General features: G+C 68.1%; 38 protein-coding genes. 18 read left to right on the top strand and 20 right to left on the bottom strand.

The features are described from left to right. On the top strand, positions 1-1,854 hold a 1,854-nt coding region (locus tag ABDW35_RS01655; RefSeq protein ID WP_343712100.1), incomplete at its 5' end, for a calcium-binding protein. Positions 1,855-1,963: 109 nt separating this feature from the next. Here the strand turns inward: ABDW35_RS01655 and ABDW35_RS01650 are convergent. The 16 genes from ABDW35_RS01650 to ABDW35_RS01575 all read right to left on the bottom strand — a co-directional run bounded on the left by ABDW35_RS01650 (position 1,964) and on the right by ABDW35_RS01575 (position 16,662). Continuing rightward, the gene (locus ABDW35_RS01650; RefSeq protein ID WP_343712099.1) at positions 1,964-2,158 is read right to left on the bottom strand and encodes an Lrp/AsnC ligand binding domain-containing protein; all 195 of its coding nucleotides are present in this window, start codon (positions 2,156-2,158) and stop codon (positions 1,964-1,966) included. A gap of 545 nt (positions 2,159-2,703) precedes the next feature. Beyond that, on the bottom strand, positions 2,704-4,119 hold the full coding sequence (locus ABDW35_RS01645) for an FAD-dependent oxidoreductase (protein ID WP_343712098.1): 1,416 nt from the start codon (positions 4,117-4,119) through the stop codon (positions 2,704-2,706). A gap of 2 nt (positions 4,120-4,121) precedes the next feature. Continuing rightward, positions 4,122-4,976, bottom strand: coding sequence for a PfkB family carbohydrate kinase (locus tag ABDW35_RS01640; RefSeq protein ID WP_343712097.1), 855 nt, complete (start codon positions 4,974-4,976; stop codon positions 4,122-4,124). A gap of 5 nt (positions 4,977-4,981) precedes the next feature. Continuing rightward, positions 4,982-5,836, bottom strand: a complete 855-nt coding sequence (locus tag ABDW35_RS01635; protein WP_343712096.1) for a sugar phosphate isomerase/epimerase family protein — start codon at positions 5,834-5,836, stop codon at positions 4,982-4,984. A 20-nt stretch (positions 5,837-5,856) separates the two neighbouring features. Beyond that, positions 5,857-6,711 carry a carbohydrate ABC transporter permease gene (locus ABDW35_RS01630; protein WP_343712095.1) on the bottom strand — a complete coding sequence of 285 codons (855 nt, stop codon included), beginning with the start codon at positions 6,709-6,711 and terminating at the stop codon, positions 5,857-5,859. Between the two features lie 2 nt (positions 6,712-6,713). Then, positions 6,714-7,682: a sugar ABC transporter permease gene (locus ABDW35_RS01625; protein ID WP_343712094.1), complete on the bottom strand. Its 969-nt coding sequence runs from the start codon at positions 7,680-7,682 to the stop codon at positions 6,714-6,716. Between the two features lie 5 nt (positions 7,683-7,687). Next, positions 7,688-9,010 carry an extracellular solute-binding protein gene (locus tag ABDW35_RS01620; RefSeq protein ID WP_343712093.1) on the bottom strand — a complete coding sequence of 441 codons (1,323 nt, stop codon included), beginning with the start codon at positions 9,008-9,010 and terminating at the stop codon, positions 7,688-7,690. 23 nt (positions 9,011-9,033) lie between these two features. Next, on the bottom strand, positions 9,034-10,047 hold the full coding sequence (locus ABDW35_RS01615) for an SIS domain-containing protein (protein WP_343712092.1): 1,014 nt from the start codon (positions 10,045-10,047) through the stop codon (positions 9,034-9,036). Positions 10,048-10,241: 194 nt separating this feature from the next. Next, positions 10,242-11,264: a LacI family DNA-binding transcriptional regulator gene (locus tag ABDW35_RS01610; RefSeq protein WP_343712091.1), complete on the bottom strand. Its 1,023-nt coding sequence runs from the start codon at positions 11,262-11,264 to the stop codon at positions 10,242-10,244. Positions 11,265-11,538: 274 nt separating this feature from the next. Further along, complete coding sequence (locus ABDW35_RS01605) at positions 11,539-12,351, bottom strand: transporter substrate-binding domain-containing protein (RefSeq protein WP_343712090.1); 813 nt, start codon at positions 12,349-12,351, stop codon at positions 11,539-11,541. 42 nt (positions 12,352-12,393) lie between these two features. Further along, the gene (locus ABDW35_RS01600) at positions 12,394-13,122 is read right to left on the bottom strand and encodes an amino acid ABC transporter ATP-binding protein (protein WP_343712089.1); all 729 of its coding nucleotides are present in this window, start codon (positions 13,120-13,122) and stop codon (positions 12,394-12,396) included. A 34-nt stretch (positions 13,123-13,156) separates the two neighbouring features. Next, on the bottom strand, positions 13,157-13,828 hold the full coding sequence (locus tag ABDW35_RS01595; RefSeq protein ID WP_343712088.1) for an amino acid ABC transporter permease: 672 nt from the start codon (positions 13,826-13,828) through the stop codon (positions 13,157-13,159). A 15-nt stretch (positions 13,829-13,843) separates the two neighbouring features. Beyond that, complete coding sequence (locus tag ABDW35_RS01590) at positions 13,844-14,527, bottom strand: amino acid ABC transporter permease (protein WP_343712087.1); 684 nt, start codon at positions 14,525-14,527, stop codon at positions 13,844-13,846. An 11-nt stretch (positions 14,528-14,538) separates the two neighbouring features. After that, positions 14,539-15,447, bottom strand: coding sequence for an NAD(P)-dependent oxidoreductase (locus ABDW35_RS01585; RefSeq protein WP_343712086.1), 909 nt, complete (start codon positions 15,445-15,447; stop codon positions 14,539-14,541). A gap of 3 nt (positions 15,448-15,450) precedes the next feature. After that, positions 15,451-15,888, bottom strand: coding sequence for a ribose 5-phosphate isomerase B (gene rpiB / locus ABDW35_RS01580; RefSeq protein ID WP_343712103.1), 438 nt, complete (start codon positions 15,886-15,888; stop codon positions 15,451-15,453). A gap of 36 nt (positions 15,889-15,924) precedes the next feature. Then, positions 15,925-16,662, bottom strand: a complete 738-nt coding sequence (locus ABDW35_RS01575) for a FadR/GntR family transcriptional regulator (RefSeq protein ID WP_343712085.1) — start codon at positions 16,660-16,662, stop codon at positions 15,925-15,927. Positions 16,663-17,527: 865 nt separating this feature from the next. On the opposite strand from ABDW35_RS01575, the gene ABDW35_RS01570 reads away from it, so the two are divergent. The 11 genes from ABDW35_RS01570 to ABDW35_RS01520 all read left to right on the top strand — a co-directional run bounded on the left by ABDW35_RS01570 (position 17,528) and on the right by ABDW35_RS01520 (position 31,221). Further along, positions 17,528-18,676, top strand: coding sequence for an efflux RND transporter periplasmic adaptor subunit (locus ABDW35_RS01570; protein WP_343712084.1), 1,149 nt, complete (start codon positions 17,528-17,530; stop codon positions 18,674-18,676). A 36-nt stretch (positions 18,677-18,712) separates the two neighbouring features. Next, positions 18,713-21,871 carry a multidrug efflux RND transporter permease subunit gene (locus ABDW35_RS01565; protein WP_343712083.1) on the top strand — a complete coding sequence of 1,053 codons (3,159 nt, stop codon included), beginning with the start codon at positions 18,713-18,715 and terminating at the stop codon, positions 21,869-21,871. A 55-nt stretch (positions 21,872-21,926) separates the two neighbouring features. After that, complete coding sequence (locus tag ABDW35_RS01560) at positions 21,927-22,616, top strand: DUF3313 domain-containing protein (protein ID WP_343712082.1); 690 nt, start codon at positions 21,927-21,929, stop codon at positions 22,614-22,616. Positions 22,617-22,768: 152 nt separating this feature from the next. After that, positions 22,769-24,058, top strand: coding sequence for a paraquat-inducible protein A (locus ABDW35_RS01555; RefSeq protein WP_343712081.1), 1,290 nt, complete (start codon positions 22,769-22,771; stop codon positions 24,056-24,058). After that, the gene (locus tag ABDW35_RS01550; RefSeq protein WP_343712080.1) at positions 24,051-25,748 is read left to right on the top strand and encodes an MlaD family protein; all 1,698 of its coding nucleotides are present in this window, start codon (positions 24,051-24,053) and stop codon (positions 25,746-25,748) included. The genes ABDW35_RS01555 and ABDW35_RS01550 overlap by 8 nt, the downstream gene beginning before the upstream one ends. Further along, entirely contained in the window at positions 25,748-26,326 is a 579-nt protein-coding gene (locus tag ABDW35_RS01545; protein ID WP_343712079.1) for a PqiC family protein, read from the top strand. Before ABDW35_RS01550 ends, ABDW35_RS01545 begins: the two co-directional genes overlap by 1 nt. 255 nt (positions 26,327-26,581) lie before the next feature. Then, positions 26,582-27,559, top strand: a complete 978-nt coding sequence (locus tag ABDW35_RS01540) for a BadF/BadG/BcrA/BcrD ATPase family protein (protein ID WP_343712078.1) — start codon at positions 26,582-26,584, stop codon at positions 27,557-27,559. Next, positions 27,556-28,452: an amino acid ABC transporter permease gene (locus ABDW35_RS01535; RefSeq protein ID WP_343712077.1), complete on the top strand. Its 897-nt coding sequence runs from the start codon at positions 27,556-27,558 to the stop codon at positions 28,450-28,452. Before ABDW35_RS01540 ends, ABDW35_RS01535 begins: the two co-directional genes overlap by 4 nt. Before the next feature lie 35 nt (positions 28,453-28,487). Then, on the top strand, positions 28,488-29,240 hold the full coding sequence (locus tag ABDW35_RS01530) for an amino acid ABC transporter ATP-binding protein (RefSeq protein ID WP_343712102.1): 753 nt from the start codon (positions 28,488-28,490) through the stop codon (positions 29,238-29,240). A 55-nt stretch (positions 29,241-29,295) separates the two neighbouring features. Then, the gene (locus ABDW35_RS01525; RefSeq protein WP_343712076.1) at positions 29,296-30,177 is read left to right on the top strand and encodes an ABC transporter substrate-binding protein; all 882 of its coding nucleotides are present in this window, start codon (positions 29,296-29,298) and stop codon (positions 30,175-30,177) included. Between the two features lie 33 nt (positions 30,178-30,210). Next, complete coding sequence (locus ABDW35_RS01520) at positions 30,211-31,221, top strand: hypothetical protein (protein WP_343712075.1); 1,011 nt, start codon at positions 30,211-30,213, stop codon at positions 31,219-31,221. Positions 31,222-31,225: 4 nt separating this feature from the next. On the opposite strand, the gene ABDW35_RS01515 is transcribed toward ABDW35_RS01520, so the two are convergent. From ABDW35_RS01515 to dgoD, 4 genes are all read right to left on the bottom strand, one after another. Continuing rightward, positions 31,226-32,305 carry an ROK family protein gene (locus tag ABDW35_RS01515; protein ID WP_343712074.1) on the bottom strand — a complete coding sequence of 360 codons (1,080 nt, stop codon included), beginning with the start codon at positions 32,303-32,305 and terminating at the stop codon, positions 31,226-31,228. Between the two features lie 379 nt (positions 32,306-32,684). Next, positions 32,685-33,419 (bottom strand): FadR/GntR family transcriptional regulator, encoded by a 735-nt coding sequence (locus ABDW35_RS01510; protein WP_343712073.1) that lies wholly within the window; start codon positions 33,417-33,419, stop codon positions 32,685-32,687. Next, a complete protein-coding gene (locus tag ABDW35_RS01505) occupies positions 33,412-34,188 on the bottom strand; it encodes an SDR family oxidoreductase (protein ID WP_343712072.1) in 777 nt (258 codons plus the stop codon). The genes ABDW35_RS01510 and ABDW35_RS01505 overlap by 8 nt, the downstream gene beginning before the upstream one ends. Before the next feature lies 1 nt (position 34,189). After that, positions 34,190-35,362, bottom strand: a complete 1,173-nt coding sequence (gene dgoD / locus ABDW35_RS01500) for a galactonate dehydratase (RefSeq protein WP_343712071.1) — start codon at positions 35,360-35,362, stop codon at positions 34,190-34,192. Positions 35,363-35,641: 279 nt separating this feature from the next. Here dgoD and ABDW35_RS01495 point away from each other — a divergent pair, with 279 nt between their 5' ends. The 6 genes from ABDW35_RS01495 to ABDW35_RS01470 form a co-directional block, all read left to right on the top strand. Then, complete coding sequence (locus ABDW35_RS01495; RefSeq protein ID WP_343712070.1) at positions 35,642-36,493, top strand: sugar ABC transporter permease; 852 nt, start codon at positions 35,642-35,644, stop codon at positions 36,491-36,493. Beyond that, entirely contained in the window at positions 36,493-37,338 is an 846-nt protein-coding gene (locus tag ABDW35_RS01490; RefSeq protein WP_343712069.1) for a carbohydrate ABC transporter permease, read from the top strand. The genes ABDW35_RS01495 and ABDW35_RS01490 overlap by 1 nt, the downstream gene beginning before the upstream one ends. A 22-nt stretch (positions 37,339-37,360) precedes the next feature. After that, positions 37,361-38,647: a sugar ABC transporter substrate-binding protein gene (locus ABDW35_RS01485; RefSeq protein ID WP_343712068.1), complete on the top strand. Its 1,287-nt coding sequence runs from the start codon at positions 37,361-37,363 to the stop codon at positions 38,645-38,647. Positions 38,648-38,871: 224 nt separating this feature from the next. Next, a complete protein-coding gene (locus tag ABDW35_RS01480; RefSeq protein WP_343712067.1) occupies positions 38,872-41,601 on the top strand; it encodes a sugar-binding domain-containing protein in 2,730 nt (909 codons plus the stop codon). A 694-nt stretch (positions 41,602-42,295) separates the two neighbouring features. Beyond that, complete coding sequence (locus ABDW35_RS01475) at positions 42,296-43,363, top strand: SEL1-like repeat protein (RefSeq protein ID WP_343712066.1); 1,068 nt, start codon at positions 42,296-42,298, stop codon at positions 43,361-43,363. A 233-nt stretch (positions 43,364-43,596) separates the two neighbouring features. After that, positions 43,597-44,908 (top strand): TolC family outer membrane protein (locus ABDW35_RS01470; RefSeq protein ID WP_343712101.1); only part of this gene is annotated, 1,312 nt, incomplete at its 3' end.

The following is a 44,908-nucleotide window of genomic DNA, read 5'->3' as shown; positions in this document are numbered from 1 at the left end:
GGCGACAACCTCTATGGCGGGGCGGGCGCCGACCAGCTCGACGGCGGCGCCGGCTTCGATCTCGCCCGCTACGACAACGCCGCCGCCGGCGTGATCGCCGACCTGCAGGCCGGGGGCAACAAGGGGGATGCCCAGGGCGATGCCTACACCAGCATCGAAGGCCTCGTCGGCACCGCCTTCGACGACATGCTGACTGGTGATGGCGGGGCGAACCTCCTGTCCGGCGGTGGCGGCGACAACCGACTCGATGGCGGCGCCGGCAACGACGTGCTCCTCGGCGGCGCCGGCACGGATACCATGACCGGCGGCGCCGGCGCCGATCATCTGGACGGGGGTGCCGGCCCCGTCGACAACGCCATCTACTCCTCCTCCCCGGCCGGGGTGACAGTCGACCTGTCGCTCGGCATCGGCCATGGCGGCGACGCAGAAGGCGACACGCTCTCCGGCATCGAAGTCGTGAACGGCTCGTTCTCCTTCGATGACACGCTGATCGGGGACGGCGCCGCGAACTGGCTCTTTGGTCTGGGCGGCAACGACAGGCTCGACGGCGGCGCCGGCGCCGACCTCCTCGTCGGTGACAGCACCCTTCCCGGCGATGCCGGCGTCGACACGGCGGGCTACTCGACCTCGACGGCCGGGGTCACGGTCGATCTCATTTCCGGCCTCGGCCATGGCGGCGATGCCGAGGGCGACCGGCTGAGCGGGATCGAGAACGTGATCGGGTCGGCGCTGGCCGACCGGCTGATCGCCGGGGCCGGGGCAAACGCCCTGACCGGAGGCGCCGGCGACGATGCCCTGCATGGCGGGGCTGGGGCCGACGTGCTGGATGGCGGCGACGGCGTCGACCAGGCGGATTACCGCGGCTCCGCCGCGGCCGTCACCGTCGACCTGCTGGCCCACACCGCCGCGAGCGGCGACGCCCAGGGCGATACCCTGACCGGCATCGAGAACCTGTTCGGGTCCAGCCTGGACGATCACCTGACCGGCGATGACGGCCGCACTATCCTCGGCGGCGGGAACGGCGCGGACACGCTCATCGGCAATGGCGGCGATGATTCCCTGGCCGGCGAGGCCGGCGACGACAGCCTCGACGGCGGCGACGGCAATGACCGCCTCATCGGCGGCGACGGGGTGGACACCATCCATGGCGGCATCGGCAACGACTCGGTGGATGCCGGCAGCGGGAACGACCAGGTCTTCGGCGAGGCCGGGAACGACACGCTTTCCGGCGGCGCCGGCGACGACCGGCTGGAGGGGGGCGCCGGCAATGACGTGCTCGATGGCGGCGCCGGCGCCGACACGCTGGCCGGCGGCGCCGGCATCGACACCATCCTCTACGCCGCCTCGGCCACCGGGGTGACGGTCAGCCTCGCCACCGGCACGGCCGAAGGCGACAGCTTCTCGGGCATCGAACAGGTGATGGGTTCGGCCTTCGCCGACACGCTGACCGGCGACGACAGAGCCAACACGCTGTGGGGGCTGGATGGCGACGATATCCTTACCGGCGGCGGCGGGGGAGACCTGCTCAAGGGCGGCGCCGGCAGTGACCGCTTCGTCTACACCGCACTATCCGACAGCGCGGCCTCGGGAGCCGGCAAGGACGGCATCGCGGATTTCTCGACCGGCGACAGGATCGACCTGTCGGCGATCGACGCCGACGGCAACGCGGCCAACGGCGACACCGCCTTCACCTTCGGCACCGGCGACTTCACCCGTCATGCCGGCGAGCTGCGGGTGGTGACGGTGGGCGCGGTCCAGGTGGTCTATGCCGACGCCAATGGCGACAAGGCGCCGGACTTCGCCATCAATGTCATCTCGGATCATCCGCTGACGGCGGCGGATTTCGTGCTGTGACGACGTGTTCAGACGCCCCTGACTAAACGAAAGAATTTTGTAAATACTGGAATGGGGCCAGAGATGATGCGCGGTCGAGCAGGCACCCTGGACAACTGCCGGCAGGACGTCACATCGCGTCGACCGGTATCACGCGACTGGCGAGGTGGTTCTTCAGCACCGGAGCGATGGTGATGGTGGCGACGCCGGGAATAGCTTTCATGCGCTCGCGCAGCGCGCTCAGCCCGGCAAGATCGCGCGCCCGCACGGTCAGGACCACATCCATCGGCCCGGAGACGTGATCGCAGCTTTCCACTTCCGGCATGCCCGCCAGTCTCAGGCGCCGCAGGACTTCGATGCCAACGAGTTCCGGCAGGCCGAGGTCGAGGATGACCAGCGCATATTCGTGCGACTGCAGGGCCGCATCGCCTCGTCACCGCGGTGAACACAGTCCACCTCATACTTGCTCTGGCGCAACAGGCGGCTCACCCACTCGGAGAGGTCACGACTATCTTCCGCCAATAGGATGCGTATCGGATTATCGTCTCGTATGTTCCACTATGTGCTCAAGCTCTCCGCGCTCGCCTCTGCCCTGCAAGCGGCCAGGGTGACAGTTGACACCCATTTGGTCCGCGCACCGAGCCACATCTTCCGTCGTCGGGATCGGCTTCGCGCCGTTCGCACCTTAGCGGTCGACACCCGCGAGGTGTGGAGCTGGCTCGCAATACTCGATCAGCAATTCGGTGAGGATCCGGATCTTCGATGGCCGCAATCCGCGCCCGCTAGCCCTGGCGGGCTGGACGCGGATCAAACCCCGCGCCGATAAGCGCAAGTTCCTGCGATTCCTCTGCCCGAGCCAGGGTCCCATCGCTAGTGACCGCTCCCCGGTTTCAGCTTCGCCACGAGACGACTGATCGAGCCCGGCATCCGGTTGCGGATCTCGGCGTCGTTCATGCGCCGGATCGCGCTGCGCACCAGGCGGGCACCGAGATAACGGAGCGGCTCCGGCGGCAGCCTGTGGCGCCGCGCGAGGCCGACCAGTCCGCTGTCGCTCCAGCGATCCCTGCGTTCGAGCACCAAACTGGCCAGGATGCGGCCGCCGATTGGCGTCTGGGCGATGCCGGTGCCGTTGAACCCCATCCCGAAGACGATGTTGGGGTGGCCGCGCAGATGGTCGAACACCGGCACATGCTCCGGCACGCAGTCGATCGGGCCGGCCCAGTCGTATTCGACGGGCACGCCGCGCAGCGCCGGATAGACCCGGTGCAGCTCCCGCAGATTGTCGCGCCCGTGCTGCGGGCTGCGGTTGAAGCCGACGCCGAAATCTCCCCGGAAGGCGACCTCGCCGCTGCCCCGGCCGAAGATCACCCGGCCTTTCGGGGTGCGCTGGTAGTAGAGGACATTCCGCTGCGAATCGCAGATTGACGCCCCGTCGCGCCAGCCGATGCGGTCCAGCAGCGCGGGTGTTTCGGCGGTGGCGATAACCTGGCTACCGACGACATACAGGTGGCGGCGCAGCTCGGGCAGCGCCGACAGCCAGGCATTCGCCGCCAGCACCACCTTCTCGGCCTGCACGGCGCCACGCGAGGTGCGCACCGTGCATGTCCTCCCCGGTGCGATGTCGATGACCGGGCTGCGCTCGTGGATGGTCACGCCGCGCGCGATCGCCAGGTCGCGCAGCCCGACCGCCAGTTTGGCCGGATGCACCGTCCCGGCATGGGGCTCGACCACGCCGGCATAGGAGGCCGACGACCCGGTGCGGCGCTCGATCTCCTCCGCCGTCAGTGGCCTGAACCGGTCGGCGCCGGCGGCGTCGGTCAGCGCCACCGCGCGTTCCCAGGCGCCTTCCTGCGCGATCGAGCTCGCGGTCCACAGCCAGCCGTCCAGCCGCAGATCCATGTCGATCGTGCCCTGGTGCTGCAGCCGCTCCAGCTCCGCGATCGCGTCGACCGTGTCGGCGCAAAGCTGCCGCGCCTCCTCGACGCCGACGACGGCGCTGATCTGGTCCAGCTCGGCGAACCAGGAATGGACCTGGCCGCCATTGCGGCCGGACGCGCCCGACCCGCACAGATCGGCTTCGAGGACGGTCACCCGCGTCTCGGGGGCGAGCTCGCGGATCCGTAGCGCCGTCCACAGGCCGGTATAGCCGCCGCCGACGATCACGACGTCGGCGTGTTCCATACCGTGCAGCGGCGCAGTGGCCGCGTCGGCATCGATATCCTGCAGCCAGAACGACCGGTCGGCTGGCGCGGCGACGGCCGGCTGCCGCAGGCGGATCGTCGCCATGGTCAGCGCCCCTCCGCCGGGGTGACGAACTCGGCATATTTGGCCGGCAGCCAGTCCGGGATCGGCCTCGGCTGCTGCGGGAACCCGCCGACATGCAGGCAAGTCTCTCCCGCCGCGGCCGCCGCTATCCGCAGCGCCTCGGCCGCATCGAGGCCGCCGAAGCGGAACGACGCCAGGAACGAGGCGATGAAGCTGTCCCCGGCGCCGCATGTGTCGACCACATCGACCGGTATCGCCGGGGCGTGTCGGATGGTGGCGCCGTCGTCGAAGAAGGCGCCGCGGCGGCCGCAGGTCAGCACCACCTGCCGCGCGCCAGCGGCACGGAGGGCGTTCGTCAGCGGCGCCACCGGCTCCTCGCCGTCAGGCCCCGACGCGAACAGCAGGGGGACTCCTTCGAGCGGAATGGCCAGGTGCTTCGTCGAGACGTCGACGCTGAACGGGACACGGCGCGCCACCAGGCGCCGGACCAGATCCGGATTGGCGTTGGTCCCGAGATGGACCCAGTCCGCGGCTGCGATGGCCCGGTAATGCTCGTCCGCCGGCATGTAGTTGTCGCCGACGCCGAGGGATTCGAGCAGGAACTGCCGGTCACCGGCCTCGTCCCGCAGCAGCGTCACGGCGGTGTCGCCGGGGCGGCGCTCGACATCGCCTCGCGACAGCCCGGCCGTCTCGATCTCCTCGAGGAGGATCTCGCCCTCGGCGTCGTTGCCGACAACGCCGAAATACCGGGCCGGCCAGCCGCCGCGCCGCCATTGCGCCGCGACGTTCAGCGCATTGCCGCCGGCGGTCACAACACCTCGCGTGAGATAGGCGTCGAGGCAGTTGTCGCCGACCGCGACCAGCTTTGGTGAAGACATTCCGGTCACGCTCTCGTCTCGCTGCGGCTCAGATAGGGCTCGATCGCGGCGAGGCAGCGCGACCAGGCCTGGATCGGGTCGAGGGCATAGGTCCCGGTGCCGAACGGCTCGAAGGTGAGCTTGCCGGCATATCCCGAAGCGGCGAGATCCTCGATATAGCGGCCGAGCGGCAGGGAGCCGTCGCCCCACACCAGATGCCCGCCCGGCGTGCCGTCGACCAGCTGAACATGGGCCAGCCGGGGGCCGAACAGGTCGACATAGCCGGCCACCGTGTCCCCGGCCGTCGCCATGGCGACGGTGTCCAGAACGACATCCATGGTGTCCGCGCCCAGCTCCTCCAGCATGCGGCGCAGGTCGGCGGCGTTGGTCAGGATGTTCGTCTCGAAGCGCTGCAGCGGCTCGAGCAGACAGCGGACGCCGTTGCTGTGCGCGTGTTCGGCGATCCGGCCGAGCGAATCGACGGCACGGGCCCAGGCCTGCTGTCGCGGTTCGGTCTCGTAACCCCGCCCCGAGGTCAGGAACAGATAGCGCGCCCCCAGCTCCGCGCAGATGTCGGCGGCACGGCAGAAGCGCTGAACGCTGTCCTCCCGCAGCGCGCCGTCGCCCGAGGCGATGTTGATCGGATAGACCACCTGCTCCGGCGTGAAGCACCAGACGGACAGGCTGTTATCGGCCAGGATGCGGCGAACCGAGGCGACCCGGGCATCGGTGGCGTGGAAGAGATCGAGATGCGGCGCGGCGCCCCACAGCTCGATCTCCCGCAACCCGAAGCCGCGGATCGCCTCCGCTGCCTTGTCGAACGGGTAATGCTGAAAACAGAAATTGGCTCCGATCAGCTGACTGCGGGCGAGCTGCGGCATGAACGCTCCTTCGAGGATGTCTACTTGCCGATGCCTTCGGCCAGGCCACGCACGAAGTAGCGCTGGGCAGCGAAGAAGACGATCACGATCGGCAGGGCCGAGATCGTCATCGCGGCGAAGACTTCGGCGTAATTGGTCCCGTGCTTCGCCATGATTGAGGTCAGGCCGACGGGCAGGGTCTGCACATCGGCCCCGCTCGTGAAGATCATCGCGAACAGGTACTCGTTCCAGGCGAACAGGACGTGCAGGATGACGCAGGACACGATGATCGGCCGGCACAGGGGCAGGGTGATGCGCCAGAACCTCTGCCCCTCGCTCGCGCCATCCATCTTCGCCGCCTCGTCCAGGTCGCCGGGCAGGTCGAGCATGTAGGCGCGGATGAGGAAGGTGGTGAACGGGATCCGGAACGCGGTGTAGAGGATGATCAGCGCCCATTCGGTGTTGTAGAGGCCGAGCGCCTGCATCATCCGGACCAGCGGGATGACGGCAACGGTGGGGCTGAGCATCAGCCCGCCCAGGACGAAGCCGACGACCAGGGGCTTCGCCGGCATCCGGGTGCGGGTCAGTCCGAAGGCCGTCCAGGCGCTGACCAGCACGGTGCAGGCGGCGGAGGCGACGGTGACCAGGACGCTGGTGGTGACGTAGTCGCGCACGCCCTGGTTCCAGGCCCGGGCATAGTTCTCCCAGGACCAGCCGTCCGGCAGGGCGAACGGGTCGCCGAAGATCTGGGCGTTGTTCTTGAAGCCGTTCAGCGCCATCCACAGCAGCGGATAGATCACGACCACGCCGAGGCAGATCAGGAAGGCGACCAGGAAGGTCCTGCCGATGACGGCCCAGACATTCGTATCCCGCCGGCGCGGGAGGGTTGCCGCCATCGTCACAGCTGGACCCTCCGGCGCCGCGTGTACCAGAGCTGCGTGGCGCCGGTCACCAGCGTCGCCAGGAAGATGACGGCGGCGATGGCGGCGCCGTAGCCGAAATTGTTCTCGATGAAGCCCTGCTGGTACAGCCAGGTGCCGAGGACCTGGCTGCTGTTGTTGGGCCCGCCGGCGGTCATCACCATCACCTCGTTGAAGACCTGGAAGGCCCCGGTGACGGTCACGATCACCATCAGGCCGGTCATCTCCCGGGTTAGCGGAAAGGTGACGTTCCACAAGCGCCGCAGCGGCCCTGCGCCGTCGATGATGGCGGCGTCGTACAGCTCCCGCGGGATCTTCTGGATCGCGATGGCGAACAGCAGCGTCGAATAGCCGAAGCCCTGCCACTGGCTCATGGCGATGATCGCGTAGATCGCGGTGCCTTCGTCGCCCAGCCACGGCCGGGCCAGCTGGTCGAGGCCGAGACGGGTCAGCGCCGCATCCAGCAGCCCGATGTCGGGCTGGTAGATGAAGTAGAACAGCAGTCCGGTCACCGTGATCGAGATCGCCGAGGGCACGAAGTAGATCGCCCGCCAGAACCGGCGCCAGCGTTCGTCCCTCAGGCCCTCGATGATCGCCGCCAGCAGGAAGGCGCCGAACACCTGGAAGAGGACCGAGATCGCCGCGTAGAGCAGGTTGTTCCAGAGCGAGGTCCAGACGACCGGGTCATGCAGCAAGCGGCTGTAATTCGCCAGGCCGACATGGGTGACCTCGCCGGTGAAGATGTCCTCTTCGGTCGTGCTGACGACGAAGTTGTCGACGATCGGATAGTAGACGAACCAGCCGATGAAGATCACGGCCGCCGCCGCCCAGCGGAACGACAGGAGGTCGCGCAGGCGGGCGCGCAGCCCGTGCCGCGGCGTCCGCCGCCCCGCGGCACCGCCGATGGCGGCGCCGCTTCCGATCCGGTCGCGGCCTGCGGCCGTCATCGGCATCATTGGCCTGCCGAGGCGGCCTGACGCACCGCATCCATGACCTGGTCCGGGGTCATCGTGCCCCCGGCGAGGGCCTGCAGGCTGGACAGCCAGGCCGCCGCGACGCGCGGGGTGTTGGCGGTGTCGAGCCACGGCATCAGATAGGACGCCGCGTTGATCTGCTTCATGCCTTCGACCACGGTCGGGCTCATGGTCCCTTCCGACGCCCCGCCGATCGTGGCGCTGGGCTGGCCGTAGGGCGGCGCGGAAAGAACCCGGCCGTTCTCCGCCGACGTCGCGAACTTCATGAAGTCGATCGCCAGCGGGACGTTCTTCGACGCCGTGCTGATCATGTAGCCCTCGGGCGCGCCCTCGATCGCCTTCGGGTCACCCTTGGCGCCTTCCGGGACGGGCAGCGGGAAGAAGCCGAAATCCGACACCTTCAAGGCGGAATCGGGCGCCGCGCTCTGATCGAACTCGATGATCTCCTGGTAGTACATGGCCGATTTGGCGTTGCTGAACGCCTGCAAGGCCGAGGCGTAGGAGGTGCCGTTCATCGCTGCGCCGTCGGTGCAGCGCTGCGCCAGCTGCTGGAACTGCTTCAGTGCCTCGACATAGCCCGGGTCGCTGTATTTCGCCGTTCTCGGGTCGAAATCCTGCTCCAGCGTCGCCTCGGGCACGTTGTAGGCGAGCAGCTGGCCGACATAATGGACCACCGGCCAGGCTTCCTTGTTGCCCAGCGAGATCGGCGTCATCCCGGATTTGCGGATCGCGTCGCAGCTCGTCAGCAACTGCTCGAAGCTGGAGGGCACGCCCAGGCCGAGCTTGGCGAAGACCTGCTTGTTGTAGCCCATGAACTTGGCATCGAGGTAGAGCGGGATGCCGTAGGACTTGCCGTTGTACTGGAAGGCCTTGACGGCCGCGGGGGCGAAGGTCTTGCCCCAGTCGCTGTCCGGGCCGATGACCTTCGACAGGTCGACGGCGCGGTGGCCGCGCACGAAGTTGGCGCCCCAGCTGCCGGTCCAGGAGAAGTAGATGTCGGGAAGCGAATTCGACGCGACCAGCGTCTTGGTCTTGCCCTTGACGCTGTCGTCGCTCTCCTGGATCAGCTCCACCTTCACGCCCGGATGAAGCTTCTCGTATTCGTGGGCGAGGTTGACGAAGTAGGGCGACAGCTGCTGCAGCCCGAACTTGGTCAGGATCGACAGCGTGCCGCTGTATTCGACCGTCGCGGCCGGATCGGCCACGACCTCCTCTCCGGCGGCCAAACCCTGTCCGGCGGAAAGGGCCAATGCCGAGACGGCGGTCAGCGCGCCGGCAACAAGATGCAGCGAATATTTCATTGTGAGCCTCCCTGTTTGACTGGTCAGTATTCGACGCGCTTGTAGTAGCGGCGGGTCGTCAGCGGGTGGTCACGCAGCACCTCGAGATGCGCGCTCAGGCGCTCCAGCAGGGTGGCCAGCAGAACCGGGGAGATCAGGCTGCGCACCCGGGGGGAGATGCCGGGAAGATCGACAGAAGCGGCGTCGAGGACCCGGACCCGATCCGTGTAGCGCCGGGCGAAGGCCTCGACCCGGTCCGACAGCGGGCGGTAGGCATCTTCGCCCTTGAACACGAAGACGCTGACCCCGGGCTCGACCAGCTCCAGCGTGCCGTGGAAGAAATCCGCCGCATGCACCGGCCGGGTGCGGATCCACTGCATCTCTTCCAGGATGCACATGCCGTAGTAATGCGCTTCCGGCCATACCGAACCGGCGCCGGTGAAGATGTGGTAGGCCTCGTCCCTGATCGTCGCAGCGAGCCCGGCAGCCGACTCCTCGAACGTCGCCTTGGCATCGACCAGCAGCCGGGGCAGGCGCTGCAGTTCCGCGACGTTGCCGTCGAAATCATCGTATTCGCCGCGCTCGGCCAGCAGCGCCAGGACGATCAGCAGCGTCTGCAGATAGAAGGATTCCGAGGAGGTGTCGTCCTCGGCGAAATTGGTGAAGGTGTGGTCCGCCTCCTGCGCCAGCGGCGTGTCCGCGTGGCCGGTCAGGGACAGTGTGCGGACGCCGCGCTGCTTCAGGAAGGACAGCAGCTGCACGCTTTCCCTGGTGGTGCCGGACAGCGACGGGATGACCACCAGCGCCTTGCGGTCCAGCCCGGCCGGCGGATCAAGCACGACCTGGGCAGGGAAACCGGTGGCGACGGGAAAGACGGTATGGCGCTGCGCCAGTTCGATGGCGGGCAGGGTCAACAGCTGCACGCCGCCGGTGCCCATGAAATAGAGCCGCTCAACCCCGTCGGAAAGCAGCCGGCGGAGCAGCGCCCGCGCCTCGCCGGCGATGGCGACCGCGCCGCTCTGAATCCTGACGAAGCGGTCCTTGTCGAAGTTGAGCATGTGATCCTTCTCGTCTCTCTGTGCGAAGCGTCCGGTCCGAAGCTTCCGGGCCGGAACGCCGTCCGATATGGCTATGAGATCGATCTCACATCGGGACAGATGTTGTGAGATCGATCTCACATGGCCGAGTTAGTCATGGATCCCGAACGCTGACAAGTCCCTTTTGTGCGGGTCCGGCTTCAGGCTGCGACGGCTCAGCGCTTCCGTGGAGGAGCCACCGAACCGCGGATGATGAGGCGCGTCGGGAAGCGGTTGTGCCGCGGCGCGGTTGTCTTGCCGGCGAGCCGCTCGAGCAGCAGCTTGGCCGCGAGCGGCCCGATCTCGGCGATGGGCTGGGCGACGACCGTGATCTGCGGGTCGGTGAAGGTGGCCAGGTTGAAGTCGTCGAAGCCGACCAGCGATACGTCGTGCGGGATCGACAGGCCCATGGAGCGCAGGGCCAGCAGCGCGCCCTGCGTCATCAGGCTGTCCACGGTGAACAGCGCGGTCGGGCGGCTGCGGCGGCTGAACAGGCGGATGGTGGCCTCGATCGCATGCTCGATCGTCGAAGGCGACACGCCGACCAGAGATTCATCGAGGTCGATGCCATGCGACTGCAGGGCATTCCGGTATCCCGCGAGGCGTTCCTGCGCCGTGAAGATCCGGGAATCGTCGCGCAGCAGGCCGACACGGCGATGCCCGTTCGCGACCAGGTAGTCGACCGCTTCGCGGGCGCCACCCTCATTGTCGACGACGACGCTGTCGCACTGCACCTCCTGGACCACGCGGTCGATCAGGACGATCGGCGTGCCCTCGCGGGCGAGGTCGACGATGTGCTGGTTGTCGGTCGCCGAGGTGGGGGCGAGGAAGAAGCCGCGGAGGCTCAAGGCGTGCAGGCTCTTCAGCAGCTCCTTTTCCTGCTCCAGGGTCTCCTCGCTGCTGGCGATGAGAAGGTTATGCCGATGCTTGCGCAGCTCCGCCTCGAGGTCGTGGGCGACGCGCGCGAAGAAGGGATTCTGGATGTCGCCGGCCACGAAGCCGACGATCGGCAATTGCCCGCTGCGCAGCGCCTGCGCGACGCGGTTGGCCCTGTAGCCCAGCTTGTCGGCCGCCTCGACCACGCGCAGCGCTGTCTCGTCTCCGACATAGCCGTAGCTGTTCAGCGCCCGTGCTGCCGTCGCCCGCGACACGTTTGCCGCAGCGGCGACATCCTTCAGGGTTATCCCTTTGCGGGTCACGAGGTCTCGCTCTCCTGCGACGTGATACCAGATGCCACCGCCGCTTTGGCTTGGCATCGCTGTCCTCTGCATCGAAGTCAGCGCATTCCCAATTCGTCAAGGACGCGTCATGCCTGCCTTGACAGATAATGTGCTTTTACATCGACGACGGACTGCGGCTGGCACCGCGCCAGCGGGATCGCCTCTGGAACTCGACCTATGCCCACGGCAGCGTGAACATTCAAAGTCGTTCCCGGTCAGAGGTCGAGCGCCCGCTCACGGACGCTCCCACCGCTTACTGCAGCATCGTCTCCGGCAGGGGCGAGCCGTGGTACTTCTGGTAGATGTCGCTCAACTTCCTGTTCTTCAGGTTGGCCGACACCCATCCGTTCAGCTTCTCCATCAGCTTCGGCTCGCCCTTGCGCAGCCCGATGGCGAGGTCGAAGGTGCGGATGAGGAATTTCGGCTCGAAGGCGCGGTCGGGCGCCTTCGCCTTGATCTGGTTCACCAGCGTCGCCGAGGTGGCGACGATCTGGGCCTGGCCGGAGACGGCGGCGGTCACCATGGTCGCGTCGTCGTCATAGCGCACCACCTGGAAGCCCTTCTCCGCCGCCAGCTTGGTCAGCTCCGTATCCTGGGTGGTGCCGCGGGTGACGGTCACGGCCTTGCCCCGCAGATCGGCCCAGTCCTTGATCGGCGAATCCTTCGGGGCGCCGATCACCGATTGCAGCGCCGCATAGGGCTTGGAGAAGTCGATCACCTTCGCCCGCTCCGGCGTCACCGACAGGGTGGAGATGATGATGTCGGCCTTACCGGTCTGGACGTTGGGGATGCGGGTGGCGCCCGTGGTCTGCACGAACTCCAGCTCCAGCCCCCAATCCTTGGCCAGGAGCTGCGCGGTCTCGACGTCGGAGCCGGTCGGCTTCATCTGGTCGTCGATCATGCCCGAGGGCGGGATCGCCAGGTCGGTCGCGACGCGGATCTTCTTGGCGGCCATGATGTCGTCCAGCGCGTCGGCGTGCGCCATCGCGGTGCCGAGGGTCAGGGCGCCCAGGCCGAGGGTGCAGGCCAGGGCGATCGCCCGGCCCCAGCGGATTGACGGCTGCATCTGCGTCTCCTCCTTGTCTGTCTTCTGGTTGGTTGTCCGGGCTCACAGCTCGTTGGCGACGAACTGCTGCAGCTCCGGCGTTTCGGGTTCGGCCAGGATTCCGGCCGGCCCCTGCTCATGCACCCGGCCGCGATGCATGAAGACGATCCGGTCCGCCACCCGGCGGGCGAAGCCCATCTCGTGGGTGACCATGATCATCGTCATGCCGCGGGCGGCCAGGTCCTCCATCACCTTCAGCACCTCGCCCTTCAGCTCGGGGTCGAGGGCCGAGGTGACCTCGTCGAACAGCATCACCTTGGGCTGCATCGCCAGCGACCGGGCGATGGCGGCGCGCTGCTGCTGGCCGCCCGACAGCTGCTCGGGATAGGCATCCGCCTTCTCGCCGAGGCCGACCTGGTCCAGCACGCCGCGGGCCAGTGCCCGGGCCTCGGCCCGCGGCACCTTCTTCACCGAGACCGGGGCCAGGGTGATGTTCTGTTCGATCGTCAGGTGCGGGAACAGGTTGTAGCTCTGGAACACGATGCCGACGTCCAGCCGCAGCCGGCGCAGGTCGATCTCCGGGTCGCTGACCTTGTGGTCGCAGACCGTGATCTCGCCGCCGTCGATCGTCTCCAGCCGGTCGATGCAGCGCAGCGCCGTGCTCTTGCCCGACCCGCTGCGGCCGATCAGGGCCGTGACCTGGCCCTTCCCGACGGCGAAGGACACGCCGTCGAGCACGGTCAGCTCGCCGAAGCTCTTGCGCACGTCCTGCAGCGTCACCATCGCGGTCATCGCGTTCTCTCCCTGATATCTTCTTGAGGCCCGGTCAGGCGAGGGCCAGCTTCAGCCGCGGCGCACGGCCGGTCCGGCGCTCCAGCCGGCGGCTCAGCAGCGAGATCGGGTAGCACATGGCGAAGTAGAGAACGGCGATCACCATGTAGATCGCGAAGGGCTGGAAGATCGAGTTGTTGACGATCTGCCCGGCCCGGGCCAGCTCGACGAAGCCGACCACCGAGGCCAGCGACGTGTTCTTGATGATCTGTACCATGAAGCCGACGGTGGGCGGCGTGGCCAGGCGGATCGCCTGCGGCAGGATCACCTTGAACAGGCGCTGGGTCCGGCTCAGCGCCAGGCACTCCGCCGCCTCCCATTGCGGCTTCGGCACCGCCTCCAGGCAGCCGCGCCAGATCTCGCCGAGATAGGCGCTGACATAGATCGTCAGCGACGCGCCGGCGGCCAGCAGCGGCGGCACCTCGACGCCCAGCGCCGGTAAGCCGAAATAGGTCAGGAACAGCAGCACCAAGAGCGGGGTGCCCTGGATCAGCTGGACATAGCCGCCGATCGCGGCGCGCAGCAGGCGGCTCGGCGCGATGCGGCCGAGGGCGACGCCGAAGCCGACCAGTCCGCCGCCGATCAGCGCCATCAGCGACAGCACCAGGGTCCACAGCGCGCCCTGCAGCAGGAAGTCGAGATGGTTGAGGTTCAGGCTGGGTTGCATGGCGTCCTCGCGGGGTCAGAGCGGCGTGCCGAGCCGGCGGCGGCGCGGGAACAGCACCAGGCCCAGCCCCCAGAAGCCGGCCCGCATCAGCAGCGAGAGGGCGATGTAGAGCAGCGCGACGACGATGTAGGTCTCGAAGGCGCGGTAGGTGTCGGACTGGATGAAGTTGGCGACCGCCGTCAGCTCCTCCGCCGAGATCTGGGAGACCACGGAGGAGGCCAGCATCAGCAGCACGAACTGGCTGGTCAAAGCGGGGTAGACCCGCTCCATCGCCGGGCGCAGCACCACATGCCAGTAGACCTGTGTTCGCGACAGGCCCAGGCATTCCCCGGCCTCGAGCTGCCCCTTGTGGATGGAGTCGAAGCCGGCGCGCATAATCTCGGCGGTGTAGGCGCCGACATTGATGGTCAGCGCGATCACCGCGACGGTGACGGCCGGCAGCGACAGGCCCAGGCTGGACAGGCCGAAATAGACGACGAAGATCTGCACCAGGAAGGGCGTGTTCCGGATCGCCTCGACATAGACGCCGCACAGCCGCGACAGCCAGGCCGATCCACCGCGCCGGCCGATGGCGCACAGCGTGCCCAGCGCGAAGCCCAGCATGGTCGAGGCCAGGGCCAGGCGGATGGTCAGCCAAGCGCCGTCCAGGAACATCGGCCAGCGCTCGAGCACGACGGAGAAATCGAGGGACACGCCCATCGCCGGCTCCTCTATCCGCCGCCAGGGGAAGGGGCCTGCCCGCTCATGCGGTCATAGACGCGGAACAGGGCCTGGTTGCCGTTGCCACCCTCGCCATGGGCCCGGGCGTCGAGATACTGGCTGGTGACCAGCGCCGTGGCCGGCAGGGGCACGGCCTTGCCGAAGGCCAGCTCCTGCACCAGCCGCAGGTCCTTCAGCATCAGGTCGATGCGGAAGCCGGCGCCGGGATCGCGCGAGATCATCGCCGGCCCCAGCCGGTCCAGCATCCAGGAGGCGGCGGAACCGCCGAGCAGCACCTCGCGCATCTGCTCCAGGTCGACGCCGCAGGCCCGGCCCAGCGCCAGCGCCTCGCAGATCGCCTGCAGGTTGATGCCGCAGATCAGCTGGTTGCACAGCTTCACCGTCTGGCCGGCGCCGCTGTCGCCGACATGGGTGATGGTGGTGCCCATGCCGCGCAGCACCGGCAGCGCCCGGTCGAAGGCCGCACGGCTGCCGCCGGCCATGATCGTCAGCGTCGCGGCGCGGGCGCCCTGCGGCCCGCCGGATACCGGGGCGTCGAGGAGGTCGATGCCGGCGGCGGCGAGGTCGCCATGCATCCGCCGCACCGCCTGGGGCGAGATGGTGCTCATATCGACCACCAGCCGGCCGCGCGGCGGCGATGCCAGCAGGCCGCCGGGGCCGTACAGCACCTCCTCTACCTGCGGCGTGTCCGGCAGCATGGTGACGACGATGTCGGTCGCCTCGGCCGCCTCGGCCACGCTGGCGGCGGCAACGGCACCCTGCGCTGCCAGGGCCTCGACCGCGGCCGGTACCACGTCATAGGCGTGGACGGCGTGGCCGGCGCGCAGCAGGTTGGCCGCCATCTCGCGGCCCATGGTGCCGAGGCCGATGAAGCCGACGGTCTGTTTGGGCTCCCGCACCGCTCAGCCCTCCCGCTCCAGCTGCGCCAGCTTGTCGACCCGGCGCCTGAAGTCCTCGCTGGGTTCGAACTCGGCGGCGAGATATGCCGCGACCAGGTCGCGCGCCAGCCAGGGGCCGACGATCTGGGCGCCGACGCACATGACGTTGACATCGTCATGCTCGACCGCCTGATGCGCCGAATGAAAATCGTGGCAGACCGCGGCGCGGATGCCGCGGATCTTGTTGGCGGCGATTGCCGCGCCGACGCCGGTGCCGCAGATCATCAGGCCGCGATCGGCCGCCCCGCCGGTGACGGCGGCGCAGACCGCCCGGGCGATGTCCGGGAAGTCGACAGGGTCGGGGGTGTGGCTGCCCACATCCGTCACCGCATGGCCTAGGCCGGCGACGAAGTCGGCGATCTCTCGCTTCAGGGGAAAGCCGGCATGGTCGCAGCCGATCACGATCTTCAACACGGGTCTCCTGGTCTTGTCGGGGCGTCAGCCTTGCGGGGTCTCGAAGGCCTTGCGGCGATACTCGTCGCCGATCTCGAAATGGCGGCGCAGCAGCTCGTCCGAGCGCTGCACGTCGCGCGCCACCAGCGCCTCGAAGATCCGGTGGTGGTGGTCTATCAGGAACGACCGGATGCCCGGCACCTTCAGGATCAGCTCGCGCCGCCCGCGATGCGACCGGTGCACCAAGCCGGAGATGGCGGCGTACACGCTGCGCAGCGTCTCCGACCGGGCGGCATGGACGATGCCGTTGTGGAAGTCGAAATCGGCCTCACCGCCCGCCACCGGGTCGTCGATCGTGGCCTCGATCCGCTGCAGTGCAGCCCGGATGCGCTCGAAATCCGCCAGGGTGGCGCGGCGGCAGGCCAGGCGCACCGCCTGGCATTCGATCGCGATCCGCGCCTCCATCACGTCGTCGATGGCATCGGACTGCTGGGCGAGGGCGAAGGTGAAGAACTCGCCCAGGGTCGACGCGTCGGGCTGGCGCACGATGGTGCCGACTCCGTGCCGGATCTCGACCGCGCCCAGCATCGCCAGCGCCCGCAGCGCCTCGCGCAGCACCGGCCGGCCGACGCCCAGCAGAGCCGACAGGTCCCGCTCCGGCAGCAGCCGGTCGCCGGTCTTCAACGCGCCGGATAGCAGTTGCTCGCGCAGGAAGGCGAAGACCTTGGCGTAACCGCCGGGCGCGTCGTCGGGATCGCGAGTGAGCTTGATGAGGTCGGCCATAGTGTTCTTACCGTGGTAAGACCACTTAAGCGCCCCGTAGCGCGCATGTCAACCCGCTCACCCGAATCCGGCAGGTCGCAAGGTCCGGTTCGTCGATCGCGGCCAACAGGGCCGCAGAGGTCCACTTCTGGATCTCGGCGGTAACGGAGGGCAGCGGATGCAGGTGTTCGGCAGACTTGGCATCGCTTGCCCGCTATAGCCGGACTGGAGACGGGGCAGACGATGTGGGACATCATCAGCGCAGTGAATCCCACCGCAATACCCTACTCCGGGGAAAATCTCGGTCGGCGGCCGAACCGGGAGGATCATTTCATCGATCGGTACGGTCGTTTCATCGAATAGGCGATGATCCAATTAAGCAATAATATTATCTCAACCGAATGGGAGACGGCATTTCGCGTCTGCCGGAGACGATCACCCCGTTTCGCCGGCGGGGCGAGGCCTCGTCGGTTGAGCAAGGGGATGTGAGCCATGCGGACAATGACCCGTGGATGCCGCGACACCGCGCGGGCAGCGGTTGGGCGGACCCCTGCGGCACTCCGCGCCTGGCCGGCATCAAGCTCATGACCGCGACCGGCATGGACATTCGGTTGCGGTGCGGGGGCAAGGACTCCGACCGCACCTCCAGCACCGTTTGTTCGCCGAAAGCGCTCCTGCCGTTCTGACCCGGGGTCGGGGCCGAAGGGCGGCCTCACGCGGCGGCAGCCCGAGGGCCGTCCCGGCGGCCGGTTCCGGCAGTGACCAGGCGGACAAGCCAGTCAGGATCAGACGACAAGCAGCGGGGCAGCCGATCCGGCCATGCCCGAGGGGAACAGTGATGACGATATCGCGACCCGCCGGGCGGGGCTGTTTCGGCCGACGGCCGGTGCGAACCTTATCGCTGTGCGGCCTGGCTCTCGGTCTCGCCGGCTGCAACGAGCAGAACGCCTATGTCCCGCCGCCGCCGCCCAAGGTCACCGTGGCGCAGCCGGTGCGCGAGCCGGTCACGCCCTTTCTCGAGCTGACCGGGTCGACCCAGGCCTTCAATGCCGTCGATCTGGCGGCGCGGGTGCAGGGCGACCTCGTCTCGATCGACTACAAGGACGGCGCGCTGGTCACCAAGGGCACGCCGCTGTTCCACATCCAGCGCGACACCTATGACGCGCAGCTGCAGCAGGCCAAGGCGGACCTGATCCAGCAGCAGGCGGGGCAGGCGAATGCCCAGTCCGAATATGACCGCCAGGCCGCGCTGGGGAAGACACAGGTCGCCTCCCAGGCCCATGTCGAGGACGCCAAGACCAAGCTCGACCAGGCCACCGCCGCGGTGATGCAGGCCCAGGCCAATGTCGAGCTGGCCACCATCACGCTCGGCTACACCGAGATCACGGCGCCCTTCGACGGCGTGGTGACGAACCATCTCGTCGATGTTGGGGCCCTGGTCGGCTATGGCGGCCCGACCAAGCTGGCCAGCATCGTCCAGACCGACCCGATCTACGTCTATTTCAACGTCAGCGAGCAGCAGGTGCTGCAGGTGAAGCAGACCCTCGCAGCCCAGGGCCGCAAGGCGGCCGACCTGCACGACGTCCCGGTCGAGATCGGCCTGCAGACGGAGGAGGGATATCCGCACCGGGGCGTGATCGACTACATCGCCCCGCAGATCGATGCCCAGACCGGCACCCTAACCGTGCGCGGGGTCTTCGAGAACAGGACCCTGGCCCTGTTGCCCGGCCTGTTCGCCCGGGTCCGCATCCCGGTCGGCCGTCCGGGCGACGGGCTGCTGGTCGACGACACGGCCATCGGCACCAGCCAGCTCGGTGACTACCTCCTGGTGCTCGGCAAGGACGACACGGTCGAGCAGCGCAAGGTGACCCTGGGCCCGCGCGAGGGATCGATGCGCGTGGTCGCGGACGGAATCGGGCCCGATGACTGGGTGGTGATCGGGGGCATCCAGAAGGCCGTGCCCGGCAGCAAGGTCGCGCCCGACAAGGCGACCATGGCCGGCCGTGGCGCCGGCCCGTCCGCCGCCAAGCCTTGATCGCCGCCGCGCGTTCTCCAATCCCAGAGTGATCCCATGCTCTCGCGCTTCTTCATCGAGCGGCCGGTTCTCGCCAATGTGCTGGCGCTGGTCATCGTGCTGATCGGGGCGGTCTCGCTGCTGCAGCTGCCGGTCTCGCAATACCCCAATGTCGTGCCGCCGACGGTGCAGGTCACCACGGTTTATCCCGGGGCCAGCGCCCGGACGATCATGGACACGGTCGCCCTGCCGGTGGAGCAGCAGGTGAACGGCGTCGAAGGCATGATCTACATGCAGTCGACCAGTGCCAGCGACGGCACCTACACTCTCACGGTCACCTTCGACATCGGCACGGATCCCGATTCCGCCCAGGTGCTGGTGCAGAACCGGGTGGCGATCGCGCTGTCGTCGCTGCCGCAGTCGGTGCAGGTGCAGGGCGTCAACGTGCAGAAGAAGTCGACCGCCGTCCTACAGTTCATCACCCTGTCCTCGCCGGACGACCGGTATGACGGGCTGTTCCTGTCGAACTACGCCGTCATCAACCTGCAGAAGGAGCTGCAGCGCCTGCCGGGCATCGGCAATGTCACGGTCTTCGGCGCCAGCCCCTATGCCATGCGGATCTGGATGGACCCGGACAAGCTGCAGGCCTACGGCCTGGTCCCGGCCGACGTGGTCAGCGCGGTCCAGCAGGAAAGCCAGGAGGTGACGGCCGGCATGGTCGGCATGCCGCCAGCGCCGAACGGGCTGAACTTCCAGTACACCATCAACGTCGCCGGCCGCCTGGACGACGCGGCGGAGTTCGAGACCATCGTCGTCAAGGCCGACTACCAGAATGGCGGCCGGCTGGTCCGGGTCCGCGACATCGGCCGTGTCGAGCTGGGATCGCAGAGCTACAGCCACACCGCCACCTTCAATGGCCATCCGACGGCCGCGATCGGCATCTTCCTGCTGCCCGATGCCAACGCATTGGCCGTGGCCGGCGAGGTGCGGGCGAAGATGGCGGAGCTGGCCCGCGCCTTCCCCCAGGGCCTGGCCTACGACATCCCCTTCGACACCACGAAATTCGTCAGCGCCTCGATCGACGAGGTCTACAAGACGCTGATCGAGGCGGCGGTGCTGGTGCTGATCGTGATCCTGCTGTTCCTGCAGGACTGGCGGGCCATGCTGGTGCCCGCCACCACCGTGCCGGTGACCATCATCGGCGCCTTCGCGGCGATGGCGGCGCTGGGCTTCAGCGTCAACACCGCGACGCTGTTCGCCATCGTGCTGGCCATCGGCATTGTCGTCGACGACGCCATCGTCATCGTCGAGGGCGTCTCGCACCACATGGAGGCGGGGCTGAGCAGCCGCGAGGCCGCGGTGAAGGCGATGGGGGAGCTGTTCGGCCCGATCATCGGCATCACCCTGGTGCTGATGTCGGTGTTCGTGCCGGCCGCCTTCCTGCCCGGGCTGACCGGCCAGATGTACCAGCAATTCGCCCTGGTGATCGCCGCCACCGCGATCATCAGCGCCGTCAACGCCGCCACGCTGAAGCCGACGCAATGCGCGCTGTGGCTGCGGCCGCCGACGCCGCCGGAGCACCGCAACCTGATCTTCCGTGGCTTCAACCGCTTCTATGACGCGACCGGGCGCTGGTATGCGCGGCTGGTCCGCCGGATAGTCAAGCGGAGTGGCCTGATGGTGCTGGTGGCCGCCGGGCTGATCGGCCTGGCGTTCTGGGGCATGTCGCGGGTGCCGACGGCGTTCCTGCCGATCGAGGACCAGGGCTATGCCATCGTCAGCATCCAGCTGCCGGAGGGGGCGTCGCTGCAGCGCACCGACCGCGCCGTGGCGGAGGTGACGAAGATCGCCCTGGCGACGCCGGGCGTCGCCGATGTCGTCGGGGTCAGCGGCATTTCGGTGCTCGACAACAACGCCACGCTGTTCAACGCGGGCATGGCTTATGTGATCTTCAAGGACTGGTCCGAGCGCGGCCCGGATGAAAGCCTGCGGGCGATCTACCAGAAGCTCACGGCATCGCTGGCGAACCTGCAGGACGGCAACACCTTCGTCCTGGTGCCGCCACCGATCCAGGGCATCGGCAATTCCGGCGGCTTCACCATGCAGCTCCTGGTCAAGGATGGCAGCGCCGACTTCGTGCAGCTGCAGGGCGCGGCGCGCGACATCGTCGCCAAAGCGGGCACGCAATCGGCGCTGCAGCGGGTCAACACCACCTTCAGCGCCGGCACGCCGCAGCTGTTCCTGGCGGTCGACCGCACCAAGGCCGAGACGCTGGGCGTGACCGTCGGCCAGGTGTTCTCGGCCCTGCAGGGCTATCTCGGCTCGACCTACGTCACCCAGTTCAACAAGTTCAACAACGTGTTCCAGGTCTACGCCCAGGCGGAGGCGCAGCACCGCCTGGTGCCCGACGACATCCTGAAGCTGAAGATCAAGACGCCGGCCGGCGAGATGGTGCCGCTGGGCACCCTGCTGACGGTGCAGACCGTGCAGGGGCCGCCGCTGATCAGCCTGTACAACCTGTATCCGTCGGTGACGCTGGCGGGCGGCCCGGCACCGGGATTCAGCTCCGGCCAGGCCATGGGGATCATGGACCAGATCGCGGCGCAGAGCCTGCCGCCGGGCTACGGCTCGGACTGGACCGCGATGTCGTACCAGGAGAAGATCGTCGGCAACCAGATCTACCTGGTCTTCGGCCTGGCCCTGGTGCTGGTCTACTTCGTGCTGGCCGGCCAGTATGAGAGCTGGACCCAGCCGCTGTCGGTGATCCTGGCCGTGCCGCTGGCGCTGCTCGGCACCGTCGCGGCCCTGAACCTGCTCGGCGTCGCCAACAACCTGTACACCCAGATCGGCGTCATCCTGCTGGTGTCGCTGGCGGCGAAGAACGCCATCCTGATCGTCGAGGTGGCGCGGGAGAAGCGGGCGGAGGGCCTGGCGATCGCCGACGCGGCGGTGGAGGCGGCGCGGCTCAGGCTGCGGCCGATCCTGATGACGTCCTTCGCCTTCATCCTCGGCGTGCTGCCGCTGGTCTTCGCCACCGGCGCCGGCGCCAATTCGCGTATCTCGATCGGCATCGCCGTGGTCAGCGGCATGCTGGCCTCGACCTGCCTCGCGGTGCTGTTCGTGCCGTGCTTCTTCACCCTGCTGCAGCGCCTTGCGGAACGCCGGCGCGCGAAGCCTGCCGTCCCGGCCGAAGCCGGCTCGGGCGCCAATCCGTGATTCCCCATCCGTGCCGCGCGGCGGCATGGCGCTAAGTCGTACGAGGAGCCTCTACATGCGATTTCTTAAGGGTGCGGCGATAGCCGCCGCGGTCACGCTGGCCGCCTGCGCCCAGACCAGGCCGGAGACCACGGCCGGGCTGTCGGCGGAGATGCCGCTCGCCCCCTCCGGCTCGGCGGGGTCTCCCGCCAGCCAGGGCCTCGGCGGCGACACGCTGGTCTTCCGGTCACCGACGCTCGACGTCTCGAAATATCGCGGCTTCTACATCCCGGCGGCCGATGTCTATCAAGGTCCCGACGCCGATTTCGGCGAGATCGCGCCGCCGGACCGGCAGCGGCTGGCGCAGGAGCTGACGCGCGACGTCGCCAAGGCGCTGGGGCGGAACCGTAACGTCGTCCCGCGGCCCGGCCCGGGCATCGTCACGCTGCAGCTCAGCCTGGCCGGCGTCTCCAACACGCGGCCGATCCTGTCGCTGACCCGGGTCACGCCCGTCGGGCTGGGGATCACGGCGATCAAGAGCGCGGAGGGCATGCCGGCCGCCTTCGTCGGTGCCGTCACTGTCGCCGGCAAGTTCACCGATTCCGCCACCGGCCAGATCCTCGGCGGCTTCGTGACCCGGCAGAGCCCGCCGGCCTATGACCTCCGCTCCTCCATCGGCACCATGGAGACGGCCGAGCTTGCACTGACCCATACGGCGAGCGGGCTGGCCAAGGTGATCGACACCATGGCCCCTCCGCGGCGGTAGGTCGTTCGCCCGCCGGCGGCTCGGGAGGATGCCGGCCGGCAAACCAAACCGGAAGTGGGTCATCTTTGGTTTTGCCGGCCGTGCCGTGGCCCATACAGTCGAGCCCGCCGCTGGGTCGGGTGGATCGGAAATGGCAGAACAGGTGAATCCGGTTGAACGATAGCACTGTTGCTAAAGGTGACGAGCCGGCCGGGCGGGGGCCCGGCCGGCTGATGGAATGCCATGAATGCGGGCTGCGGCACGATGTGCCGGTGCTGCCCGACGGTACGGCCGCCCGCTGCCGGCGCTGCGGCGCGACCCTGCACAAGTTCCGGGCCACGTCGCTGGATCATGCCTTCGCCTATGTCTGCGCCGGGCTGGTGTTCTTCCTGATGGCCAATCTCCTGCCGTTCATCTCGCTCGAGATCTCCGGTCGGGTGCAGGCGGCCAGCCTGGTCACCGGCGTTGTCGCCCTCTACCAGCAGGGGCTGTGGGAACTGGCGGCGGTGGTGGCGCTGACCATGTTCCTGGCACCGGCCCTGCGGCTGGGCACGCTGTTCCTGGTGCTGGGCGGGCTTCGCCTGCGGCGGCCGCCGCGCTGGCTGCCGCGGCTGTGGCGCTGGGCCGAGCTGCTGGGCCCCTGGGCGATGATGGAGGTCTATCTGCTGGGCGTCTTCGTCGCCTATGTGAAGCTGATCGACCTCGCGACGGTGGAGGTCGGGCCCGGCCTGTTCTCGGTCGGCGCGCTGATGCTGGCGATCATCGCCGCCGGCTCGGCGCTGGACGGCGAGACGGTGTGGCGGGTGTTCGAGCGGCGCGGGCTGGTGCCGGTTCCGCCGCCGGCCGACCCGGCGCGGCCGGCACGGCTGTGCCACGCCTGCGGCCTGGTCTCGAACGTGCCGGTGGCCGGGCATGCGGACTGCCCGCGCTGCGGGGCGGTGCTGCACCGACGCAAGCCCGACAGCCTGACCCGGACCTGGGCGCTGGTGATCACGGCGATGATCCTGTACGTCCCGGCCAACATCCTGCCGGTGATGACGGTGATCTCGCTGGGCAGCGGCGAGCCGGATACGATCATGAGCGGGGTGGTGGCGCTGGCCGATTCCGGCATGTGGCCGCTGGCGGCACTGGTGTTCTTCGCCTCGGTCACCGTGCCGGTGCTGAAGCTGGTCGGCCTGATCATCCTGCTGGTGTCGACCCGGCGCGGCGCGGTGCGGCGGCTGCAGGACCGCACGGTCCTGTACCGCGTCGTCGAGGCGGTGGGCCGCTGGTCGATGATCGACATCTTCATGATCTCGATCCTGGTGGCGCTGGTGCAGCTGGGGCAGATCGCGACGATCGAGCCCGGCCTCGGTGCCGTGTCCTTCGCCGCCGTGGTGATCATCACCATGATCGCGGCCATGAGCTTCGATCCGCGCCTGATGTGGGACGCGGCGGGAGAGAACGGTGCCGACCATGACTGAAACCGGACCCGGCCCTGGCGCCCCCGCCCCGGCCGCGCCCCGCATCGACCGCAAGCGCCGGCTCTCGCCGATCTGGCTGATCCCGATCGTGGCGGCGCTGGTCGCCGGCTATCTCGGCTGGATCACCTTCTCCAGCAAGGGGCCGACCATCACCATCACCTTCCAGTCGGCGGAAGGTCTGGAGGCTGGCAAGACCCTGATCAAGCACAAGGAGGTGGTGTTCGGCACGGTCAAGACCATCGCCCTGTCGGACGATCTCAGTCATGTCGAGGTCACAGCCGAGATGACCCAGGCGGCGGCGCCGCATCTGAACCAGGACACCCGATTCTGGGTGGTGCGGCCGCGCCTGTCCGCCAGCGGTGGCCTGACCGGCTTCTCCACCATCGTCTCCGGCTCCTATATCGAGCTCGATCCCGGCAAGGGCGAAAGCCGGCGCGACTTCACCGGGCTGGAGGATCCGCCGGTGGTCCGGGCCGACGTGCCGGGGACGGAGTTCCTGCTGAAGGCCGACCGCATCGGCTCGGTCGGCCCTGGCTCGCCGATCTTCTATCGCGACGTCCAGGTCGGCCAGGTCATGGGCTTCGACGCCGCCGACCTTGCCAATGGCGTGACCATCCACGCCTTCGTCCGCGCGCCCTTCGACAGGCAGGTCTATGCCGGGACGAATTTCTGGAACGCTTCCGGCATCTCCGTCGGCACCGGGCCACAGGGTCTCAAGCTGCAGTTGGAGTCGCTGACGGCGGTGCTGGCCGGCGGCATCGCCTTCGACACGCCCGCCGCCGCGCGCACCGGCGACCCGGCCAAGGCCGGCACCAGCTACACCCTGTACAAGGACCAGGAGGGGGTGGAGGAGGCCGAATACACCATCCGCCTGCCCTACCTCCTGTATTTCGACGGCTCGGTCGGCGGGCTGGCGCCGGGCGCCTCGGTGGAATGGCGCGGCATTAAGGTCGGGCGGGTGGCCGAGATCCGGCTGCAATACGACGCGGTCCAGAACCGGATGCGGATCCCCGTCCTGGTCGAGCTGGAGCCGCAGCGCATCGAGCTGGTCGGGGCCAGGCCCGGGCTGGGCACGGGCGAATATGCCGATCGGGTGAAGGCCCTGGTCGCCCGCGGCCTGCGGGCGCAGCTGAAGAACGGCAACCTGCTGACCGGCCAGATGGTGGTGACGCTGGACATCTATCCCGACACTTATCCGCAGACGGTGGGGGAGGGGGACCGCTATCCGATCCTGCCGACCATCCCGGGCCAGTTCGACAGCGTCATGCGCTCGGTCAACGGCATCCTCGACAAGGTCTCGGCGCTGCCGATCGACACGCTGGTCGAGCAGACCAACGCGACGCTGCAATCGATCCAGTCGCTGGCGGCCTCGCCGGACATCACGGAGGCGCTGCGCTCGCTGGCCGGGGCCCTGGCCTCGACCCAGCAGCTGCTGGGCCAGGCCAACAGCAATCTCGGCCCTGCGCTGCAGCAGCTGCCGCCGCTGCTGGCCACGGCGCAGCAGGCGGTGCGGCGGCTCAGCGGCACGCTGGGTGACCAGGGCTATGGCGCGGATTCGACCTTCAAGCGCGACCTGACCCGGCTGATGGGCCAGGTCGAGGACACGCTGCGCTCGATCCGCATCCTCTCCGACTATCTCGAGCAGCACCCCGAGGCGCTGATCCGGGGCAAGACCGAAGGGCTGAACTGATGTGCCGTCTCCCCCTGTCCCGCTCCGCCGTCCTGGCCGGCCTGCTGGCGGCGCTCGCCGCCTGCTCGTCGCCGCCGCCCAGGGTCTACACCCTGGCGGCCATGCCCGGCACGCCGCTCGGCGGCCGGCCGGTGACGGCGTCAGTGGCCGCGGTCGAGGTGCCGAAATATCTCGATCGGCCCCAGATCGTCCGCCGCTCCGGCACGGTCGAGCTGGGCGTCAACGAGTTCGAGCGCTGGGGCGAGCCCCTGGCCAACATGGTGCAGCGGGTGCTGGCGGAGGATCTGACAGCGCGCCTGCCGGCCGGCTCGGTCGTCACCACCAGCCGCACGCTTTCGGGGGATGAGACGCTGACGGTCGAGCTCGCCGTCGGTCGCTTCGATCCGGAAGCCGACGGTACGATCGTGCTGGAGGCGCAATGGCGCCTGCGGGGGAAGGTCGGGAGCCGCGCCGCGACCGAGACCGCCCGCATCTCCCGACGGCCGGCAGACCAGAGCACGGCAGCCGAGGTCAAGGCCATGAGCGAGGCCCTCGGCGACCTGGCCGACCGGATCGCCGGCCCGATGCCGGCTCGGTAGGCGCTTGGTCATCCGCCCACCGGGAACGTCGATGTGACACGGGCGGGACCATTCCAGGGGTGAGGGACGCCCGCTTCGAGTCGGCTCGGCCGGCGTCCGGCCTAGCGAAGTCACTTCGTGTCCCGCAGTCACTTCTGTCTAAATCCCTCGGCATTCGATCCAAAGTCCCACCCGCCCGGACGACGTGGTTCCACCGGCCGGAAGCGGTTGCAATTGTAAGTTAGTTAGATTAACTAACTCATGGAGATTGGAATCATGGGAAGCATGGTGGCAGGCGAGATCATTGCCGGCATCGATATCGGCGGAACCAAGACGCAGCTGGTCGCGATGCGGGGCGGCATCACCCTGGCCGACCGGACTGAAGCAACCAGAGGCTGGCGCAGTCATCGCGCCGAGGAGGATGCGGCTGCGCTCGTCTCCATGGTCCGTGAGGCGGTCGATGGCGCCGAACCGGCCGCCATCGTGGTCGGCGCGCATGGCTGCGACAGCACCGATCAATGTCGGGCGTTCCAGGAGCTGATCGCGGCCCGGACCGGCGGCGCGGTCCTCGTGCTCAACGATTCCGAGCTGCTGCTGCCGGCGGCAGGGCAGGCGATGGGAATCTCCGTCATCGCCGGCACCGGCTCGATCGCCGTCGCCCGCCTGCCTGACGGCACCATGTTGACGGCGGGGGGCTGGGGCTGGTTTCTCGGCGATGAGGGCAGCGCCAGCGGTTTGGTGAGGGACGCCGCCCGAGCGGTGCGCGACGCGATGGATCGTGGCCAGGCCTTGGACCCGCTGGCGCAGGCGCTGCTCGGGATCCTCGACATCGACGATCCCGTCCGGCTCGGCAAGACCCTGGCGGCCGAGGGCAGCGCCGCCGGGATCGGCCGCCACGCGCCCGCCCTGTTCGCCGCCGCGGAGGGCGGGTCGGCGATCGCCCGGAGCGTGATCGACGCCGGCGGTCAGGCCCTGGCCCTTCTGGTCCGGCGGCTGGTGGATCGAGGAGCGAAGGGCGGCAGCGTGGTCGCCGGCGGGGGCGTCATCTCGCGTCAGCCGCGGCTGATGCGGGCCTTTGAGGCCGCGATGGCCGAGCAGGTGCCCGGCTGGGCCGTGACGCTTCTGACCACTCCGCCGGCCTTCGGCGCGGTCCGGCTCGCCGAAGCCCTGATCCGGGGCGATCTGCCGCCGCAGCTGCCGCGGCCGGCGATCGCACGGACCGTTCTGGCGGACAGCGATCGGAGGATGCGATGACGGCGACTGACGCGGCGCCCGCCGGGCGCACGCCGACCCCGTCGGGGCTGCGGATCATCCCGGCGCGATACTGGGGCCAGCGGGTCGCCGCCGCCCTGCTGGTGATGGTGGTCCTGGGCTTCGCCGCCCTGGTCGCCAGCAGCCGGAACGTTCAATGGGACGCGATCGGCACCTATCTCTTCGATCTGACGATCCTGGACGGCATCCGGCTGACGCTGGTGTTCACGGTCCTCGCCATGGCCATCAGCATCCTGGCCGGAATCGTGCTGGCGATGATGCGCCTGGCATCCAATCCGATCCTGTCCGGCTTTGCCGGCTTCTACATCTGGTTCTTCCGCGGCACGCCGCTGCTGGTGCAGATCATCTTCTGGTTCAACATCCAGCTGTTCATCCCGGCCATCGAGGTCGGGCCGCTGAATGTCGAGACCAACACGCTGATCTCGGCCTTCACGGCCGCCCTGCTGGCGCTCAGCCTGAACGAATCCGCCTATGTGGCGGAGATCGTCCGCGGCGGCCTCCTGGCCGTCGACAAGGGGCAGGGCGAGGCGGCGACGGCGCTCGGCTACACCCCGTTCCAGACCCTCACCCGGATCGTGCTGCCGCAGGCGCTGCGCGTCATCATCCCGCCGATCGGCAACCAGACCATCTCGATGCTGAAGACCACCTCGCTGGTCTCGGTCGTGGCGGCGCAGGACCTGCTGACGCGGGTCCAGAACATCTACGCCAAGAACTTCCTGATCATCGAGCTGCTGATCGTCGCCAGCATCTGGTACCTGGTGCTGACCACGGCCGCCTCCCTCGGCCAGTCCTGGATCGAACGGCGCCTGGGCCGCAGTGACCGCGCTCCCTCGAAGGCCCGGCGGATCCTCGGCGCGGCAGGGAGGCAGGGCTGATGGGCGAGGTGGGACAGACATCCGCCTCACGGCCGATGGTCGAGGCGATCGGCGTGCGCAAGGCATTCGACAGCCTGCAGGTCCTGTCGGGCATCGACCTGACCATCCGCAAGAGTGAGGTCGCCTGCATGCTGGGCCCGTCCGGCAGTGGCAAGTCGACCTTCCTGCGCTGCATCAACCATCTGGAGAAGGTCAGCGGCGGCGAGATCCTGGTCGATGGCGAGCTGATCGGCTACCGCCGCCGGGGCGACCGCCTGTACGAGCTGAAGGCCGCCGAATTGGCCCGCCAGCGCCGCGACATCGGCATGGTGTTCCAGCGCTTCAACCTGTTCCCGCATCTCGACGTGCTGGAGAACATCGTCCAGGCCCCGGTGCTGATCCGCGGCGAGCCGCGGGCGGATGTCGTCGCCCGTGCCCGCGCTCTGCTGGAGATGGTCGATCTCAGCGACAAGGCACAGGCCTATCCGCAGCAGCTGTCGGGCGGCCAGCAGCAGCGGGTGGCGATCGCCCGCGCGCTGGCCATGCGCCCGAAGCTGATGCTGTTCGACGAGCCGACCTCGGCCCTCGACCCGGAGCTGGTCGGCGAGGTGCTGGCGGTGATGAGGCGCCTGGCGGCCGAGGGCATGACAATGCTGGTCGTCACCCATGAGCTGGGCTTCGCCCGCGAGGTCGCGGACCGGGTGATCTTCATGGACCAGGGCGTGGTTGTGGAGGAGGGGACGGCCGCCGAAGTGCTGGACCATCCCCGGCACCAGCGCACCCAGGCGTTCCTGCGGCGGGTCCGCTGACCAGGCCGCCGCCGGGATCGATGCAAACCGTGCAACGCAAACAGGGAGAGAGACAATGACGCGCAATCTTTTCGTTCTGATGGCCGCCGCAATCCTTGGCGCCGGCGCGGCGCAGGCGGCGGAGGTTGACCCGGCGCTGCGAGCCATGCTGCCCGAAGCCATCCGGCAGGCGGGCGAGATCCGGGTGGGCACAGATCCGCAGCAGCCGCCCTATGATTTCTACGACACCGACAACACGACCCTGATCGGGCTGGAGCAGGATCTCGCCGCCGAGATGGCGGCTCGGCTGGGGGTCAAATTCACCTTCTCCCCCGCCCAGTTCGCCAGCATCATCCCGGCGATCCAGGCCGGCCGCTTCGATCTCGGCATCTCGGCCTTCGGCGACTTCGCTGAGCGCGAGAAGATCCTCGACATCATCGACTACACGCTCGAAGGCACCGGGCTGATCGTGCTCGAGGGCAATCCCCACAACATCAAGAAGATCAGTGACATCTGCGGTCTGCGCGCCGGCGCGGTGCAGGGCTCGATCCCGCTGCAGCTTCTCGACAAGCAGAAGGGGCTATGCCCGGCCGACAAGCCGCTGGAGGTGATGCAGTTCCCGTCGAACGATCAGGCCAAGGTGGCGATGCGCAGCGGGCGCCTGGACGTCTCGCTCGATACGGTCGGCGTCGCCGCCTACACGCTCGCCCATCAGCCGCAGACCGGCAAGAAGCTGGAGCTGGTCGACACCGCCAAATACGCGGTCGGCTACCAGGGCATCCTGGTCGGCAAGAACAACCCCGAGCTGCGCGACGCGATCAAGGCGACGCTGCAGAAGATGATCGATGACGGCGCCTACGGGAAGATCTTCGCCAAGTGGGGCCTCAGCCAGAACGCCGTCACCACCATCACCGTCAACGATGCGGCCCGCTGGGCCGATTACATGAAACTCGACTGAGTCACCTTTCCTCGACTGCGAACGGACCAGACCATGACAGACAGAGTCAGTTACCGCGACGGCATCGCCCTGCAGCCGAAGGCGCTGGAGGCGAGCCGGCAGGCCGTGGCCGCGACGCTGGAGCGGGCGGATCTGGCGCCGTTGCAGCGGGGAACCGTCGCCCTGATCGGCATCGGCGCCAGCCTCTATGCGGCCGAGGCCGGCGCTACGGCCATGCGCGGCCAGGGCATCCGGGCCTTCGCGCTGCCCGGGACCGACCTCTACGACCCGGCGGTCGACGCGGCCGATGCCTATGTCGCGATTTCCGCCTCCGGCCGCAGCGTCGAGCCCGCCCAGGCGATCCGGGTCCGGCCGCAGGCCGCGACCTTCGGCATCGCCAAGGCCGCCGAGACGCCGCTGGGCGAGGTCGTCCGGACCATGGTCGCGACGGCCAGCGGCCCGGACAGCGGCCCGAACACCACCAGCTATGTCTGCGCGCTGCAGGCGATCGGCCTGATGGCCGACCGCGCTGGCCGGCCTTCGGGCGCCGACTGGGCCGCGCTGCCGGCAGCGGCCGAGGACGTCCTCGCCGCCGTGGCCGGGCCGGTGGCGAAGGCGTCGGCGCTGCTGGCCGGCCGCATCGCCATCGACTGCGTCGGCGCCGGCATCGCCTTCGGCACCGCCGGCTACGCCGCGCTGCTGATCCGCGAGGCCGTGCGCGTCGCGGCGCAGGGCTGGGACACGCTGAACTTCCTGCACGGCCCGATGGAGCCGAACGACGCGCGCAGCGGCGTGATCCTGTTCGGCGACGGGCGGGAGGTGACGCTGGCGCAGGATCTGGCCGGCTTCGGCATTCCGTCGGTGCTGATCACTGCGCGTGGCGACGTGGCCGATGCGAGGAACCTGGTGGTGATCCGGGTGCCCGGGTCGGGGCTGCCGGGCGCGATCCTGCAGGCGATCCCGGCCCAGCTGCTGATCGCCGACCTGGCCGAAGCGGCCGGCCTGCCGGTCTGCAACTTCCGCTACCGGCAGACCGATACCAAGCTGCCCCTGAAGGCGGCCTGACCGGTCAGCGCGGCCCGCCTGCCGCCCGGGCCGGGCGGCGGGCGGGCCGCGGCTCCTCCGCCCTATCGGCCTCGGGCAGCAGCGAGACGGCCGGGCGCCGATCCTCGCCTAGGAGCGTGCCGAGGCTGTAATCCGCCGCCAGCCCGACGGCGCCGAGCACCGTGGCCTTCCGGGTCAGTTGGCTGACGGCGATCTCGGTCGGCCAGGTCAGCTCGGCGACCGTCCGGGCGATCTGCTCCATCATCAGCTCGTTCTGGCCGACGCCGCCGCCGAGCACCGCCAGTCCGGGGTCGAGCACGCCGACGCAGGCGGCGACCAGCCGGCCGATATCCGCGGCATGCCGATCGATGCAGGCGCGCGCATGGGCCGAGCTCACGGCCCGCGCGAACAGCTCCTCGGCGCTCGTCGGTGGCGCACCCTCATCGGATGGCCAATCGCGGGCGCAGCGGGCGACCAGGCTGGCCGATCCCAGATACTCCTCCAGCGCCTCCAGCCGCGGCGTCTCCGTTGCCGACCAGGGGAAAGGCAGGCGCCCGACCTCGCCGGCCGCGCCGTTGAAGCCGCGGAACAATCGGCCGTCGATGATGATGCCGAGCCCGATCTTTACGCCGACCTGGAGGTAGATGAACGACGCGCGCCCCTGGGCCGTCCCCTCCCGCAGCTCCGCCAGCGCGGCGCAGTTGACGTTGTTCTCCAGCAGGATCGGCACGTGGAAGCGGCGTTGCAGGCTCCGCGCGATGGCCGGGAGGTCCTTGCCGCGGCCTCGTGGCGCCAGGGCGGAGGAGACGATCGTCGGCACCGCCACGGCGATCGCCCGCAGCGGCCCGCCCCGGCGGACGCGATCCAGCACCTGCTCCACAGCGCCGTCGATCTCGGACGAGGGCAGGTCGGCTTCCGCGATCGGCCTCCCGTCCAGCCCGGCCGCGACCGCATGGGTGTGGGTGGTGCCGGCATCGACGCCGACGACGATGCCGGCCTGGGGGCCGAGGCCATAAGTGACGGCGGTCCGGCCCGTCGGGCCCTTGACCGTCCCGCGCGAGGCCACCAGCCCGTGCGCTTCGAGCTCGCCGACCGCGGCCGACATGGTCGGTTTCGAGAAGGCGAGCAACGCCCCCAGCTGTGGCCGGGTGATCGGGCCTGAGGTCGACACGGTCCGCAGGACCGCGCGGGCGCTTTCGGTGAGGGCTGGCGGCGGCCCGGCGACCGGGAGGGCTTTCGGCGGATTCGGCATCGACACGCAGTGGCGGAGGAACCGGCCGATGATAGGGCAAGCGGAACGGCTTCGAAACCCGGACCGCCGGTTCCGCGGGTGGTTTCTCGGTCTCTGCTTCCCGGTCGAGCCGGCATTGGGCCACCGACACCGTCCGATCCGAGGTCGTGTCCAACCATGTCCGCGAGGCGAAGAGATCAGCGGGCCGATCCGCAATCGGTCACAAAATGGTGGGCGCCGGCCAGCGAGAACCTTAATCGCCGATAATGAGGGCGAGATCGATGGCGGCGATATCGAGGAGGCGGGACATCGAGGAATGGGCGCCTTCGGGATCGCGAAGCCGGATGCGTTCGACCACCTCGCGGTGATAGGGGAGCGAGTGAGCCGGGGAGCGGGCCTGGCCCGTCGAGATGCGGAAGGAATAGCCGAGCGCGGCGCTGATCGTCGTCCACATCTGTTGGAAGACCAGATTGTGGCTCGCCCGCAGAAGGCCGCGATGGAAGTCGATATCGGCCTCGTTGAAGGCGACGATGTCGTCCGGCATTGCCCTCTCCATGCGCTCGTAAGCGGCCTCCAGCTCCGCGACATCCATGGCCGAAGCGCGGGCTGCGGCGAGGCGGGCCGCGGCAGGCTCGATCACCCGACGAGCCTCGAGCAGGCTGCGGACGAATTCCGGGCTCGGCGCGCCGGCCATCGACCATTCCAGCATGTCCGGGTCAAGCAGGCTCCAATCCTCGAGATCGCGCACGAGGGTGCCCACCCGGGGGCGCGTGCTGACAAGTCCCTTGGCGGAGAGGACGCGGATCGCCTCGCGCAGCGCGCTCCGGCTGATCTTCAGGGTTCCGCAAAGCTCGCTCTCGGAGGGCAGGAGCGAACCCGGCTTGAACTCGCCCGACAGGATGCGGGTCGCGATCGCGCGCACCACCTGGCCGTGGATGCGCGGCTTGGAGAGCACGCGCCCCCCCGTCTCGGGGGCGGTGTCAGTCATGATAGAGCACCGAGCGGCCGCCATCGATGACGATGCAGGCGGCGTTGATGAAGGGCGCTTCGTCGGAGGCGAGGAAGACCGCGGTCATCGCGACCTCCTCCGGCTTGCCGATCCGCTTCGGCGGATGCAGCGCGCAGACGCGCCGGCGCTCGGCCTCCGGGTCGGGAAACGTGTTCCAGTGGTCGATCGCAAGCTGGGTCTCGATATAGCCGGGCGCGATCGCGTTCACGCGCAGCCCCTCCGGCGCATACTCGACGCCGAGAGCCCGGGTGAGGCCCAGGAGACCGTGCTTGGCGACCGGATAGGGAAAGCTGCCGGGGATGATGGTGAAGGCGTGGGAGGACGCGATGTTGATGATCGCGCCCGATTGCGCGGCCCGCATGGCGGGAAGCACCGCCTTTGTCATGCGCCAGACGCCGTCCAGGTCGATCGCGAAGCAGCGCCGCCATTCCTCGTCGCTGGTCTCGTGCGGGGGGTGGAAGACATTGATGCCGGCGTTGTTGACGAGGATGTCGACGCGGCCGAAGGCGGAGAGCGCCGTCCGGGCAGCGTCCTCAACCGAGGCCTCGCCGGTCACGTCGGTCTCGACGAAGAGGGCCTTGCCACCGGCGCCGCGAAGCTTGTCCGCCATGGCCGCGCCTGTTTCGGCATCGCGTTCGGCAATGACCACGGCAGCGCCTTCGGCCGCGAAGCGCTCGGCGGTGGCCGCGCCGATGCCGCGGCCTGCGCCGGTGACGATCGCAACCTTGTCCTTGAGCCGCTCCGCCATATCACCAATCCACGATCGTGCCGTCGGCGAGGACGGCGTGCTGCGTATGGATGACCTCCTGCGCGAAAGGATGGCGTGCGCATTCGGCTTCGTCGACCTCGACCCCCAGGCCCGGCGCGTCCGGCACCTGCCAGAAGCCGTCGATCATCCGGATCGGACCCTTCACGACATCGAAATACCAGGGCACGGCGCCGACCATCTCCTCCTGTATGACATGATTGGGCGTCGACACGGCGAAATGCAGCGCCGCGACGCCGGCGATCGGCCCCAGCGGATTGTGCGGCGCGACACCGATGCCGAACGTATCGGCGATCGCCGCGATCTTCTTCGCTTCCAGCATGCCGCCGCAATGGCAGATGTCGGGCTGGATCACGCTGACCGCCCGGCTGGTGACGAGGTCGGTGAACTCGGCCCGCTCGACCAGGCGCTCGCCCGTCGCGACCGGCACGGATGTCCGGGCGGCGATGGCCGCCAGCCCTGCGGTGTCGCCGGGCGGCAGCGGTTCCTCGACGAACATCGGCCGGCCGGGCGCAAGCGCGTCGATATAGGCGAGCGCCGCGCCGACCGACGCCGGACGGCCGTGGAAGTCGACCATGATCTCGACCTCCGGCCCGACGGCGGACCGGAGGGCGTCCATCAGGCGCGCCACCTTGTCGATCTCTGGCAGCGGCGCATGGAAATGCGTGTAGGGGATGAACACGGCCTTGAAGGCGTGATAGCCGCTCTCCACCACGGCGCGCGCACGCTCGACCAGCGGGTCGACCTCCAGCGTCTCATAGACGGCGCGCATGTCGCCGAGGCCGAGATGCGTGTAGACCCCGACCTTGTCGCGTACCTTGCCGCCGAGCAGGCGCCAGACCGGCACGCCAAGCGCCTTGCCGAGGATGTCCCAAAGCGCGATCTCGATGCCGGAGATCGCCGTCATCGCCACGGCGCCCAGCCGCCAGAAGGACTGTTTCTTCATGGCGCGCACCGCCTGCTCGATGTCGCGCGGGTCGCGGCCGATGATCAGCGGCGCGAGATCGTCGATCGCGCCGACCACCGCCCGGGTCTTCCATTCGAGCGTCGCTTCGCCCCAGCCATGGAGGCCCGGCTGGTCGGTCTCCACCTTCACGAAGACCCAGTTCCGCATCTCGGCGTTGACGATCCGTGTCCGGATGGCGGTGATCTTCACCGGGCTCTCCTGCTTGTCTGATTTATTAAAGTTATGAATGTGCGGATCGCGAACGTCAAGTCGGCGACGGAAGCCGGGTCAATGCTGGTTTAGCTGCTGGTTCCAGGAGTTATGCCCCTCTCAAAATCCCGACAAGAGGCTTGACCCTCGATCAAATATCGGATGTTTAATAGGAAACAGTCTGATAAAAGGGGGCAGGGAGGGATGCGGCTTGGCAGCGCCTCAGCGGTTCCGTCACCCGGGTACCGGTCCCGCCGGGATCGCGCCTTCTATGCGACCGTGGCGCCGTTCTTCGCCATTTTCACCGTCTTCAGCCTCTTCCCGGTCCTGTTCTCGCTCTATCTCGGCTTCAATCGCTGGGATGGCTTCGGCACACCGAAATTCGTCGGCCTCGACAATTATCTGCGGGCCCTCGCCGATCCGGTGTTCCGCCAGGCGATCTGGAACACCTTCATCGTCTGGATCGCCTCATCGGTCGCGACGGTGACGCTGGCCTTCGGCCTTGCCGTCCTGGTCAACGAATTCGTGGTCGTCGGGCGGCAGTATTTCCGTGTCGTCTTCCTGTTCCCGCTCCTGGTCGCGCCCGCGATCTCGGCGATCATCCTCCGTGTGATGTTCTCGTCGAATGGCGGCATCGTGAACACGGTGATCGGCGCGGTGACGGGCGAGCCCTTCTATTTCGACTGGCTCGGCTCGGAGGCATGGATCAAGCCGCTCGTCATCCTCCTCGTCGTCTGGCGCTGGACCGGCTGGCATTTCCTGATCTTCCTGTCGGGACTGCAGTCGATCTCGCGCGATCTGTACGAGGCGGCGCGGATCGACGGCGCCAGCCGGGTGCAGGTCTTCCTGCGGGTGACCGCGCCGTTGATGCTGCCGACGCTCGGCTTCTCGATCACCAACGCTACCCTGGGCGGGCTGCAGATCTTCGACGAGCCCTATGTGCTCACCGCGGGCACGGGCGGCACCGACAATGCCTCGACGACGCTCGGCATGTATCTCTACGCGACCGCCTTCACCAATTTCGATTTCGGGCTCGGCGCGGCGGTCTCCTGGTACATCTTCGCCGTGATCACGCTGCTGACGGTCGTCTATCACCGCCTGCTCGGGCGGATGACGGTGGGGACGGCATGATGGCCGGCTTCTTCGCCAAGCGCGAGCGGCGCGCCAACATCCTGATCACCATCGGCCTCGGCCTCTTCTCCCTGGTCTTCATCCTGCCGCTCTACTGGACCGCGGTGATGGCGACGCGGCGGCTGGAGGAGGTGTTCCAGTTCCCGCCGCCGGTCTTCTTCGGCGATGCTCTCCTCGACAATTTCGCCCGCATCCAGGCGGTATACGAGCCGCTGGCGCCGCTGGTGAACAGCTTGATCGTCGCCGTGCCGAAGACGATCGGCCTTGTCCTGGTCAGCGCCCTCGCCGGCTACGGCTTCGCCCGCTACCGGCGCGCCAAAGGCCACGGGCCGCTGCTGCTGCTGGCCTTCGCGACGCTGTTCTTCCCGCCGTCGCTGGCGCTGATCCCGTTCTTCCTCGAGATGAACTGGTTCGGCTGGCTCGACACCTTCTGGCCGCTGATCGTGCCGGCACTCGCCTCGGGTTTCGGTGTGATCTGGATGTACACCTACATCTCCGGCACCGTGCCGCACGAGCTCTACGAAGCATCGGAGGTCGATGGCGCCGGCACCTTCTCGGCCTTCTTCCGGATCGTGTTGCCGATCATCAGGCCCGGCCTCGCCGCGCTCGGCGTCTGGACGCTGATCAGCACCTGGAACGATTTCCAGCTGCCGCTCGTCATCCTGACCGACCAGGCGAAGTTCACGGTGCCGCTCGCGCTCACCTCGCTGAACTCGACCTATTTCGCCGACCTTCCGGCCGTGATGCTCGCCACCCTGATCGGCCTCGTGCCGGTCTTCATGCTCTTCGGCTTCTTGAGCCGGCAGTTCATCAGCGGCCTGACGGGCGGCGCCGTGAAGTCATGAGCGATCGAAGGGAGGACCCGACATGAAGACATACTGGAATGTCATGGCGGCGACGGTGCTCGGCCTCGCCGCAAGCCTGGGAACCGCGGTGGCGCAGGAGACGCCGGACACCGGGATCTCGGGCACCGTCAGCCTTTGGACCTGGCCGCACAACGACCGGACATTGACGTCGCTGCTGCCGGAGTTCAACAGGGCCTATCCGAACATCAAGGTCCGGATCCAGGGCTTCCCCTCCGGCAAGAACGCCTATCTGAACAAGCTGCTCTCGGCGCTTCTCGCCGGCACCGGCCCGGATGTCGCGATGGTCGAGATCAACAATGTCGCGCAGTTGAGCGAGAAGCAGCAATTCGCCGACCTGTCGAAGCCGCCCTTCAACGCCGGCGCGCTCAAGGCCGATTTCGCCCCGTTCGCCTGGTCGAAGGTCGAGGATCCGGCGACGGGCCGCATCTTCGCGCTGCCGAAGCACACGGGGCCGGGCGCTCTCTTCTACCGGCGCGACCTGTTCGAAGCGGCGGGCCTTCCGGGCGACCCTCAGGCTCTCGCGGCGACGCTCAAAGACTGGAACGCCTTCATCGAGGCCGGCCGGAAGATCGCCAAACCGAACGAACGCTGGATGGTGGGGACAGGCAATGAGCTGGTTCTCGCCTACATCGCCCAGCGCGGCGTCTCCTATTTCGACGAGGACGGCAAGCTGCTGGTGAACGGTCCGGTCTTCAAGGAGGCGTTCGAGCTGGTGGCAAAGGCACGGGATGCAGGGCTGATCTCGCCCTTCGCCATGTGGACACCGGAATGGCAGGGCGCCTTCGCCCGCGGGCAGATCGCGACCGTCGTCATCGGCAACTGGTTTGGCGGACTCTTGAAGAGCGCCTATGCGCCGGGCGATGCCGGCAAATGGGGCGTGGTGCCGGCGCCGGCGGAGAACGGCGTCTCGGCCTTCAATTGGGGCGGTGACTTCCTGGGCATCCTCGAGACTAGCGAGAACAAGGAAGCGGCCTGGGCGCTCGTCAAATGGATCGCCATGAACGACACCAGCCTGAAGCTGCAATATGAGAAAGGCGATCTCTACCCGGCCTACATATCGGCCGGGAAAGCGACCTGGATCAATTTCCAGGACCCCTATTACGGGGGCGAGAACACCAACGAGATCTTCGCCAAGGTGCAGGCCGAGATGGTGCCGCAGACCACCAACCCACTCGATTCCGTCGCCTATCTGGCGGTGGAGACGGCGGTGAACGCCGTGGTGACGAGCGGCAAGTCGATCGACGAGGCGCTGGCGCAGGCCGAGGCCGAGATCAAGGCGAAGATGTAGAGACCATTTGTAAATGCGACTGGTGCGGCCGTCTGACGGCGGTTTCTGCGCTTCCTGTGCTCACGCACCAAACGTGCGCTGCGCTCCGGTTCTCGAAACCACCGCCAGCCGACTCACACCAGCGCATTTCCAAACGGTCTCTGAGGTCGAGGCATGGGACGGTCCGCGCGGGCGTTTCGCGGCTGCGCCGCCCGGCTCCTCTTTCATGATCATCCGGAGTGACAATGCTGTTCGCGACATCCCTCGCCGGGACCTGGTCCTTCGCGCTCGATCCTGATCATCGCGGCCTGAAGGAGGCGTGGTTCGGCCGCGAGCTCGACGACACGATCGCGCTTCCCGGCAGCGTCGACGAGGCGCGGAAGGCGCCGGCCAACCCGGACGGCACCATGGCGCATCTCTCGCGCCGCCATCCCTATGTCGGCCGCGCCTGGTACGGCCGCTCCTTCGAGGTCGCGGCGGAGGCGGCGGGGCTCTACCACCAGCTGGTGCTGGAGCGGCCGCATGGCGAGGTGACGGTCTGGCTCGGCGGCATCAAGATCGGCCGCGATCGCAGCCTTTCGACGGAGCACCGCTTCCTGCTCGGGAAGCTCGCGGCCGGCCCGCATCGCCTCGTCCTGATGATCGACAATGAGCGGGTCGAGGCCGTCGGCGAGGCGATCACCCATGCGGGCATGGAGAATGTCGCCCATTCCAACACGGACCACACCCAGACCAACTGGAACGGCGTCGTCGGCTCGCTGCGGATCGAGGCTTCGGTCGGCGCGATCAGCCGCGTCGCCATCCATGCTCCGACCCGCCGGGCGCGGATCGACATCGAACTCGACGGGTTCGACACCGACATTCACTATCCGACCTTCTGGACTCGCGATGCCGGGGACCGGCTGGTCCTGCGATTCCGCCTCGCCAGCGTCGCGGAGCCGCTCGTCATCGAGCGGCCGGTCACGATCCGCAGTGGCTTCACCCCGGTCTCGATTGATGTCGATCTGCCGGAGGCGACGGGACTCTGGGACGAGTTCTCGCCGGTCGTGCACCGGCTCGATGTCGAATGGTCGCGCGGCGGCGTTCCGGTCGACCGGAACGAGACGAGCTTCGGCATCCGTTCCTTCACCCGTGACGGGCGGCGCCTGCGCCTGAACGGCCGGGCGGTCTTCCTGCGCGGCACGCTCGATTGCTGCATCTTTCCGCTCACGGGCTATCCGCCCTGTGACGTCGACGGCTGGCGCAAGGTCTATTCGACCGTACAGGCCTATGGTCTCAACCATGTGCGCTTCCATTCCTACTGCCCACCCGAAGCCGCCTTCGTCGCGGCGGATGAGATGGGCGTGCTGCTCCATGTCGAGACGCCGGTTTGGGCCGTGCTCGGCTCCGACCCCAATCTCGACCGCTTCATCCACGAGGAATCCGAGCGGATCGTCCGCGCCTATGGCAATCACCCGTCCTTCGTGATGATGGCGGTGGGCAACGAGCCGCACGGGCCGGGACTGCATGCCTTCCTGTCGCGCTGGGTCGCGCACTGGACCGAAGCGGATCCGCGCCGGCTCTACACCGGCTGTTCCGGCTGGCCGACGATCGCCGAGGCCGACTACGCCTCGAAGCCCGAGCCGCGATCGCAGCGCTGGGGCGAAGGGCTCGCCGGGCGGCTCAACGCGCAGGCGCTGGAGACGATGACCGACTGGAGCGCCTATCGCGATGCGGTCGATATGCCGCTCGTGACGCATGAGATGGGCCAGTGGTGCGTCTTCCCGAACCTCGATGAAATCGAGAAGTATCGGGGCGTGGTCGAGGCGCGGAATTTCGCCCGGGTCCGCGACGACCTCGCCGCCAAGGGCATGCTCGACCTCGCCCGGGATTTCCTGGTGGCGAGCGGCAGCCTGCAGACGAAGCTCTACAAGGAGGACATCGAAAGCGCGCTGCGGACGAGGGACCTCGCCGGCATCCAGCTGCTCGGCCTGCAGGACTTTCCCGGCCAGGGCACGGCATTGGTCGGCGTCGTCGATGCCTTCTGGGACCAGAAGCCCTATGTTTCGCCAGAGGCGTTCCGCGAGTTCTGCGCGCCCGTCGTGCCGCTGGTCAGGAGCGAGCGTTTCGTCGCGACGCGAGGCGAGCCGATCAGGGCGGCGGTCGAGGTCGCGCAATTCGGACCGGCGGATATTGAGGATGCGGTGCTGCGCTGGTCATTGGCCGATGACTCCGGGACAGTCATCGATCAGGGTGAGATCAGGGCTCGCCGGCTCACCACAGGCGACCTCCATCGGATCGCCGATCTCGCGATCGAAACCAGCGCCCTGGCCCAGGGCCGTTACGAGCTGCTGCTCGAGCTTGCCGGGACGGGATACCGCAATCGCTGGGGCTACTGGATTTTCGAGAAGGCCAGCGGGGCGGTGCCGCTCGAAATCGTGGCGGATCTGAACGAGGCGGTCCTCAGCCGGATCGAGGCGGGGGAGACCATTGTCTGGTCGCCCGATCCGAAGGCGATCCGGCAGGACAGCATCCTCGGCTTCACCACCGTCTTCTGGAATACGCTCTGGACCCGCCGCCAGCCGCCGCACACGCTCGGCCTCCTGATTGATCAGGACCATCCGATCTTCAGCGCGTTCCCGAGCGGCCGGGCTTCCGATTGGCATTGGTGGGAACTCGTTCATGGCCGTGCGGCGCTCGATCTCTGCGGGCTTGGCCTGTCGCCGATTGTCCGCGTTATCGACGATTGGAACTCGAATCGAGACCTCGCGCTTCTGGCGGAGTGCCGGATCGGGCGCGGCCGCCTCGTCATCAGCGCAATCGATCTTGCCAGCGACCTCGACCGACGCCCGGTCGCGTCGGCAATGCGACATGCGCTTGCCCAGCATCTCGTCCGCGACCGGGAAGAGCGGCAGCCTGCCATCCTGGATCGAAAGTCGGTGCTGGATTGGTCGGACGATCTGATGACGCGCGGAGGACTCGATCTTCGATCGTGAGGAGGACGTACGGGCCCTGGTGTGTGAGGCGCTCGCCAGGTCGCACCAAGCCGTCACCGGTCCAGGCGTTCCAGTTGGCGATCCCGTCCGGGGGCTCCGGGCGAGGCTTCCTTTAGGGCCGACGTGAAGACGGCACCCTGCCAAGGCGAGGCGCGCTGAGCATGGGAGGCAGGTCCCAAAAGGCGTAGCGCATCGACCGGCAGGAGAGGGCGATTCATCCAAGGATCGGCTCCGAGAGCAAGGACGCCGCCGGAAGTGCATCTAGGTCGGAAGCGGCCGGAATGCCTAGGATCTGCCTCGGGAAATGAAAGGGCTGGGCGCCCCCCGCCGATCAGCCCGGCAGCTCCCTCACATGGGGCCGGGCAGGCTTCGCTCTCCATCAGGATACGACTTGCCCGGTCCCCATGCCCAATCTGATCCCGGCGGCGGCCCGCACCTAGTCGGGCGGGGAGGCCAGGTGAAAGCTTCAGGAGATCGCAGTATCCGGCCTGATCGGGGCCAGATGGCTTTCAGCGTGGCCCCCCGGCACGCGGTCGCGATCCTGGCCATTCTGGCCGGATGCAACTGTGCCTTTGCGGAAGGACTTGCCGGCCGTGATGCCGGGGCCGTCCCGCTGGCGGCCGGCGGCCACCCGATGTCTGCCCCGGCAGCGGCCGTGCCGCGCTTGGGACCTGAGGCGTCTGTCCCGGGCCCCATGGCGGCGCTGCAGCCGGGATCCGATGTCGGCATCCCAGTGCGGAACGGGATAGCAGCGCTCCCCTTGCCGGATAACGCCTCCGCCGAGTTGCGCCGCCTGGCGCGCGACGCGCTGGCCGGGCAGGCGGACGCCGAAAACGATCTCGGCACGTTCTTCGCGCTCGGGATCGAGGTGTCGCGAAGCCTGGAGCAGGCTGCCTACTGGTATCGGCGGGCCGCCGACCAGGGCGTGGCCAGCGCCTCCTACAATCTCGGTGTTCTGCTGGAGCGCGGCCTCGGCGTGCCCCGCGACCCGGAAGAGGCGGTGGCCCGCTTTCGCGATGCCGCAGCCGCCGGGCATCCTGGTGCGCTCAACGCCCTGGGCCTTGCCTACCTTAACGGCTCCGGTGCGGCGCACGACCCGCAGGAGGCGCTGGCCTGGTTTCTCCGGGCCAGTGCCGCCGGAAATCCACGCGGTGCCTACAATGCGGGGCGGCTCTATGAAAGCGGTGAGCTCGGAGCACCCGACCCTTCCACTGCCGCCGGATGGTACCGGGTTGCGGCCGACGCCGGAGACGCGCAGGCCGAGGCCTCTCTTACAAGGCTGGAGGCCTTCGTCGACGCCGACACTCCTAGAGTATCCCGCGCCGGATTCATAGATCCCGCGCCGAGAGAGATCCTGCTCACGCCGGGTCCGGCCGGGACATCGGATGACGATGCGGACCGGATCCTGAACCAGCTGGCCTCGCGGCTGGCGCCGCCAATCTCCGTCGACGCGCCGGATATCCCGGGATCGGATATGCCCGGGACCCGGCTCGTGGCTGCGGCTGACCGGCCGCTCACGACTGCCGAGATCATCGAGGTCCAGCAGCTGCTGGCGGCGGCGGGGTTCTATAGAGGCCGGATCAACGGTCGGATGGGACGCAAGATCCGGTCCGCCGTCGCAGCCTTCCAACGGAGTCACGATATACCGGCGACCGGGCGGCCCTCGTCATCGTTGCTGGCTGCTCTTCGCACCGCCACCCTCGTCGCTCAGGGAGGATCGGCCGAGGTTGCCGATAGTCGAATGCTGCCTCCGGTTGAATAATACGATCTATGTCGAATTTGTTTTCTATTCTGTTCTTATGGGAGACTGAAGTCGGATTAATACTATGTAGTATTTGGCAATTATTGCTTCTGTCCGGCTAACTCTGCTTGGGCATCAACAAGCGTTTGGTTCCAGACACCACCAAGGCGCGAGATCGACGTAACCATGGGGCAGCATTGACGATGATGCGATATCGATGGCTCAGGCATTGTTGCGGGATGGTATCCGTGCTGATGCTCAGCGCTGCGTCGGCGTCGGCCCAGACGATGACGGAGGCGCTGGCGTCGGCCTACAGCACCAATCCGGATCTTGCCGCCGACATCGCCCAACTGAAGGCGACGAACGAAGGCATCGCCCAAGCCCTGTCCGGCTACCGGCCGCAGATCACCGCCACCGGCTCGATCGGGAGCCAGTTCAGCAACACCCAGACCGATGGGGTCGCAGGCGGTTCCCCGCTTGGCGGCGGGGGGCGGGATAGTCGCTGGCACGAAGTCAATCCAGCTACCCTCGGCATCACGATCACGCAGCAGATCTATGATGGCGGACAGACTCCCGCCGCCGTCGACCGTGCCGAGAACACGATCATGGCGACGCGTGCCGTCGTCCAGACCACCGAGCAGACGGTGCTGCTGGATGCCGCCACCGCCTATGTCGACGTGGTCCAGGCGCAGGCGGCGCTGGACGTGCAACGTCAGAACGAAGCCTTCCAGCGCCGCAATCTCCAGGCACAGCAGGGCCGGCTCGATGTCGGCGAGGTCACCCGCACCGACGTCAGCCAGTCCGAGGCCAGCCTGGCCAGCGCCGTCGCCGGGCGGATCGAGGCCGAGGGCACGCTTCGCGCCAGCCGCGCGACCTTCGAGCGCGTGATCGGCCAGCCGCCCGGAACGCTGGAGACGCCGACGGTGCCGGCCGGCCTGCCGTCCTCGATGCAGGAGGCGATCCAGCAGGCCCAGGCGAATTATCCCGGCATTGTCGCGGCGGTGTTCACCGAACGGGCCGCGGCAGCGAATATCGACCTACAGTTCGGTGCGTTGTTGCCGCAGCTCACCGTGCAGGCACGGTTCGAGCGGCAGTATTCCACAATTTCACATCCGTCGGGGACATCCGATCAGACGATCTTCGGGTCGCAGCAGACGAGCTCCGGGGCGCAGTCCCGCGTCGATTCCGCCGTGATCCTGGCTCAACTGAGCATCCCGCTTTATTCGCAGGGCAACCAGGAATCGTTGGTTCGCCAGGCTCGATACACCCATGGCCAGCGGCGGATCCAGATCGAATCGCAGCGGCGCCAGGCGATCCAGAGCGCCGTGCAGTCCTGGCAGGCGCTGGTGACGGCACGGGCCGCGATCAAGTCGTTCCAGGCCGCGGTCAAGGCCGAGCAGCTGGCGGTCTCAGGCTTGCAGCAGGAAGCACAGGTCGGAACGCGCACCGTGCTCGACGTGCTGCAGGAGCAGCAGAATCTGCTCAGCGTCCAGCTCAGCCTGGTCCGGTCCCGGCGCGACGAGGTGGTCGCCGGCTACCAGTTGCGCAACGCCGTCGGCAGCCTGA

Origin of the sequence: Inquilinus sp. (genome assembly GCF_039594555.1) — a bacterium.
Lineage (GTDB): Bacteria > Pseudomonadota > Alphaproteobacteria > DSM-16000 > Inquilinaceae > Inquilinus.
The sequence above is the reverse complement of the archived record's forward strand: the minus strand, read 5'-3'. Positions and strand labels throughout refer to the sequence as shown.

What these genes read in the sequence shown, in the direction of transcription:
- ABDW35_RS01650 (WP_343712099.1), bottom strand. Translation starts at nt 2,158, where the DNA reads ATGCCGGAAGTGGAAAGCTGCGATCACGTCTCCGGGCCGATGGATGTG.
- ABDW35_RS01645 (WP_343712098.1), bottom strand. Translation starts at nt 4,119, where the DNA reads ATGGCGACGATCCGCCTGCGGCAGCCGGCCGTCGCCGCGCCAGCCGAC.
- ABDW35_RS01640 (WP_343712097.1), bottom strand. Translation starts at nt 4,976, where the DNA reads ATGTCTTCACCAAAGCTGGTCGCGGTCGGCGACAACTGCCTCGACGCC.
- ABDW35_RS01635 (WP_343712096.1), bottom strand. Translation starts at nt 5,836, where the DNA reads ATGCCGCAGCTCGCCCGCAGTCAGCTGATCGGAGCCAATTTCTGTTTT.
- ABDW35_RS01630 (WP_343712095.1), bottom strand. Translation starts at nt 6,711, where the DNA reads ATGGCGGCAACCCTCCCGCGCCGGCGGGATACGAATGTCTGGGCCGTC.
- ABDW35_RS01625 (WP_343712094.1), bottom strand. Translation starts at nt 7,682, where the DNA reads ATGACGGCCGCAGGCCGCGACCGGATCGGAAGCGGCGCCGCCATCGGC.
- ABDW35_RS01620 (WP_343712093.1), bottom strand. Translation starts at nt 9,010, where the DNA reads ATGAAATATTCGCTGCATCTTGTTGCCGGCGCGCTGACCGCCGTCTCG.
- ABDW35_RS01615 (WP_343712092.1), bottom strand. Translation starts at nt 10,047, where the DNA reads ATGCTCAACTTCGACAAGGACCGCTTCGTCAGGATTCAGAGCGGCGCG.
- ABDW35_RS01605 (WP_343712090.1), bottom strand. Translation starts at nt 12,351, where the DNA reads ATGCAGCCGTCAATCCGCTGGGGCCGGGCGATCGCCCTGGCCTGCACC.
- ABDW35_RS01600 (WP_343712089.1), bottom strand. Translation starts at nt 13,122, where the DNA reads ATGACCGCGATGGTGACGCTGCAGGACGTGCGCAAGAGCTTCGGCGAG.
- ABDW35_RS01595 (WP_343712088.1), bottom strand. Translation starts at nt 13,828, where the DNA reads ATGCAACCCAGCCTGAACCTCAACCATCTCGACTTCCTGCTGCAGGGC.
- ABDW35_RS01590 (WP_343712087.1), bottom strand. Translation starts at nt 14,527, where the DNA reads ATGGGCGTGTCCCTCGATTTCTCCGTCGTGCTCGAGCGCTGGCCGATG.
- ABDW35_RS01575 (WP_343712085.1), bottom strand. Translation starts at nt 16,662, where the DNA reads ATGGCCGACCTCATCAAGCTCACTCGCGATCCCGACGACGCGCCCGGC.
- ABDW35_RS01565 (WP_343712083.1), top strand. Translation starts at nt 18,713, where the DNA reads ATGCTCTCGCGCTTCTTCATCGAGCGGCCGGTTCTCGCCAATGTGCTG.
- ABDW35_RS01560 (WP_343712082.1), top strand. Translation starts at nt 21,927, where the DNA reads ATGCGATTTCTTAAGGGTGCGGCGATAGCCGCCGCGGTCACGCTGGCC.
- ABDW35_RS01550 (WP_343712080.1), top strand. Translation starts at nt 24,051, where the DNA reads ATGACTGAAACCGGACCCGGCCCTGGCGCCCCCGCCCCGGCCGCGCCC.
- ABDW35_RS01545 (WP_343712079.1), top strand. Translation starts at nt 25,748, where the DNA reads ATGTGCCGTCTCCCCCTGTCCCGCTCCGCCGTCCTGGCCGGCCTGCTG.
- ABDW35_RS01540 (WP_343712078.1), top strand. Translation starts at nt 26,582, where the DNA reads ATGGGAAGCATGGTGGCAGGCGAGATCATTGCCGGCATCGATATCGGC.
- ABDW35_RS01535 (WP_343712077.1), top strand. Translation starts at nt 27,556, where the DNA reads ATGACGGCGACTGACGCGGCGCCCGCCGGGCGCACGCCGACCCCGTCG.
- ABDW35_RS01530 (WP_343712102.1), top strand. Translation starts at nt 28,488, where the DNA reads ATGGTCGAGGCGATCGGCGTGCGCAAGGCATTCGACAGCCTGCAGGTC.
- ABDW35_RS01525 (WP_343712076.1), top strand. Translation starts at nt 29,296, where the DNA reads ATGACGCGCAATCTTTTCGTTCTGATGGCCGCCGCAATCCTTGGCGCC.
- ABDW35_RS01520 (WP_343712075.1), top strand. Translation starts at nt 30,211, where the DNA reads ATGACAGACAGAGTCAGTTACCGCGACGGCATCGCCCTGCAGCCGAAG.
- ABDW35_RS01515 (WP_343712074.1), bottom strand. Translation starts at nt 32,305, where the DNA reads ATGTCGGCCGCGGTCGGCGAGCTCGAAGCGCACGGGCTGGTGGCCTCG.
- ABDW35_RS01510 (WP_343712073.1), bottom strand. Translation starts at nt 33,419, where the DNA reads ATGACTGACACCGCCCCCGAGACGGGGGGGCGCGTGCTCTCCAAGCCG.
- ABDW35_RS01505 (WP_343712072.1), bottom strand. Translation starts at nt 34,188, where the DNA reads ATGGCGGAGCGGCTCAAGGACAAGGTTGCGATCGTCACCGGCGCAGGC.
- ABDW35_RS01490 (WP_343712069.1), top strand. Translation starts at nt 36,493, where the DNA reads ATGGCCGGCTTCTTCGCCAAGCGCGAGCGGCGCGCCAACATCCTGATC.
- ABDW35_RS01485 (WP_343712068.1), top strand. Translation starts at nt 37,361, where the DNA reads ATGAAGACATACTGGAATGTCATGGCGGCGACGGTGCTCGGCCTCGCC.
- ABDW35_RS01480 (WP_343712067.1), top strand. Translation starts at nt 38,872, where the DNA reads ATGCTGTTCGCGACATCCCTCGCCGGGACCTGGTCCTTCGCGCTCGAT.
- ABDW35_RS01475 (WP_343712066.1), top strand. Translation starts at nt 42,296, where the DNA reads ATGGCGGCGCTGCAGCCGGGATCCGATGTCGGCATCCCAGTGCGGAAC.